Here is a 57,671-nt window from a genome sequence, read left to right as displayed (position 1 = left end):
TCTAAATCTGGGCATGATGGGTATCCAAAGCTATATCTTTTCCCTTGATACTTCATGTTTAAAATTTGCTCAATGGACAAATCTTCTTTTTCTATATTTAATTCCTTTCTAATTATATGGTGCCAGTATTCTGCCAATGCTTCGGTTAACTCTGTGAAGAATCCGTGATAAAGGAAGTATTCTTTGTATTTGTCAGATTTAAATAGTTGCTCTGTATATTTTACAGGGTTATCTCCTATTGTTACAAGTTGAATTGGTAGTACATCAAAAGTATCACTTTCTATATCTTTAAAATAATCTGCGATGCATAGATATGGCTCAGTTTTTTGTCTGGGAAATTTTATTGTTGATATATGATCTTCATTTTCATCAAATATTAAAAGATAATTACCATTACTCTTAACTTTGAAATACCCATAACTTACTTTTAAATCACATAAATTGTTTTCCAAAACATTTGATTTTATCTTCTCTAGCTCTGGATAAGCGACTTTTTGCAATAAATTGGTATATTCTTCTTCTAACATATCTTTCTTTTTGTAGCTCCATCTTGTATTAAAAAGAGTATTTAAGTTCATAAACTTTATTACTTCATCAAAACTAATATCAGTTACAACCTTTGTCCCATAAAAAGGTGGAACAGGTGGGTTATCCACTGGTTTTATATCACTTCTCATCTCTTCATCCCCCTCGATATCTTTTACAGCAGTTTCTTTAACCCCTTTTTTTATATTTGTTGAAAAGCTTTCATGATTTTTATCTTGGGATAAATATTTAATAGCATCAAAGGCATCTCTACAGTAAAAAACTTTCCCTTTTAGTATTGGTTCACATTCATTTTTGACATACCCTTCCGTTAGAGCAGCACCACCTAAAAGTATTTTGATATCTAATCCAGCGCGTCTAATCTCTTCTATATTCTCTTTCATTACAATGGTGGATTTTACAAGAAGCCCGCTCATACCTATAGCATCTGCGTTTGTCTCTTTTGCTTTTTTAATCATTTCTTCAACAGGAACTTTTATTCCAAGATTATAAACCTTGTATCCATTGTTAGAAAGTATAATATCAACAAGATTTTTCCCTATATCATGCACATCCCCTTTTACAGTTGCTAAAACAATAACACCTTTATTTTCTTCACCCTTTTTATCCATAAATTTTTCAAGATACATAACACATTTTTTCATAACTTCTGCAGATTGTAGCACAAAAGGTAAAAGCATCTTTCCAGCACCAAAAAGATCTCCAACCTCTTTCATGGCTGGAATAAGTAAATTGTTAATTATATCAATAGGTTTGTATGATTGTAAAAGTTGATCTAAAATTGATTCTAATTTTGATTTATCACCAGAGATTAGTTTATTTTTAAGCTGTTCTTCTACCGGTATATTTTCTAAAATTTCATTATCTATCTTTTTAGTGTGTTTTGAAAAATATTCTAAAAAATCGTTAAGGGCGTTCTCTTTATTGTAAATTAGATTTAGGCAGAGGTTAAGTTCTGTTTCATTTATTTTGTGTATCGGGATAATTTTTGCAGGGTTTACAATAGCAAGGTCAAGTCCACATTTAACAGCTTCTTGTAAAAAAACAGAGTTTAATACTTCTCTTGACTGTACAGATAATCCAAAGGAAACATTGCTAATCCCTAAAACAGTTTTAGCTCCTAATAGATTTTCTTTTATTAATTTGATTGCGATAAGGGTTTCTTTGGCTGCATTTTTCAGTATCTCATCGCCACTTCCTATGGAAAAAGTTAATGGATCAAAAATGAGATCTTCAGGATTAAGGTTATACTCATTTGTCCAGATAGAATAAATTCTTTTTGCAATCTCAAACTTTTTATCAGCTGTCATTGCCATCCCTTCTTCATCAATTGTAAGGGCTATGACAGCTGCAGGATATTTTTTTACTATATTTAAAATTTGATGAAGTTTTACACCACCATCTTCAAGATTTATTGAGTTTATGACTGGTTTACCTGCGTATCTTTTTAGTGCTTCCTCAATTACTTTTGGCTCTGTGGAGTCAATTACAAGCGGAATATTTAAACTGTTATTCAACATACTAACAAATTTTGACATATCACTTACTTCGTTCCTACCAGCATAGGCTACGCATACATCTAGTAAATGAGCACCTTTTGCCTCTTGTTCTTTAGCAACGGCAAGCATTCCGTCAAAATCATCAGCTATTAACAATTCTCTAAAGGCTTTGCTTCCATTTGCATTGGCTCTTTCACCTATCAAAGATGGGGGAGGATCTTGTCTGAGCTTTGTAGAAGTGTATAAACTAGCAACCTCACCAGTATAACTGTATTTTGGTTTTTGTTTTGGTTTAAAACTGTTTGCAACCAGTCTAAGAGCAGCGATATGTTCATAAGTTGTCCCACAACAGCCACCAATAAAGTCTATATTAAACTTTTCACATAAATCAGCCATAATTTCAGCCATTTTTTCAGGTGATAAATCATACACAAATTTTCCATTTATATTTTGAGGTAGACCTGCATTAGGAATACAAGAGATTTTTCTATCCCAAAGTTTTGCAAGCTGATTTAAAGGTTCATACATCATATCAGGGCCTATTGCACAATTTATCCCTAAAGAATAGATGGGATAATCTCTCAAAACAGTAGTTACGGCAGACAGATCGGTGCCAAGTAACATTGTCCCGTTTTGCTCTATTGTTACAGATACGGAAACTGGTAGTTCAATTTGTTTCTCCGATAATATATCAAATGCTGCAATGATAGCAGCTTTTATCTGTAGTAGATCTTGGCAAGTTTCAATTAATAATAAATCAACGCCACCATCAATAAGTCCAGATATTTGCTCTTTGTACATCTTATACAAATCGTCAAAGCTTATTTGTGATAAACTTGGCAATTTAGTCCCTGGGCCAATGGAACCAGCTACAAATTTGTTTTCAAACTTTTTGGCAGCACTCTTTGCAATTTGAGCAGCTTTTAAATTTATTTCATATACTTTATCTTCTAAACCATATTCAGATAAAACTAATCTTGATGCACCAAAACTATTTGTTTCTACGATATCTGCACCTGCATCAAAAAACTTTGTATGTATCTCTTCTATTAATTCAGGAAATGTTAGGTTTAAAATCTCATTACACCCTTGTTTGCCAGCCCATTTGTCGGCTGGGATATCATATTGTTGTATAGTAGTTCCCATCCCACCATCAAATAATAAAATCTTATCTGCTGCATAATCTTTTAACATGATTACCTCAGTGCGTTTTTGGTATTTAACAGTGTTGTTTAATGATTTCAATTAGTTTTGAATATTTTTATAAAATTCTTTTAATAATTCTATATAGGTATTTGGGATATCTAAATCATTTTTACCTTTCCAGCTTAATGAAATGCTATTATCTGGGAATAGTTCCTTTGATAAGTATTCTATGTAATTCAAAGTTTCTATCAATTTATTATTTTTAAAAAAATCTTCTTTGTTTTTCATTTTAATAGGGCAATTTTGAACAAACATTTTATAAAAAAGGTGATATTTTTCATTTAAAACCAATATTAATGTTTCTTTATCATATTTTAGTCTGCCGCAATATTCTGCGGAAATAAGAATAGTCAATATATACTCTATTAAAAACTTATAATCTTCATCATTACTATCATTTGTGATCAAATACAAATAAAGTGCCAAAAGTAAGCCTGAAACTTTTTGAATAATTTCATCAAAATATGAAGTTTCAAACCAACTCAATAACGGTTTTATAGATTTAATATAGGCAACAGCGGAAAGCAATCTCATTTCAAGGTCTGTTTCGATATCAGTTATGTTAACGGTGTTGTTAATATTTTTAAGAGCTAAATTTATCTTTTCTATGGTTTCAGAGTCTAAAGAGGTATAATCTCCGTCATAAAGAATGTCAAAAATGGTTCTAAACCAAGTGTCTCTTAAAGTGATAAAATCGCTTACTCTAGAAAATTGTTTAAGCCTGTTTAATTCGGAAGGTTCTTTTATAAATTTTTCTATTTTTGAAGTTAATTGGTTGACATTGTCTTTTATGATATAACCATCTATTCCAAGTTTTAAAAGTTCGATTACTATCTCTTTTTCTGCTACACTTGTTAGCATTATAACAGGTAAATCAGAATAGTAGCTTATACTTTTTAACTCTTTTAAAAAAATATTTCCTGATTTTATTGGCATTTTAACATCTAATAATAAAAGGTCGATTATATTTTTTTCTAATATTTTTTCCGCCTCTATTGGGTTATCAGCTGTATAGATAATAATATCGCTGAATTTCTTTTGAATTTCTTCTTTTATATTTTCTTGAATGAACTTTGAATCATCTACTAATAAAATTGTTGTCATTATGTATCCTTAATGTATAATTTAAATATGAGTGTTAATTTATTTTATATAAAAAATATTGGTTTTGCAATAAGTTTGAAGACAGTACTTTTTACTAAAAGTATAACCAAGATTTCAAAACTTCCAGGTCTTACACCCCCTCTAATATCTTTTTATTTATACAGTGATAATGTTGTTCCTGTCTATAACTTGGGACATTTTTTTAATGAAAATAATACACAATTTGTAAATCTTATTTTTTTAACAAATAGTAATAAACTTATATCATTTGCTGCAGATGATTTGGATATGGCTGATAACTACTCCTTAGAAAGTTGTAAAGAAGCTAGTAGTTTATCTTTTGTAGAAAAGGACAATTTACTGATTTACAAAGGTAAAAAGCATTTTATAATAGATTCAAAAAAGGTTTTTTATGCAAAGGAATTACTTTTAAGTGAAAGTTAATAGGAGGATGTCATGAATAGAGTTTTATATAACAAATATGTTCAAAGGGTTACGATAATTTATATAATTTTTTCTTTATTTTTTATTTATTCATCCACAGTATATTTTTATAAATATTTTAAAGAAAAGTATGAAAAGAATGTAGAGTTTGAAAAAATAAAGTTTGTTAATTTATTGTCATCAAAGGAGCAGGAAAATATAGCTATTTTAAAAGAGATTATTGATAAAGATTTAAAAAAGGTATCTTTATCAGAAAGCTTTTCTGTTGTAAAATTTCGAAAAAATAATGATGATAATTTTTTACCTATAGAAGTAATTAATGCTAGCAAAACATACCCAATTACAAAAAAAGCTCTTATTTATAGTAACTTAGTTTTACATAAACCTATTACAATTATAACTGGAGAAAAAAATAAGCTTTTTGTGAATACTTTTTATAGATTGGATGTAGATAATTTATATTTGATTAGTCAGTTATTGGTTATTAAAAATAGTAAATACGACATAAATCCTTATTATTCATCAATAAATGACCCTGCCAGAGTTGATGTGGATAATCCTTTGTTATAGGCAAATCAGATTTCCGTTTCAAATGGAGGGAGTATAACGCTCAATATAGTATTATTTATTGCTTTGATGGGGATTTTGTTTTTGATTGGTTTGTGGGGTATTATTAGGTATTTAAGTTGTTTTTATGAAGAATCCCAGACCATTAAAAAGGTTATGGCTGATCTATCAAACAAAAGAATTTTAGATGTTAATGAAAGTGAATTACCTGCTGAGTTAAAAGAGCTCTATGATGCCTTTAAACAGGAGATAAACTTTTTAGACGAGAAGAGTAAACTTTTTGAAGGTATTGTAAGATCTACTACCAATTTAGTAATTTTAAAAAATAACGAGGATAAGGTGCAGTTTGTATCAGATTCTGTATATAAGTTTTTTGGGGTAGATGCGAATGATCTTAACAATATTCTTAACCTTAAAGAATTTAATGAATTTTTAAATATTATAAATGAGTTAAATGATAATGAAGAATTAACCTTTTCTGGTCACACTTTTATAGTTCGCAAAAGAGTAGATTTTCGAAATAATACAATTTATATATTAACTAATGTTACCAAATACTACCGCGAAATTGATGAGCTGAGAAAAAGGTATCAAAATCTTAAAAAGTATTTAGAAAATATAGAGTCAACAATTTATGAATTAACCTCAATTTCAAACGAGTTGAAATCTACAGTAGTCACTACATCTTCCTCATTATCAGAGCAGAGTTCAGCATTATCGGAAATTAGTTCAGCTTTAGATGAAATAAGGAATGTGGTTAAAAATTTGGATAACGCTTTGGAAAAAATCAATAATCTGATTGACAATATAGAAGATAACAGTAGTGAAAATATTGAAAAGTTGCTAGAATTTGAGAAGGTTATTGATAAAATAAGTGATTCTGCTAATACGATTTCAAATGAGATAGCAGCACTTTCTGAAAGAGCTTACAATGTAACATCTTTTGTCGAAAATATTTTTGATATTGCAAATCAAACAAAGATATTAGCTATAAATATAGCTATTGAAGCAGCAAAATCTGAAGAGGGATCAGGAAAATTTACCGTTATAGCTTCAGAAGTAAAAGAGTTAGCTCAAAAGGTTGAATCCTTATCCAATGATATAAAGAAGATAGTAACAGATATGACTACAAGTGTGAACAAAACTACTATGACTACAGAGGAATCGATAAAGAATATTATTCGTTCAAAAGAGTATTTTAATCCATTGAAAAAATTGATGTTTGACAATAAAGATGCTGTGGAAAAGATAGCTAAAAATATTTCAGATATAAATGAATCATTTAAAGATCATGCGATAGGTATAAATGATATTGCAACGACAATAAAAGATATTTCTCAATCAATTTTGGATATTACAAAATCTAGCGAAGAAACCAAAGCTTCATCTTCTATAATTTCAGAAAATATTGTTAGGTTGAGAGAAATTTTAAAGCACATAGATAATGAATAATAGATTAAAAGAGATATTCTTATCAGAATCATTAGAGCACTGTAATAATATATTGGAAGCTTCAAGTAATCTTTTGGATATAAATCTGCGCTCTCAAAACCTTGAACTTATTGCAAGATATCTCCACACGATAAAAGGTTCATCTCGAATGATGGGGTATAAGACATTTTCAAATTTGATACATACGATTGAAGATAAAGTTAAAGAAGCAAAAAGTAGAGATGAGATAATAAATGAATCCTTTGTAAACTTTTTAAAATCAATTACTAAAAAGCTAATTGAAATACTAAAATCAATAGATAGTTATAGCGATTCAGATTTGAATGATTTGATATTACAAATTAATAGTGCTAAAGATTTTTCAAGCTTTTACATACAAGATAAAGTAGAAGATAATAAACATGCTACAGAGATTATCGAAAAAGAAAATATAAGATCAAACATTTATAAAATACATGAAAATGATATTAACGCACTTATTCAAAATTTATACAGTTTATTAGTTAACTCTGAGCATATAAAAAATATATCAAATGATTTTGTCACTTTTTTTGAAGATTTTTTAAATAAAATAAAAAACAATATTAATTTTATAGAAAATAGCAAAGTTAAAGAAATTTTAACAAATATCGTTAGTGACACTTATGTAAATTTTACTAAGAAGAAACTAAATTTATTGGAAAACTCACGGTATTTGCACAATCAGGCTGATTATTGTCATAAAAGTGCTTTATCTTTCAAAATGTTTGAATTTAAAGATATCTTTGATGTAATAAAAAATAGCACATTGGAGATTGCAAAAGAGCTTGGTAAGGAAATAAAATTTATCATAAAAGGGGAAGATGTAAAGCTTGATAAAGATGTATTATTAAAGCTTCAAGAACCTCTTATACATATTTTAAGAAATGCAGTGGATCATGGTATAGAAAAGGTTTCTGAGAGGATAAAAAACAATAAATCACCTGAAGGGATTCTCGAAATTGAGTGTATTAGTGAAGGGGGAAATGTTAAAATAGTTGTTAAAGATGATGGAAGAGGTATTGATATAGAAAATATCAAGAAAAAAGCTGATGAAATTGGGATAAAAACAGATAAGATGGCAGATATAGAAATAGCTCATTTAATTTTTCAACCATCATTTTCTACAAAGAGAAATGTCTCTGATTTGTCAGGAAGAGGTGAAGGGTTAAGCATCGTAAAAGAAGTTATGAATGAATTGGGTGGTAGGGTAGATATCGATTTTGAAAAAGGGAAATTTACAAAAATAATCCTGACAGTGCCAGTAAGCTTTATGGAGATTGGTGTATTACTTTTTAGTTATGCTGGTTATCAGTTTGCAGTATTTGAGAATCTTATAGAAAGAATTGAGTATTTAGATGAAAAGAGAATTTTCCATAGTGATAATGGGATGTTTTACGGGTTTAATGGTAATAATATAAAATTTCAATATACATCTGATCTGTTAAAATGTGATAATGACGCTAATAATTTTATAATATTTTTGAATTATAGAGGAAATATTTTTGGAATTACAGCAAGTAATATATTTGGTATCGTAAAAAGAAGGTTGTATAAATATGATGATTACATAGAGAAACAGGCTTTTTTTTCACATTTGATTTTTGAGACAGAAGATTATTTTATCCCAGTTCTTGATGTGGATTATATCTTTGAGCAAATAAATAAAATTGTAAGCATTAAAAAGGTTGCTAAAGTAGAAATCACTAAAAGATCTAAAATACTTTTGGTTGAAGATTCCTTTGCTACCAGAGAGCTGGAAAAGCATATTTTACTTGCAAACGGTTTTGATGTTATTGAGGCTTATAACGGTAAAGAGGCATTAAATATTTTTAATGACAGAGATGATATAGATTTGATTATTTCAGATATAGAGATGCCTGAAATGGATGGTTTTACATTAACAAAAAGTATAAGAACAGGTATTCAAAGTCCAAATATTCCTATTATATTAGTTTCAACATTATCTGATAAAGAAAGTATTGATATGGGGCTGAGAGCTGGAGCAAACTATTTTATAACAAAATCAGAATTTTCTGGTGAAGATTTTATAAATAAAATAAAGGGGTTATTGGGTGTCAAAGATTAATGTACTGATTGCTGATGACTCAATTTTTATTAGAGAAGCTTTAAAAAGTATGCTGGAGGAATCTGGGGAAATAGGGGAGATTTTTCTTGCTGAAAATGGGAAACAGGCAATAGAAATCTGTGGTGAAAAGAGAATTGATGTAGTTCTTATGGATCTTGATATGCCTGAGTTAAATGGAGAGGTAGCTTCAAGGGTTATTTTCGAAAATTATAAACTGCCAATTATAGTAATTACTGCTCTTGATAGTGCTATGATTAAACATGCTTTTGGTTTGATTCAAAATTTTTGTATTGATGTAGTAAATAAGCCAGAAGCGTTTAGTAAAGAGTTTCAGGATATACTTTTAAGAAAGATAAAAAATGCAAGCACTATTAATTATAAATCAAAAAGGGTCTTGGAAGAGTTAAAAAGTAAAACCTACGAAATCATTTTACCTGATAAAAATGTATCAAATAATTTGTTTGTTTTTGCTATGTCCACAGGTGGTCCAAAAATCAAACCGTTAATCTTAAAGCAGATAGAAGCGATAAATGCACCCTTTGTTTTAATTCAGCATATTGAGCCAGAGATGTTTGAAGGTTATATAGAATGGATAGAGAGCAAAACCTCAAAAGAGGTTATTAGTGTCGATTATGAAATATCATTTGAGCAAAAGGATTGTATCTATATATTAAATCCCAAGTATCATACAGAGTTGTATAAAAGAGACTCTATATATTTTAAATTGCAAAGAATTTCTAAAATTGATTTATATACTCCCCCAGCAGATCCTTTTGTAGTTAGTGCTGCAAAAATTTTTAAAAGTAATATTAGATTTTTTGTATTTACTGGGATGTGTTCTGATGGATTAGAAGGAGCAAAAGCAGTTAAAGAGAATGGTGGTAAAGTGTTTTGTCAAAAGCCAGAAGAAGCGTTGGTTAGCACTATGCCTCAATCTGTAATTAATGCAGGCTATTGTTATAAGGTCTTTAGTGTGGCAGATTTAAGTAAGGTCATTGTCTATGAATCCTGAAAATTTTAATAAGTTATGTGAAAAAATTGAAAAGACTTCAGGTTTTAGGGTTTATGGCCTTTATGAAAATAATTTAAAAAATATAATTTCAAATTACGCTTCGTTTATGATGGCAAATGAAGATGAGCTTATTGATTTGGCACTTAATAGCAGTAAAACTATAGAACAACTTATAGATGCTCTATTAGTAAATGAAACATACTTTTTTAGACATTCTTATCAATTTGACATATTAAGAGATCATATTTTACCAGAATTAAGAAAAGAAAAATCATTTATAAAAATCTGGTCAGCAGGCTGTTCAACAGGGTGTGAGCCATACACAATCGCTATGATTATTGATAGATATTTCCCATCTATGAAAGACAATGTTTATATTATTGGCACTGACTTATCTATGCAAGCTATAGATATTGCAAGAGAGGGTGTTTTTTCAAAGTGGCATATTAGGAATATGGATAAGAGCTATCTGAAGTTGTACTTTGATAATACAGAAAACAAATATTTTCTAAAAAAAGAAATAAAGAACATGGTTACATTTAAAAGACATAATTTATTACAGGATAGCTTTATTACGGATTGCAGTATTATATTTTGTAGGAATGTTTTGATATATTTTAATGAAAAGAATATAAAAAAGATTTTAAGAGATTTTATAGATAATTCTCTAATACAAAATGGCTACTTATTTTTAGCACCTGGGGAATTTCACTTATTACATCAAAGTGGCTATGAAACAATTTTACTAAATGATAATTTAGTTTTTAAAAAGTCGAAAAATAAAGTAGAATCAAAACCTTTTGAAAAAACGAGTTCGAATACTTTAAAAAAGAAATACGAAAAAGAACTTGTGTTAAAAAATGTAAAATCGATGGAGCTTTTAGGAAACAAAGATGAGACTATAAATTATATAGAAAATATACAATCAGAAACAGGAGAGATTGATAAGGAGCTTTTAAAAGAGGAGATACTTGTTTATTTGAATAATAAAGATTTTTACTGTTTTGAGAAAAGGTTGAGAGAATATAAAGATTTTTTAAGTGAGGATGAATACTACTTTTTAAAAGGGATTTCTAAATATCAAGAAAAAAAACTTGATGAGGCTATAGATTTTTTGCGTAAAGCTGTTTTACTAAAAGATGATTATATTTACAATCTTTTTTTAGCTTTTGCACTTATAGCAAAAAACGATTTCAAAACTGCAAAATATTTTTTAAACATGGCTTTAAGCTTACTTGATAAAGAAAGTAGCTTTGAGTCTTTAATTGAAAGAGAGATAGCAAAAAAAATTATTATAAAATATTTGCACATATTATAAAAGTGAGGTGAAGTATGATTAATGAAAAATTTACAGTGGTTGCTATCGATGATGAAGAATCGATACTGATAAATGTGGAGAAAAAACTTAAAAAGTTCTTTGAATGTGAAGTGAATAGTTTTACAGACCCAGATGAAGCAGTTGAATTTATCAAAAACAACAAAGTTGATTTGATTTTACTTGATGTTTTAATGCCCAAAAAAAGCGGTTTTGAAGTATTAGAAGAGTTGAAAAATGATAAAATTACAAAAGATATTCCAGTTATAATGCTTACTGTTAGAGCGGATGCAGAGGCAATTGATGAAGCATTTGAAAGAGGTGCTGATGATTATATCATAAAATCATCTTATGAAAACGAATTTTTAGCAAGAGTAAAAAGGATTTTAAAAGCAAAAAAAATGGAAAGAGAGCTTTTAAATTATGAACGAGATAAAGTGGCACTTCAGCTTGGTGGTGGTATTGCTCATCATTTTAATCAACCGTTGACAGTTTTAACTATGGGTTTTGAAATAATACGAACCATATTATCCAATAAACACCCTGAAGCTTTGCAAGAAATAGAGAGATATTTAAAGATGTGCGAGGATTCAACTGAGAGGATTTCAAAACTTGTGGATAAACTTTCATCTTTGAAAAAGTACGATACTATGCGATATGTGGGTGATTTAGAAATTATCAATTTATCAGTTGATAATATTAACAATAAAAAGGAGGATTAATAGCAATCAGTTAGTGCGCCATCTACCAGTATGGATTGACCTGTGATATAGCTGTTAGCTTTTGAGCACAAAAAAACCACTAATTTTGCAAATTCTTCAGCGTTTCCGTATCTGCCAAGAGGTGTATTTTTTGCATTTTTTGATTGATATTCTTCTAAAGATAATCCTTCCTTTTTTGCCTTTATTGAATCCAAATAATTGACCCTTTCTGTTGAGATTTTACCAGCTCCAACAGTGTTTACCAAAATATTATATTTTCCAAATTCCCTGCTGAGCGATTTAGAAAGCCCCATAATGGCAGTTCTAAATGTATTTGAAAGTATAAGGTTATCTATCACTTTTTTTATAGATGATGAAGCATTGTTTACTATTCTACCAGAGCCGTTTTTTTTCATGTGAGGCAATACTGCTCTGATAGTTCTTATGTAGCTAAGAAGTGTCAAGTTGAATGCATTTAACCAATCTTCATCATTAAAATCTTCAAACTTGCCTGCTGGGGGACCACCAGTATTGTTAAAAAGTGCAAAAATTTGCCCATATTTTTCTACAATATAGTTTACTGCAAGTTGAATATCATCAGGGTTTGTGATGTCACCTTTAAAATAATCAGGTTTATTTTTTGTAATGTCGTAAATATTGTTAGATGCTTTTTTAAGTTTTTCTTCATTTCTGCCAAAAATTACAACATTTGCACCTTCTTTTGCAAACTCTAAAGCCACTGCATAACCCAGTCCAGATGTGCCAGCCATAACCAAAACTGTTTTATTTTCTAAGCCTAAATGCATAAAAACCTCCTTTAAGAGAATATATGAAGAAATCTTTTTGTTTCAATAACATTTATAAAAGTTAGATATATCTAACATAGTTATTGATACCTAATTATTTGTTTGCTATATGACGCTAAAAATAAATAAGGGAGGTTAAGATGATATCATTTGTAATTACTTTTAGAGAAACACTTGAGGCGGCTTTGATCGTAGGGATAATTTTTGCTTATTTAATTAGGACAAATAATGAAGATTATAAGCGATATGTCAATTTTGGTATTGTAGCAGGAGTTGTTGCTTCTCTTGTTGGAGCATTTATTTTTAATGTTATTGCAGGTGGTTTTGAAGGGAAAGCAGAAGAGATCTTTGAAGGGGTTACTATGGTTGTAGGCTCTCTGTTAATCATTACCGTAGTTGCATGGATGGCAAATAAAAAGAATATTGCAGATGAAATTAGAGAAAAAGTTGATGTTGCTTTATCTTCGGGCTCTGCATTAAGTTTGCTTTTGCTGGTTACCTTTTCAATTTTAAGAGAGGGGATTGAGACTGTAATATTTTTAAATGCATCAATGAAAGATGCAGGTTTGATACAAGCATTTTTTGCTTTAGCTGGTATTTTGGTTGGTGTTATAACTGGTTATGTAGTTTATAAAGGGCTATCAAAGGTAAATTTGAAAACTTTATTCAATGCTTCTTCTGTTTTATTAATATTGTTTTCTGCTGGTTTATTTGCTCATGGAATTCATGAGCTTCAAGAGGCTGGAGTAATACCTGTTATAATAGAGCATGTATGGGATATTAATCCAGCATCTGAAACACATCTTTTACATGAAAAGGGGCTGATAGGTAGCTTTTTAAAGAGCTTGTTTGGCTATAATGGTAATCCATCTTTAATCGAAGTTTTAAGCTATGTGTTAACACTGATTACAGGAGTGTTTATCTGGAGGAGAAAATCATTTAGTTAAACATTAAGCTCCTGGTCTTTATTTTAGGCCAGGAGTTTTTTATTATCTATTTTTTATTGTAAAATTTTAATTTTAACTCATTTTATCCTTTATAGATTTATGGAGGATAAGATGAAACTTATAAAAATTTTGTTAGTATTTTTTATATTTATAAGTGTTTCTTTTGCTGGAAGTAATATTGAGTATCAGTATGATGGGAAAACTTATCAGGGTTACTATTCAGAAGTTAATAAGAGTTCTCCTTTAATTTTTATGGTTCATGACTGGGATGGAATCACAGATTATGAAATAAAAAGAACAGAGATGTTAAATAAATTGGGGTATTCTGTATTTGTTATTGATATGTTTGGTAAAGGGGTTAAGCCTGTTACAATTGATGAAAAGAGAGCTCTTACCGGTGCTCTTTATAAAAACAGAATGAAAATGAGAGGGATTTTGAATTCAGCCATTGATAAAGCAAAATCAATAGGTGCAAATGTTAAAAATGCTGTTGTAATGGGGTATTGTTTTGGCGGTGCAGTTGTGTTGGAGCTTGCAAGAAGTGGTGCTGATTTTAAATCGTTTATAACATTTCATGGTGGTTTAGCAACTCCACCTGGACAGGATTATTCAAAAACAAAAGGGGAAATACTTGTTTTCCATGGAAGTGCAGATAAAGCGGTAAAAATAGAAGATTTTGCCAATCTTGTAAAAGAGTTAGAAAAATACCATATAAAACACGAAATGATTACATATAGCGGCGCACCTCATGCTTTTACAGTGTTTGGTAGTAAGCGCTATAGAGAGGATGCAGATAAGAAATCTTGGAAAAGATTTACAGAATATCTAAAAGAGATTTTTAGTATGTAAATATATACGGAGAGGGAGGGATTTGAACCCTCGGAGCCATAAAAGTGGCTCACCTGATTTCGAGTCAGGTCCGTTAAGCCAGGCTCCGGCACCTCTCCAAATTCTCATTGTTATTTTATAGATGTGGATAGAAACATCAACAAAAATTATTTTTTGGGTGAAAAAGTATTGAAAAAAAATTATTATTGTATTATATAGTGCTTCGCCCTAAATGGAGGGGTGGCCGAGTCCGGTTTAAGGCGGCGGTCTTGAAAATCGCTGTGGGTGATGAGCCCACCGGGGGTTCGAATCCCTCCCCCTCCGTTTTTTTTGTTAGGAGAGGTGGCCGAGTAGGTCGAAGGCGCTCGCCTGCTAAGCGAGTGAACCCCCAAAAGGGGTTCCGCGGGTTCGAATCCCGCCCTCTCCGTTATTTATCTTTCTAACTATCTGATAATAAAAGAATCTAAAAATGATGATGTTTAAAAGGGACGAAATAGGGACGTAAAATGTCCATTATAGTCTTCCATATTCGACTATTTTAAAAGCATAATAGTAACAAAATAGTCAAATTCTCACAAAAATTATTTTAAAAATTTAAGCATAGTGCAATTAATTTTGTGTAAGAATTTTATCCTTCTGTAATCTATCATAAAGAATATAAAATTTAATATAAATGTAAAAAAGATATAAAGAAAATTATTGACTTAAAATCAATTTAGCATTATAAGAGCTATTCAAGATAAAGAAAAGGAGTAGGAAGATGGCTAAGTATGCTTTATTATTTATCAGTTTAGTGTTTTTTATAGCTTGTTCTCAAAACACAATGAAAGAGGATACAGCTACAACAAATTCTGAGCCTGTTAAAAAGCAGGAAACAGTTATAAATAACGCCCAAAATGAAAATACACAGAAAAAGGTTGAGAAAAGAATTGTTGTTCCTGATGAAGTGGCTAAGATGTTTAAAAGTGTTTTAATTACGGTTAAAGATAATATAGAAAAGAAGGATTTAGATACAGAAATCATTATTGGACAGACTTCTGAAGTTTCTGGTACACCATTAGCTATTGAAGTAGAAGCATTTTTACCAGATTTTGTAATGGATGAAACTGGAGTTATGACTTCTAAAAGTGTTGATGAGAATAACCCTGCTGTAAAAGTTAAAATATACAAAAATAAAGAGTTAGTTTTTGATGGTTGGGTATTTGGTAAATTCCCTGAGATGCATGCTTTTACTGATGATAGATACTCTATAGTTTATAAAGGTGCTGTAAAAAAATAATTAAAAAAAGTAGTGGAATAGCCAGTCTAATCGCCCTCTTTTTAAAAAATACATTCCACTATATTTCATTATCTCTTTAATTTTTTGCCTGTATTCAGGCTTATAGCAGTGTATATGGCAGTGTTTACATTGAGGTTTGGGATCGAGAGGGCACTTTTCGTTCCTTTTTAAAGCGTATTGTAGAAGTTCAAAACAATCTTTACAATAACCATCTTTATATACTGCAACCCCTTTTTTTAGATGATTTTTTTTACAATAAACTTTTATAAATTTTTTTAAAATCTTAGCATCTTTTTTTACCCTTTTCTCTTTACTCATTTCTCTTTTGAACATAATCAAAACCTCTAAATGTTTTTGTGTTAGTTTAGTGCTTCCCCCTTTAAATGAGGAGAAAGCACATAAAATTTTAGTAATTTATCCCTGCAGCTTTAATATTTTCTGGATCATAAGCATGACAAGGTGTTACTCCATAAGTCATATTGCAATTTGGGCATCTTGCTTCAAAAGTTTCCATTACAAATTCGGTATTGCAATTTTCACAAACCTTTTTCATTGGGATAGGCATGTATTGATTACTAAACCCCATAGCTCTAAGTTTGTCTACAATTTGTTTTCCATTTTCAAATATTCCGCTGCATCCTTCATGCATGATAACCTCCTTTCGTTTAAATATTATTTATTATTTCACCATCTCTTAATTTATTTCTAACGGCTAAAAGTTTGTTATCTATCTCTTCTAAATAGGGTAAAATAGCTTTTTCCTCTTTTGTTGTTTCTATGATTTTATTAACTTTACCATTTTTGATTACCAATCTTTTATCAGCAAGTAATGCAAGAATAGGATCGTGTGTTGACATAATTACAATTTTGTCCTGTTTGACTAAAAGTTCTAAAGCTTTTTTTCTATTAATCCCTGCATTTTCTATTTCGTCAATTAATACTATTGGTGATTTTGATAAAAGTGCCGTGTCTGCAATCATCAAAGCTCTTGATTGTCCACCACTCAAGGAAGTTATTGGTGCATCAAGATCGAATTGTTCGCCGGCAAGTTCATTTGCAGTATTGAATATTTCCATCACTATTTTATCTGTATTTAACACCATCCTACTTTCAGCATGAAGATAAAGGAACTCTTTAACTGTCAGATCTACTACAAAATTCATATTTTGTGATAATTGGGCTACTAATTTTTTATCAGTTGCATATCTAAGTTCTAATGGTGGTTTTTTGCCATTTATTAACACAGTTCTTTTAGTAATGGTGTCTTTTTGCGCTAACCACTCTATATCAGCAAGGAGTCTACTTTTTCCAGAACCAGTGGGCCCAACAACTGATATTATCTCGCCTTTGTGGATTGTTATCTCTAAATTCTCTTTGTTGCCATGCTTATCATATCCACCTATAATTGTTAAAGTATCAACTGCGTATATATCCTCTTCATCTTTGATCTCTTCAATTTCTTGAATTAAAGAAAAAATAGTTTGTTTTATCTCATCTATTGTAACTCCATGCTCTTGTAGGGAATCTTCATTTAAAGAGCTTAAAAATTCATCAAGCTCAAGATCAAGATTTTCTATTTTAATGTTATAGCTTTCTAATATATCATTTATATAAGGGTGCTTTTCCAACAAAACTCCTATTTTCATAAGTTACTCCATTTCTATTTTTTTGATGTTTCCCATTTGATATTGTTTCCCAATCCTTTTTTCACCAAGACAGTAAGAACATACAGCTGCTGGCATGGTAAATCTGAGCTGCTTTTCTGATATAGAGTCAATATTGGCTGATTTTAAAAGGAGATTAGCTAATTCATTTGCTCCTTGCCCAGTTATACCGTTTACATGCATAATAAGAGCTTTTGGATTTACAAGTTTAACTTTCATAGCGTAAACTTCTCTTTCAGCTTGAGAGACGATATCCCCTTTTGTAATTACAACAATATCAGCGCCCTTAAGCATTGGGCCAATCTTCTTGGGAGTATTAATTCCTGCAAGATTATCAATAACACAAATAGCCAAAATATCTTTAATATGTGGAGAACATCTATTACAAAGCCCAGCACTTTCACTTATTAACATGTCAAGACCCAAACTTTTTCCCCATTCAAAACATTCTTCAATATTGCTTATAAAATAATGGTCTGGACAGATAGCACCTGATAAACCTTTTTTGACAGGTACCCCTTTTTTGGCATAAATTTTATCATCATCTGTTGTGAGGCAATCAAATTTAACCACACCAATTTTTACCCCTTTTTGGAGTAATTCATCAATACATTTTAAAATAACGCTTGTTTTTCCTGATGATGGAGGTCCGCTAATAGTTATCAGTTTCATTATGCTACCCCTATAAATTCGTTAAAATTTTTATTTAATTCATTTATAAGATTTTCAGTGTCATTATTCAAAATATAATCCCATCCAACCCATTTAAAATTTGCTGGCTCTATTAGGCTATTTTTTACATCCTTATGTAAAGATGGGAAAAGACCATGTTGAGATAATATATTGCCAACTTCTTTTGAAAAAATAGTATCAATTAAAGGTTTTATTTTTTCTGCTGAATCCTTTCTAATAAGTGCAAATATTGGGCTTATAATAGCACCATCTTTTGGCCATACAATTTTGACGCTATTTAAGGATCTTACCATCTTTGAGAAGAAGTATGGCATAACAGTGATTGCGGGTTTGGCTGTATTTTTCATCTGTTGGGTTTTTACAGCTACAGTTGGATGTAAGCTTTTAAACATAATCTTTTTTAATCTTTCTATGCCGCTTTCACCAAACTCTTTATAAATATGTAAAAGTATACTGTTAAAAAGATCAAAATCTCCAACAGGTATTGATACTTTGTTTTCATAGTTGCCATAAAGGAGTTCTTCCCAAGACCCTGGAATTTTTTCATTATCTAATTCTTGTTCATTTATCATAAAAATAGCTGGAACTACGGCAAATACAGATAGTGCATTAAAAGGGTCTTTAAGGTTTATATCTTTAAAATCATCATTTAATTTATTTGGAAAGCAGTCAATGAAAAAGCCTTTTTTAATTCTTTCTTGAGCATTTTGTGAGAATAAAAATTCAAAACCAGCAGAAATAATTATATCGGGGATTGTTTTATCATCTGCAAAATCAACAGAGTCTTTTAGCCATCCAAGGCCTTTGGATGCTGATTCTAAATTTACCTCAACTGTGGTACTGTTTTTTTCTTCAAAATCAGTAATAGCTTCGTTTAATTTTTCTAAAAGTGGTACTCTTACTGGACATGGAAGTACACCGTAAACTTTTATTTCACCTTTTTTGTTGTTTTCTACTAATGTAATATCAGTTTTATTTGTTTCTATTTTTAGATATTCATTGAGTTGTTTTATTAATGTTTCTAAATTTATTTTTTTTATTTCAGAAACAGATTTTAGTGACAAAAGTTTTATTGGACTTTTCGCGTCTTCTAAATTTGCCAATCCTAAGTTTTTAAAGAAATATATACTGTTTGGATGATTATCTATAACCTCTTTAATTTTTGTTTTTTCTGTAATTATCATATTTCACCTCGTTTAGTTTTGTTATTTCATAAGATAGTAAAGTAGGCATTTTTATCTTTGATTACAATCAAATTTATTGCAAAAAAATACAATGATGTTAAATTATGAATATGATAAAAGGGTTATACAGTTCTCTATCAGCATTAAACGCTGCAATAAAAAGGGTTGATAACAATGCTTACAATATTGCTAATATAAATACGCCTGGTTTTAAGAGAGTATTGAGCTATAATAACACTTTATCTAAAGGTGGAGTTAATGTTTTTACAATAAAGGATAATGATAAACAGGGGTATCTTATTTATACAGGTAGAAATTTAGATTTAGCCATTAATGGAGAAGGTTTTTTTAAACTTTTAAATGGAAACGGTGAAGAGGTATTTACACGGTTTGGTCATTTCTCTGTTGATAAAAATGGAAATATTGTAAATCCCAATGGTGACATTTTGTTCTCGGCTGCTAAAGGTAAAGATGTGCGAATTACTTTAGATGGTTCGATCTATATTGATAATGAGCCATTAGGTAAAATAGAGCTTTTTGATACAAATGGAAATAAAGTATCAAATAATCAATATGAGATTATGCCTGGCTATTTAGAAGCGTCAAATGTAGATGTTGCAAGAGAGATTGTAGATATGATTGTATCTAAAAATTATTTTGAGGCAAACTTGAAATCTACTAAAATAATTGATGAAATGCTTGGTAAAATTATAGATAATTTTGCTTAGGAGGGAAGATGTTAACCGATGATTTTATAAAAGATTTTTTAGAGAAAGCTAAAAATATTGTGATAGTGGGAGCATCAAATAACCCGGCAAGAGCGAGTAATCATATTATGAAATTTTTAATGAGCAAAGGTTATAATTGTTATCCAGTTAACCCTAATGAAGAGGAAGTTTTAGGTGTAAAAGCTTATAAAAGTATAGCAGAAGTCCCTGTTGTCCCTGATATAGTCGATGTTTTTAGAAAGAGCGAATTTGCTCCAGAAATTGTAAAAGAGGCAATTAAAAAAGGGGCAAGGTTTATTTGGTTGCAGGAAGATGTTTACTCAGATGAAGCAAAGCAGATTGCAGAGGAAGCTGGCATACCAATTGTTATGAATAAATGTATTTATAAAGAATATAAAAGATTAGGCTTGCAATAGCAAATTAACATTTAGTTATAGTGTCCCTTGAAACATTAGAGGCTTTCTTTTTATCGGCTAAAAATTGCTCATCATCTTTTAATGCTTGTTTTATATCATTAATTAGTTTTTGTATGAAAGGATCATTACTGAGTTTGTAGATTACCCATCTTCCATCTTTTTCATCAGTTATTATACCAGCATATTTTAAATGTTTTAAATGGGCAGATATTGTTGAAAGAGCAATGTGTAAAACTTCATTGATTTCGCATACACACATAGGTCTTTCTGAGAGAAGTAGGGCAATCCGTAATCTGTTTTTTTCTCCTAAAGATTTAAACACTTCAGCTGTTTTGTTCATTTCCATAAAAATATAATATTTTAAAAAAAATAAGTTGACAAGTATTATTTTCATGATATTTTTATATTCAACGAAATATAATAAATGAGGTTGTTATGGAAAAAAAAGAAAGAAACATTTTTTTTACTTTAATAACACTTTTTTTAATTTTTTATTTCATACCATTTCACTCGAAAAAATATCAAAATGCAGTGATAGAAGCTGTATTGATGTTGCAAGAATATGTTAGGGAGCATACCTTAACCTGTTTGATACCAGCTCTTTTTATTGCAGGAGGGATATCTTCATTTGTATCTCAAGCATCAGTGATAAAATACTTTGGTAGAGGTGCAAAAAAGATCGTTTCCTATTCTGTGGCATCTGTTTCAGGGACTATTTTAGCGGTTTGTTCTTGTACTATTTTACCTCTTTTTGCAGGTATTTACGCAAGAGGAGCAGGAATTGGTCCTGCAACAGCTTTTGTATATTCTGGTCCTGCAATTAATGTTTTGGCTATTGTATTAACTGCAAGGATACTTGGGTGGCAACTTGGTTTGGCAAGGGCAATTGGTGCAATATCTTTTGCTATTATTATAGGTTTAATAATGGAGTTACTTTTTGGTAAAGAGGATGCAAAAAGAGTAAACAATATCCCTTCTGTATCGATAAATGAAAAGGAGAGACCTCTATATAAAGATATTCTGTTTTTTGCTATGTTAGTGGGTATATTGATTTTTGCTACATGGGCAAAGCCAAATAGATTTGGGACAATATTTAGTTTTATTTACAGTATAAAATGGTGGTTGGTGCTGTTATCATTTATTGGACTTATAGTCATAGTGTTTAAATGGTATGAAAAGGGTGAGCGAATTGCATGGCTTAGTGAGACTTGGGAATATTCTAAGCAGATAATTCCGTTATTGTTTATAGGTGTTTTAGTTGCTGGTTTTTTACTGGGTAGACCAAATAGTGGTAATGGGATTATACCAAAAGAAATTGTTGAGAATTTAGTGGGTGGAAATAGTTTTGGTGCAAACTTTTTTGCATCGGTTGTAGGTGCTTTTATGTATTTTGCTACATTGACAGAAGTACCAATATTACAGGGGCTTTTAGGTGCAGGTATGGGTAAGGGGCCTGCTTTGGCACTATTATTGAGTGGCCCTGCATTAAGTTTACCAAATATGTTGGTAATTAGAAGTGTCATTGGTACTAAAAAAACTGTTGCTTATGTTGTGCTTGTAGTGATAATGTCAACATTTGCAGGAATAATTTTTGGTAATTTATAAAAAGTAGGAGGAGATTATGAATGTAAAAGTTTTAGGTACAGGTTGTAGAAACTGTGAGCTGTTATATCAGACTACATTAAAGGCTTTAGAAGAACTTCAAATTGATGCGACTGTGGAATATGTAAAAGATATAAATGAGATTTCGAAATATGTAATGTTTACACCTGGTTTAGTTGTAGATGAAAAGGTAGTGCATGAAGGTAAGCCTTTACCAACAGTGGATCAATTAAAAAAGATTTTTTCTGAACTAAATTAATTTTTAGTAAATTTATTGTAAATTATTATTCAAGAAAATTTTCTTTTAATAAACGGAATTAAATATAATTTTTTATTTTTCATAAGAGGGAGTTTCCCTCTTTTTTATTATTAATTTCTGATTATTAAATAAGTGACAAAATAATCCATTTTGCTATAATAATAATATGAGCAGGATAACAGCTATATGGTTTTTTTTATTTATGTTAGGTTTTATTTTTATAAATTATCCTTTTATTACTATTTTTGATAAAAGAGTGTTTGTCTATGGAATACCACTTATCTATTTATACTTTATAATTGGTTGGTTTTTTTCTATTTTTGTAGTTTTTGTTTTTGTATATTTTTTAAGAAAACGGAAACAATAGTATGAAATTAGTATATCTCCTTACGGGAGCATATTTTTTATCTCTTTTTATAATAGCTTATTATGGTGAAAAACTTTTTAAGAATAATAAAAAAATTATATCTAATCCTTACATTTATTCATTAACACTTGGAGTTTATTGCACTACATGGACTTATTATGGTTCTATTGGTAAGGCAGCAACATCAGGTATTGATTTTATCACGATCTATATTGGCCCAACTTTAGTGGTGTTTACTTGGTGGATATTCTTAAAGCATATTATTAGAGTTTCTGATGAATATAATATTACATCAATAGCTGATTTCATAAGTTTTAGATATGGGAAATCAAAATATCTTGGAATTATTGTATCACTGTTTTGTATTTTTGGGATTATTCCATATATAGCTTTGCAACTTAAAGCAATTACAGAAACATTTTTGCTTGTATCTGATGGAGACCTAAAAAATCAGGTTACTGTTTTTAAAGATATTTCTTTTTATTTTTCGTTAATTATCGGTTTAATTGGTGCTTTCTTTGGGACGAGGCATGTTTCAGAAGCCAGAAAACATCCTGGATTAATATCAATTATTGCTTTTGAATCGATTTTCAAGCTTGTTATATTTGTAATTGGTGGTGTTTTTATTACATTTTTTATGTTTAATGGGTTTTCAGATATTATTGAAAAAATGGCTAATCATAAAAATATCTTAATAGCTAATAAATTAGACGCTCTAATCACTATAAAAGGTTCGGTTAATAGTTATTTTCAATGGTTTACGATGATTATGCTTAGTATGTTTGCAGTGATGTTTTTACCAAGACAATTTCATATGTCTGTTGTGGAAAATCTGGATGTTGATCATATTGATAAAGCGATGTATCTATTTCCATTATATCTGTTTATTATAAATTTGTTTGTTATACCGATAGCCTTTGCAGGTATTATAGTTTTTAATAACACAGGAGATCCTGATTACTATTTTTTAAATATATTAAAAAATAATGGAAATAATATATTGTTAATATTGGTTTATTTAGGTGGGTTAGCTGCAGGTTCAGGGATGGTTATAGTTTCTTCGGTAAGTATTGCAAATATGGTGGTAAACAATATTATAATCCCGATTTTTGTTAAAAAGATAGTTAAATTTGATTTATCTTTTGGATTAATATTTTTTAAGCGTTTTCTTGTAGTGTTGATTGTTATTGTTAGTTTTTTTTATTTTAAATACATTGGGAAACATTTCTCTTTAGTAAGTATAGGTCTTACCTCTTTTGCTGCTGTTAGCCAATTTGCACCACCAATTATAATTGGTTTATTTTGGGAAAGGGTTAACGAAAAAGGTGCAATTGCTGGACTTATTGCAGGTTTTATTATTTGGTTTTTTACACTTATTATACCTGATATGGTTAACGCAGGATTAATTTCTGAAAGCATAATGTTTGAAGGTATTTTTGGTATTTCTATTTTAAAACCGTACGCACTTTTTGGTTTAGATTCACTTGATATATGGTCGCATTCACTCTTTTGGAGCATGCTTTTTAATGTATCTATGTTGGTAATAGTATCATTAATTACCAAGCAGTCAGAAACAGAAATGGAAACAGCAATAATTTTTAAAAGGGAATTTTATCTAAAAGAAATAATAAAAGTGAAGAAGAAAACTATAGTTGGATTGAGTTATGATGATATCTTTACGCTACTTTCGAAGTTTTTAGGAGAAAAGTTAGCTGAAGAAAAATTAAAGCAATATTTAGCACAAAAAGGGAAGGATGTTCCTGAGTTAAACATGGCAGATTTAGCAGAGTTGAGAGACTACTCTGAAAAAGTAATATCGGAAATAATTGGTCCAGGTGCATCAAAATTAATTATGGATTCCTATTTTGAGATGCTTGGTAAAGGTGAAGATAAGGTACTCGATATTTTTAAGGATTTACTTTCTTATAGTGTTGGGGAATCTAAAGATACCTTGGTTAAAAGGGTTTCTGAGTTAAATGTTTTGCTTGAAATTTCAAAGATATTTTCTAATATTGGAAGTTTGGATCAAAAGCTTTTAAAATCCCTTAATTTATTAAAGAAAACTTTTAAATTTGATTTAGTTGTTTTGAGGGTATTAGAAGAAAATACTTTAAGACTTAGGGCTTATGCAGGGCAGTTGTCTCATAATTTGGATCTTGATAGAGAAATTACTGAGCTTTATTCTTCATTTGTAGGTAAGTGTATTCTTGAAAAGAAACCTGTTGCTGTAAATGATATAAATCTAGTCCCAGTAAATGAGAATGTATTAGCCCTTAAAGATGCTGGCTATATATCTTTTTGTCATCTTCCTTTAATTATAGAAGGTGAAGTTAAGGGCGTAATTTCATTTTTTTCCAAAATTTATAAAGGGATGTACACTACTGAGTTTGTTTCAATTTTAGAAAGTGTTGCTCATCAAATTGCTTTTTCCATAAAGAGCTATGAACAAACAAAAGAATTGATTAAAATGAGGGAAATCGAAAAAGAGCTTGAAATTGCAAGAAGTATTCAGCGATCCCTTTTACCTCAAAAAGCTCCTCAAATAGAAGGGATTGAGTTTTCTGGTGTCTGTTTTGCTTATGAGTTTGTAGGAGGAGATTATTACGATTACTTTGAGTTGGGCAACAATATACTGGATGTAGTGATTGCTGATGTTTCAGGGCATAATGTGGCCTCTGCGTTATTGATGTCTGAGGTAAGATCTTTACTAAAAAGTATAATTGCGACCAATCCAAATTTACAGCCAAAAGATATAATAAATAAACTTAATTTGGAAATTTATGATGATTTAGAAAAATTAGAATTTATAATAACACTTGTATATTTAAGAGTTGATTTACAAAATAAGAAAATAACCTATGTGAATGCAGGTCATCCAAAACCTATTATTTGTAGAAATAATGATACAGTTGTTTTAGAAGGTGGAGATCCTTTGCTTGGTGTTTTAAAAGATTATTCTTTTACTCAGTATGATTATAAATTCTATAACGGGGACTTTTTATTTTTATATACTGATGGAGTTACTGAAGCGGAAAATAGTAAAAACGAGTTTTTCGGAGTTGATAACTTATTATTAACTATCAAAAATAATTGTGGGTTTTCTTCTGATGAGATAATTGCTCATGTTTATGATGAATTATTAAGATTTATTGGCGAGAACAAACAAAAAGATGATGTAACGATGGTTGGTATAAAATTTATATAAGTTAATAAAAACTGATTGAAAATAGATAATTCCTGTGATAGTTATTAAACAAATTTAAGCTAAATTTAACAGGAGATTTGCAATGAGAAGTGAGAATATTAAAAAAGGGTTAGAAAGAGCGCCACATAGGGCTTTATTACATGGTAGCGGTGTTCCAAAAAGCTCTTTGGATAGACCCTTTATAGGTATTTGCTCAAGTTTTACTGATCTGATTCCTGGCCATTCAGGTATGAGAGATTTAGAAAGATTTATCGAAAAAGGTGTACATTCTGGTGGAGGTTATTCTTTTATATTTTCAGTTCCAGGTATCTGTGATGGTATTGCTATGGGGCATAAAGGGATGCATTATTCACTGCCAAGCAGGGAAGCGATAGCAGATATAATAGAGTGTGTAGTAGAAGCACATCAGCTTGATGGTGTGGTTTTCCTAACAAATTGCGATAAGATTACTCCAGGTATGCTCATGGCAGCAGCCAGATTAAATGTGCCATCTATTTTTGTTACTGCTGGTCCAATGTTAAGTGGAAATTGGAGGGGGGAAAGAAGGTCTTTTGTTAGAGATACTTTTGAGGCTATGGCAAAATATAAAAAAGGTGAAATTGATGATTTTGAAATGAGTAATCTGGAGCAATGTGCTTGCCCTTCTGCTGGTTCTTGTCAGGGGCTTTACACTGCTAACACTATGGCATGTCTAACTGAAACAATGGGGATGAGCCTTCCAGGTTGTGGGACTGCTTTAGCTGTAATGTCAAAGAAAAAACATATAGCATTTGATAGTGGAGTAAGGATTTGTGATTTGGTTAGAGAAAATATAAAACCGAGGGATATTTTAAATGAAAAAGCTTTTAAAAATGCAGTTATAGTAGATTTGGCACTTGGTGGTTCTACAAATACAACACTTCATTTACCAGCTATTGCTCATGAGGCAGGTGTAAAATTAGATTTGGAATTATTTGATACATTAAGTAAAAAAGTTCCCCATATTAGTAATCTTAGACCTGGTGGGGAATATTTTATGGAAGATTTAGATTTCGCAGGTGGAATTCCTGCAGTATTTAAAAGACTTGAGACTATATTGGAAGATAATATTACAGTATCTGGTTTGACTGTTAAGGAGATAGCTCAAAAAGCGCTTGTTTTTAATGAAGATGTTATTAGACCTATTGATAACCCTTATCATAAAGAAGGTGGGATTGCTGTATTGAAAGGGAATTTGGCACCTATGGGTTGTGTAGTAAAGCAATCAGCTGTTTCCCAAGATATGATGGTTTTTAAAGGTAAGGCAAAAGTTTTTGATTCAGAAGAAGACGCAATGGATGCTATAATGAGCGGAAAAATCGAAAATGGTGATGTCGTAGTAATTAGGTATGAAGGGCCAAAAGGTGGCCCAGGTATGAGGGAAATGCTTGCTCCTACAGCTGCAATTGCTGGTATGGGGCTTAACAAAGTGGCGCTAATTACTGATGGGAGGTTTTCTGGCGGCACAAGGGGACCATGTATAGGGCATATTTCCCCAGAGGCTGCTGAATGCGGAGTCATTGCATTGATAAAAGATGGGGACGAAATTTATATCAATATTCCTGAAAGAAAGATCGAATTGTTGGTTTCTGAAGATGAGTTGAATAATAGAAGGAAAAATTGGGTTAAACCAGAACCAAAAATTAAAAAAGGTTATTTATATAAATATGCTTTAAATGTTAGTAGCGCTGCAGAAGGTGCTATATTTAAAAAAATGCAGTAGGAGAAATGTCTATGATGACAGGTGCAGAAATATTAGTTGAATGCTTAAAAAAAGAAAATGTTGAGGTTATTTTTGGTTATCCAGGTGGTGTGTTATTAAGTATTTATGATACATTATTTGATGCTGAGATTAAGCATATTTTGCCAAGACATGAACAAGGTGGTATTCATGCTGCTGATGGATATGCGAGAGCTACAGGAAAAGTTGGTGTATGTATGGCCACTAGTGGTCCTGGTGCTACCAACTTAGTAACTGGTATAGCTAATGCTTATATGGATTCTGTTCCACTTGTTGTTTTTACTGGACAGGTCCCTACGTCTTTAATTGGTGGAGATGCTTTTCAAGAGGCTGATATCATTGGTATAACAAGACCAATTGTAAAGCATAGTTACTTAATAAAAGATATTAAAGAGTTAGCACCATCAATAAAAGAAGCGTTTTATATTGCAAGGACAGGTAGACCTGGCCCTGTTGTAATTGATTTGCCAAAGGATGTGGTTGCTTCAAAAGCTAAGTTTAAATATCCTGAAAAGGTTGAGTTACTTGGGTATAATCCAAATTATGAAGGTCACCCAATGCAGATTAAAAAGTTACTAAAGGCTTTAGAAAATGCTAAAAAGCCTGTTGTTTATATGGGTGGTGGAGTTAGAATAAGCAATGCTCAAAAAGAGTTAGTAGAGTTTGTAGAAAAAATTAACTTACCAGTAATATCATCGTTTATGGGGTTGGGCGGTTTTCCAGGCGATCATCCTAATTTTATCGGTTGGTTAGGGATGCATGGAAACTATGCCTCAAACATGGCTATGACAGAAACAGATTTTATAATAGCGATTGGGACAAGATTTTCGGATAGATCAACAGGCAGATTAGATGGATTTGCACCACATGCTAAAATTGCTCATATTGATATTGATCCAGCTTCAATAAGTAAAAATGTTGTGATTGATATACCAATTGTTGGAGATTGTAAAATAGTATTAAATCAAATTTTAAAATATATCGGTAGTTATGAATGGGATAAGCGTAAAAAAGATAGAGAAGCTTGGATTAAACAGATAAAGGCTTGGGATAGCAAACATCCTTTTTCATATAAGCCAAGTAAGAAGTTAATAAAACCACAATTTGTTGTAGAAAAGATATATGAAGTTACAAAAGGGGATGCTATTATTTGCACTGAGGTTGGACAGAATCAGATGTGGGCTGGTCAGTTTTATAAATTCAAAGACCCTAGACAATTTATCTCATCTGGCGGTTTAGGCACAATGGGGTTTGGTTTTCCAGCTGCGATAGGAGCTAAGATCGGGAGACCTGAAAAAGAGGTTTTTGATATTGCAGGGGATGGAAGTTTTCTTATGAATATGCAAGAGATATGCACCGCTGTACAGTATAGAGTGGGTGTTAAAGTAGCAATATTAAATAATAAATTTTTAGGTATGATAAGGCAGTGGCAAAACTTATTCTTTAATAATAGATATTCTTATTCTTGTCTTGAATGTCAGCCTGACTTTTTAAAGCTGGCTGAAAGTTATGGATGTCCCGCTTTTAGAGCAGAAAAACCTGAAGATGTGGAGCCGATATTGAGAGAGGCGATGAAAATTAAAGATTTACCCGTCTTAATGGATTTTGTTGTGGATAGAGAAGAGAATGTGTTCCCTATGGTTCCAGCAGGAGCTGCTTTAAATGAAATGATTTTGGGGGATTAATATGGGAAATATGAGACATATAATTTCTGTTTTAGTTGAAAACAAATTTGGTGTATTATCAAGGGTTGCTGGTCTTTTTAGTGGTAGAGGTTATAATATTGAAAGTCTTTCTGTAAATACAACTCATGATCCTAAGTTTTCAGTAATGACAATTGTAACCACTGGAGATGAGAGGATTATAGAGCAGATAATTAAACAGCTTAGAAAATTAATAAATGTAATTAAGGTCAGAGATGTTACTACTATGGATCATATTGAGCGTGAAATGATGCTAGTGAAGGTTCATGCTACTTCAAAAACTAGACCAGATATTTTTAATATTATTAATACATTCAGAGGTAAAGTTATAGATATAACGGGTGATTCTTTAATAGTTGAAATTACAGGAACTGATGATAAAAATAAAGCATTTTTGAAAGTGCTTGAACCTTATGGTATTATTGAGGTAATAAAAACAGGGTTTGTTGCTATTGCAAGAGGGAGCAAAGCAACACCTGATTATAGTAAAACATCATAAAAATAGAAAAAAGAGGTGGATTTATGAAAGTTTTTTATGAAAAAGATGTTAATCTTGATTTAATTAAATCTAAAAAGGTTGCTGTAATTGGTTATGGCAGTCAAGGCTATGGCCATTCTAATAATCTTAAAGATAGTGGTGTGGATGTAGTTGTAGGTTTGAGAAAAGGTAGTAAGTCATGGGATAAAGCTGAATCAGCTGGTTTAAAAGTGATGGAGGTTGAAAAAGCAGCTGAATGGGCTGATGTAATTATGATTTTAACTCCTGATGAAACGCAAGGTGATTTGTATAGAAAGTCTATTGAGCCTTATTTGAAAGAAGGTAATTATATTGCTTTTGCTCATGGATTCAATGTGCATTTTGGGCAGATTGTAGCACCTGAGAATGTAAATGTTATTATGATTGCTCCTAAAGGTCCAGGGCATTTAGTTAGGGCTGAATATGTTAAGGGGGGAGGAGTTCCTTGTTTAGTAGCTGTTGCGCAAGATTATAGCGGGGATTCTTTGGATGTTGCCCTTTCTTATGCTGCAGCAATAGGCGGTGCAAGAGCTGGTGTGCTTCAGACAACATTTAAAGAGGAAACCGAAACAGATCTTTTTGGTGAGCAAGCTGTGCTATGTGGTGGTTTAGTACAGTTAATTAAATATGGCTTTGAAACTTTGGTTGAAGCTGGATATGCTCCTGAAATGGCTTATTTTGAATGTTTGCATGAGGTAAAACTTATTGTAGACCTTCTTTATGAGGGTGGTATTTCTAACATGAGACATTCTATTAGTAATACTGCTCAATACGGAGATTTGACAAGAGGTCCTCGTGTAATATCTCCTGAAGTTAAGGAGAATATGAAGAAGGTTTTATACGAGATTCAAAGTGGTCAGTTTGCTAAAGAGTGGCTTTTGGAAAATAAAGCTGGTAGGCCAGTATTTAATGCCTTAACAAAGGCAGATGAGAACCATCCAATAGAAATTGTAGGTAAAAAATTAAGAGGTATGATGAGCTGGCTTGGAAAATCAAAAATAGTTGATACAGATAAAAATTAGTAAGATAATTGCTGCCATTTTCAGCTGTGGCAGCAATTATTTTTTCTATTGCTATTATTGTTAAAAACAATATATAATACATTAAAAACGGAGAGTTGAGTTGATAGCAAAAGAAGGGTTCCCTTTTATTTTAATTACATTAATTGCATTTTTGATATTATTGATTTTGCCTAAAGGTATATTGTTAACTATTTTAATTATATTATTATTGCTATTTATTTGGTTTTTTAGGGATCCTGAAAGGGATATACCCCCTTATGAAGATATTGTAGTTTCACCAGCTGATGGGAAGGTTGTAGAGATTACTGAAGAAGAGTTTGATAATAAACTTTTTAAAAAAATTTCTATTTTTATGAATATTTTTGATGTTCATGTTAATAGAGCCCCTTTAGATGGTGAGGTAGTTTCAGTAGAGCATAAACCTGGTAAATTTTTAGCTGCTGATAATCCTAAAAGTTCATTTGAAAATGAGCAGAATATAATCAGAATAGCTACTAATTATGGTGAAGTAGTTTTAAAACAGGTGGCTGGCCTTGTGGCAAGGAGAACAGTAGCTTATGTGAAAAAAGGTGATAAAGTATTAATTGGTGATAGAATAGGGATAATAAAGTTTTCATCGAGAGTAGATCTGTATTTGCCAACTAATTTTCATATAAATGTTGAATTAAATGATAGAGTTAAGGCAGGTGAAACTATAATAGCAAGGTATGAAAAGCATGATTAAAAAAGAGTATGTTTTACCTAATTTTATAACTTTGATGAGTATGTTTTCAGGTTTTTATTCAATTATTTCATCTGTAAACGGAGAGTTTGTGCCTGCTGCTTATGCTATACTCTTTGCATTTATATTTGATGGATTAGATGGAAAAGTAGCTAGAATGTTGCATGCAACCAGCGACTTCGGGATTCAGATGGATTCACTAAGTGATATTATTGCCTTTGGGATTGCACCAGCATTACTGGTTTATAATTGGGTTCTTATCCCTTATGGTAGAGTGGGTTGGATGGCTGCCTTTTTATTTGTGGCTTGTGGTGCTCTGAGATTGGCTAGGTTTAATGTTATGACCAAAAAACTAGATAATAGATATTTTATTGGTTTGCCTATTCCAGCTGCTGCTGGCGTAATTGCATCAAGTGTACTTTTTGTTAAAGAACTTATAGGGACTCCTGATGGGTTGACTATACCACTTAGTTTTGTTTTGTTTATTTATTTGCTCGCGTTTTTGATGGTAAGCAATGTTAAGTATTATAGTTTTAAAAAGATTGAATTGCATGGGGTAAAACCTTTTAGGCTTTTGGTAGGTTTTACTTTAATGATTATTATAATCGGTTCTTATCCTGAAATATTTTTGTTTGTATTTTTTATAGTTTATGCATTATCTGGTCTCCTCCTCGAGCTCTTAAAAGTTTTTAGACATCGAACCCTGGAGGCCAAAGAGGGGCATATTAAGTAATTAAAAGGCCTCAACCTTCCAGGGTTGAGGCCTTTTTTTTTAGATTATTTTTAAAAAGGAGGAAATAAAATGAGCGAAAAATTGATAATTTTTGACACAACTTTAAGAGATGGCGAACAAGCCCCAGGTTTTAGTATGAATGTAGAAGAGAAGCTTAAAATGGCAGTTCAGCTTGAAAAACTTGGTGTAGATGTCATTGAGGCTGGTTTTCCAATTTCATCACCTGGGGATTTTGAAGCTGTGAAAAGGGTTGCCGAAACAGTTAAAAATCCAATTGTTGCAGGTTTGTGTAGAGCAAACAGAAAAGATATTGAGGTTGGCTGGGATGCATTAAAGTCTGCTAAAAGACCAAGAATTCATACATTTATAGCTACATCAGATATTCATATGAAGTACAAGTTAAAAAAAGATCCTGAAGAGGTTATTGAAATAGCTAGAGATGCTGTAAAGTTTGCAAGAAATCTTTGTGATGATGTTGAATTTAGTGCTGAAGATGCAACAAGAACGAATTTGGACTTTTTATGTAAAATTGTTGAAGTTGTAATAGATGCAGGTGCAAGTACGATAAATATTCCAGATACTGTTGGATATACTGTTCCTATGGAATTTGAAAAGATCATTAGTACATTGTTAAATAAAGTGCCAAATATTGATAAAGCTATTATTAGTGTACATTGTCATAACGATCTTGGGTTGGCAGTTGCAAATTCTATTGCAGCGGTTAATGCAGGTGCAAGACAGGTTGAATGTACCATAAACGGTATAGGAGAAAGAGCAGGTAATGCATCCTTAGAAGAAATAGTTATGGCATTAAATGTTCGTAAAGATATTTTTGATTTTGTATATACGGATGTAAATACAAGAGAAATATATAGAACTAGTAAGTTGCTTACTTCTATAACAGGGGTTGAGGTACAACCGAATAAAGCTATTGTTGGTAAAAATGCTTTTGCACATGAAGCTGGTATCCATCAGGATGGTGTGTTAAAAGAGAGAACTACTTATGAAATTATGACACCTGAAAGTGTTGGTATACCATCAAACAAGCTTGTTTTAGGTAAGCATTCTGGAAGGCATGCTCTTATGCAAAGATTAAAAGATTTAGGTTATGAACTATCAAAAGAAGAGATTGAGATAGTGTATTCTAGATTTAAAGAGCTTGCAGATAAGAAAAAAGAGGTTTATGACGAAGATTTAGAAGCAATTGTTGAAAATCAAATGAGTAGAGTTAGAGAATATTACTCTTTAGAAAATATAACTGTTGTAAGTGGAAATAATGCTATCCCAACTGCTACAATTGAGCTTGTTAAAGATGATGGAAATACAATAATTGATGCATCAATAGGTGATGGACCAGTTGATGCGGCTTTTAAAGCTATTGAAAGAATAGCTGGTATTCAGGGAAGACTAAAAAAATACAATATTAAGTCTGTGACAGCTGGTAAAGATGCTCAAGGTGAAGTTACTGTTAGTGTAGAATTTGAAAAGTCTGGATTTGATATAACAGGCAAAGGTTATTCTACAGATATAGTGGAGGCAAGTGCAAGAGCGTATTTACATGCACTTAACAGATATCTCAGCAGGAAAAATAATAAAAAAGAGATAAAGGAAACAATTTAAAAAAAGGGGGGAGGTTCCCCCTTATTTGATTTCAAAGAGCTATTGTTTCAGGATAATTAGAAATAATTATTTATTTATCAAAAAGCATCTTATAAAATTTTAAAGTAAAATAAGCCTTATTAACTTTAATATTGCAAACTTATTTTATTTAAACTATATAGTGGCGACAACTCAGTATGGAGGTATTACATGGCTGGCCATAGTAAATGGGCTAATATAAAGCATAGAAAAGCTGCTCAAGACGCAAAAAAAGGTAAAATTTTTACAAAAATAGCAAGAGAGTTAATGGTTGCTGCTAAAATGGGTGGAAGTGACCCTGAAATGAATCCTCGTCTGAGAGTTGCTTTAGAAAAGGCAAGACAAGCCAATATGCCAAAGGAAAATGTGGAAAGAGCTATTAAAAAAGGTACTGGTGAAGGGAATGAGGCTAACTTTGAGGATGTTATATATGAAGGGTATGGTCCAGGTGGTGTTGCTATTTTAGTTCAGGCTTTGACTGACAATAAAAATAGAACTGTTGCTGAAGTTAGAAGTACTTTAACAAAAAGAGGTGGAAGCTTGGGTGAAGCTGGTTGTGTCTCATGGCTATTTGAAAAGAAAGGAGTTATCGGAATTAAAAAGGAGACAATTGATGAGGATGAGTTAATGAATATTGTATTAGAAGTGGGCGCTGAAGACTTAAAAGTAGAAGATGATATGTATGAAGTTGTTACAGAGCCAACTGAATATTATAAAGTAAAAACAGCTTTGGAAGAAAAAGGGATCAAATTAGAATATGCAGAACTTACTATGAGACCAAAAAATACGGTTAAAGTTGAAGGGGAAAATGCAAAAAAACTATTAAACTTGATTGAAGCTTTAGAAGATCTTGATGATGTTCAAGAGGTTTATGCTAATTTCGATATAGATGACTCAGTTATGGAGGAAATGGGAGCTTAAATATTGATAATTTTTGGGGTTGATCCCGGTTTGAATAAAACCGGGATAGGTGTTTTGGAATTATCTGAAAATAATGACTTTAAATTTGTAGATTACAGATTAATTAAAAATAAAAGTAGTTTTGATGTTGTAGAGAAAATTGCTTCTTTATCGAAGGGTGTATCTGAAATTATTGAAAAATATAACCCTTCCTTTGCAGCAATTGAGGAAAGCTTTTATTCTGTAAATGTTAAAACTGCTATAAGTTTGGGATTAGCTCGTGGGGCTATTATGTCAGCCCTTTTAATGCAAAATGTAAAAGTTTATCAGTTTACAGCTTTGCAGATTAAAAAATCTGTTGTTGGATATGGCAAAGCTGATAAAAACCAGGTTAGGAGAATGGTTGAGATGCAGCTTAACATTTCTTTAAAAGATGTTTTAAATGATATATCTGATGCTCTTGCATGTGCTATATGTTTAGCTATATTTTTAAAAGGTAATAGATATGATAAATTATATTAAAGGTAAACTCAGTGTTAAGAAACCTGATTTTATTGTTGTTGAAGCTTATGGTGTTGGATACCATATTTATATTTCTTTAAATACTTTTTCAAATTTGCCTAATGAAGGGGATGAAGTAAAGATTTTTGTTCAACAAATATTAAAAGATGATGGTATCAGCTTATACGGTTTTATAAGTGAAAATGAAAGAGATTTTTTTAATTTACTAATTAAGGTTTCAAAAGTTGGTCCAAAATTAGCGCTATCAATTCTGTCAGGATTTAATGTAGAAGAATTAAAGGAGTGTATTGCTACAAAAAATCATATTAAATTGGCTTCTATCCCAGGTATAGGGAAGAAAACAGCTGAAAGGATTGTAGTGGAATTAAAAGATAAATTAGATAGTGTTGAAGTTGAGATTGAAAGTGGGGATGTTCAAATTTTAGAAGATGTGGTGAGTGCCCTTGTTAATCTCGGATATAAAAAGCAGGATTGTTTAAAGGTTGTAAAAAAATTAGATATAAATAATTTTAGTTTTGAGGAATTATTGAAAGAAGCTTTAAAGCAACTAACTTCATAAAGGGGACAAAAGAAAATCAGGATATGAGTGTAGAAAAGTTTGATAAATCAGCTTTTACTTATGATCAAAATCCTATGCATGTTGAAAGAGGTATAGCTGTAGCTAATGCTATAAAAAAACTTGTTCCTATTAAAAAAGATTGGGTAATAGCTGATTTTGGATGTGGAACAGGTTTGTTGGGTATAAATTTTGTAAACGATGTTAAGAAAATCGTAATGATTGATGCCTCGCAAAATATGTTGAAGGTATTGAAGGAAAAATTAGATAAATTAAAAATAGAAAATGTAGAAATTTTAAAATTTGATATTACAAAAGATCAAAATTTACCAAATTTAAGATTTGATTTGATTGTTACACTGATGACTTTTCATCACATAAATGACATAAAGTCAGCATTAAACAAGCTATTTAGTATGATTAAGAAAGATGGTTATTTGGCATTAGCTGATTTGGATGAGGAAGATGGATCTTTTCATAAAGATAAAGAAACTGTGCATAATGGTATAAATCAAACAAAACTAAGAGATTATGCTAAAGAAATTGGTTTTGAATTTGTAAAATCTGACATCCCTTATGTTATTAAAAGGGATATAGACGGTCAATTAAAAGAGTATCCAGTTTTTCTACATATCTATTGTAAGTAATTAAACTTTTTTAGATTAAAAAATTCTTTCAATTTATTACTTAAAGGTATATCCTAAAAATAAAGGTGTATTATGGAGTTAAATGAGTTCATAAGAATACATGATAAAAATCAGTTTGAAATAAAGCTTGGATATCTAATTGATCACTCAAAAAGGAAAACTGAGTATGAAATAAATATATATTTTTTCATTCCTAAGAGCATAGGTTTAAATAAGTACACTTATAGTAATACTCAGTTTTTTGAAGATTTTTACAGCTATGTCAGATTGATAACACCAAAGAGCGATTTAAAGGATATAATTAAAAGATTACAAAGATTGATTAACTTTATATATCGAAATAGATCATCTTTAGAAAAACATTTCGACCATATTAATTATGAATTAAAAATTATCATTTGTTCTTATAGGGTTTATCTGAGAAAATTTGCAAATGAGATTAAAAGTGGGATGTGTGTAAATGAAGAAATTGTTAATTTTATTAATGAATTAAAAGAATTTAGAAAGCATATTAAAGAATTCACTGGTTTTGTTAATGGTTCTATATCGAATAGTTTGAAAGATTTGTTTATTTTTGCTGACGAGTATAGTAGTTTTTTGATTGATGTGTATGTTTTTAGAATTATAAAGTTTTTAGGTAAAAATTGTGACAGCAATATTAAAAGTTTTTTGTTAAAAGTTGTTAAAGAAGAGGATGAGTATAGAAAATTAAAAAATTATTCATTTGTTACAAGTAATGAAGAAAATAATGAATCTTTAATATATAAATATTCTGTTTATAAAAAATTTTTTTATAGCATTTTGTTTTTATATCAGAAGAGAAAAGAGGATTTTACCGAGGCTAGGCATTTTGCCTATGCCATTGCTGCTGGTATCGCAATGATTTTTGCAACCGCTGTGGCTTTTTTTTATCAACAAAAGTATGGTAGTTATACTTTACCTTTCTTTGTTGCACTTGTTGTTAGCTATATGTTTAAAGATCGAATAAAAGATTTTTTTAGACAACTGTTTGATAATAAATTTGTTTTTAAAAAAGTATATGACTTTAGAAATAAGATATATGATTTAGAGAAAAATAGATTATTTGGCTTTTATAAAGAAAGAGTAAGATTTATAGATGAAAAAAATTTACCTAAGGAAGTACTCGAAAAAAGATTGTTTAAAACTGATGGAAGATTATCTACATGGTTTTTGGGGGAAAACATCTTAAAATATGAACGAAAAATTAAATTGTATAATAAAAGGATTTCAGATTTTTTTACAGATAATATTGAAGGGCTAAATGACATCATTAGGTTTAATGTAAGTAATTTTACAAAAAAAATGGATGATCCTTATGAAGTTTTATACAGAACTGACGGCGAAAAAGTAGAAAAATTAGTTGCATCAAAGGTATATCATGTAAATATGGTTGTTGAATTTGTTTCAGACAAAGAGCATCGACTTTATAAAGTTAGGTTAATTCTTTCTAAAGATGGGATAAAAAGAGTAGAGTTGCCTGAGTTTAATAAAGTGATTTATAAGGAAGATTTATTATAGTGTCTATTATATAATGATAATGAGTATTTAAATAAAATTGGTCCAATAATCTGGTTTAATCCTATTATTGCAAAAAGTAAAGTGCTCATGTCTTTTCCCCAAGCGAAGTTTTCTGCTAAAATTTTAGCAAAACCTAAGCTTACTCCAGCTTGACTAATAAAACCAAATGATGATAGCTTTACAGCTTGCTTTTCAATACCAATAAATTTATTTGCTGCTAAAGACGATAAATATAATAAAAAAAACCTTAATAGAACAAATACAACAGCTACAAACAACATATTTTGAAGTGCTTTAATATTTATTGAGGCTCCAGCAGAAAAGAAAAATATAAGGAGAATTAATTCAAAGTTTTGTTCCATTAATTCATTTAACATTTTACCAAAATTTGAAAAATTATTAATTACTATCCCTGCTATCAAAAAGATTAGAAGATTATTTAAATGTAGTTTATCAGCTAAAAAGCTTGTCATTGTTAAAATTAAAAAAATAAAAGTACCTGTATTGTATTTGATGTATTTAAAATATTGATTAATAAAAAAGCCTATAATAATTCCTGTTAAAATAGATAGAGCTTCATGAAAGATAAGAGCATATATAGAATGCTGGCTACTTTTGGCAAAAATTGATAAACAGAAAGTAAAAGCTAATATTAATGTGATATCTTTAATTATTGCTGAAGTTAATACTAAGTTTGAAAGTTCGTTGTTTGACTTTGTCTCTTTTATTATAGCCACAGTAGTAGAAGGGGATGTTGCATTAAAAATGATTGTTGTAAACAAAACAATTGATAGTTTGGCATAAGTTGGAGTTTCTATATAAAAAAGTAAATATATTGTTGGGATAGTTAAAATTGACATAATAATTACTTGATTTATTGTAAATTTTCCATACCTTAAGAAGCATTTGAAATCTCTATTAAAATTGATTTCACAACCAGCAACAAGAGCTATCATCCCCAATGCCACATTATCTAAGAATTTCAATTTGTTTAAAATAAAGTTATCGAATACATTTAAAACAAATGGGCCCAATAAAATCCCTATTAATAAAAAAGATGATAATCTTGGAAATCCCAATTCATAAAAGGTTTCAGCTACAATTAAAGATATCAAAAAAGAAACACCAATATTGAGAGTATAATGTACATTATAATTTTTTGTTAAATAGATAGTGATGATTATCAAAGCAATAGTTAGAGATATATTTTTAATTATTTTCATTTTTTGAAACCCTGTAATTGTAAATTTCTGTCATTAAGAAAAGTAAAAAAAAGTATGGAATAAAATTTAAAAGATTGCGAAATTGATAAGAATTTAATTCTATTAAAAATATCATTGGTAAAATACCTAAATTTACTAAATTGATACTTTCTTTTGAGCTAATAATCAGTTTTTGATATAGATAAAGTGCAACATATTTTCTAATAAAAATAATAAGTAGAAAAGTTAGTATTGTGAATATGAGCAATTTTAAATCAAGATTAATATGATTGAAAAGATAAAATCCTATGATGATAAACAAGATAATGTATAAAAATTTATCTAAAAAATCTATTGTGTTAATAAATACATCACCAAATTTGGTATTGGATATTAAAAGCCCAATAATAAATCCAGAAGAGATTGGAGAAAGTTTAAAAGTAACTGTTAGACCAGTGAAAAGAACTAATAATGTGATATTTAAAGTATATACTGCCCTTTTGTCATTAAATTGAATGCTTTTAGATATTATGATGATTACACAAATTGATACCAATAAGTAAGATACAAAATTTATAATATCGTAGTATCTATAGCAAATTAGCAAAGAATAAAAGATAAACGAATAAAAAGGGTATAGCGATATTAAAATGAGATTAGTATAATTATTGGAAAAATTATTTTTAGTAATTTTATTTAGTAAGATCGCACTAAAGGGGAATGTTGTATTTAATATTATGGGGATAAATAGATGTTCAATTCTAAAAATTGTGCTCAAAATATAAATACATATTGAAAGTAAGGTGTATATCAGAAGTAAAAAGATGTGAAACTTGTAGTTTATACTTTTTAAAAGGCTAAATTTATATTGGCCACCAAAAAGTACTCCAGTGAGGAAAAAAACAAATGATAAATATGGTTTAAAATCGTAATTCATTTTAATATCAGTTTTTAATGTTATGTATGATAGCAGTATTCCTAAAATGATGTATTCAAGGTTTAGGTTTAGTAGATAAGATAAAAAGGTGGCTTTTTTTTCTTTAGCCAAATATAGTAAAGAGCTTATAAATGCTATTAATAATAAAAATGTTATATAAAAAAACTCGTTCATAATTTTGTATAACATGTTTTAAATTTTTAGAAAACTATAATTTATTAACTAATTTTATAATTTTTAAGCAAAAATTCTTATGATTGATTTAATGATACTTTTAATGTAAATTGTGGGCATGAAATCATTGAATAAAACAGTTATATTTTCGCACGGTAAAGAAGGGACACCTGATGGAAAAAAGATAAAAGTATTATCAGGTGTGGCAAAAAGTATGGGCTGGGAATGTGTAAGTTTGGATTATCGAGGGGTTTATGATCCAGAGGAAAGGGTAAAAAAATTAGAAAGCTTTATCAATTCAGTTGATTATGAACGCTTAGTTTTAGTGGGTTCAAGTATGGGGGGGTATGTTTCTTTAGCTGTAGCGAAAAATTTTAATACAAATGGGCTATTTCTTTTAGCTCCTGCCATTGGTATGAAAAACTTGGAGTATAAAAATAAATATATTTATCCTGAAAATACTTATGTAGAAATTGTTCATGGTTTAAAAGATAGTGTTGTTCCTGTTGATAATATTATTTTTTATTCAAAAAAATTTGGAGTTACTTTGCATTTGTTAAATGATGGGCATAGGCTATTATCGAGTATAAATTATATTTCAAAATTATTTAAAATATTTTTAGAAAAAATAGATGAGAGGTAAATAGATGGAAAAAAGAAAAATAAGCTGTGCAGTATGTGCATGGAGAGAACATTGCAATAAAAAATACTACATTAAAGACCCTTCAAAATGTCTTGATTTTAGTAGAGATGTGACAATTGATGTCGAAAGTGAAAATAATGATAATGAAGAGGAAAATAAAGAAAATGATAAGGGTTAAAACAGGTATTGGTTTTGATGTCCATGCTTTTGAAAAAGGGGCTGATTTATTCTTGGGTGGAGTTAAAATACCCTATAAGTATGGTTTAAAAGGGCATTCAGATGCAGATGTTTTGATTCATGCTATTATTGATGCAATAGTTTCACCTGCTTTGGCTACAGATATTGGAAAGTTATTTCCAGATAGTGATGATAGCTACAAAGGTATTGATTCAAAGATTTTACTTAAAAAATCTGTTGAAATGGTAAGAGATAAAGGCTTTGAAATCTGTAATATTGATACTGTAATTATTGCTCAAGAACCTAAAATCTCCCCTTATATATTTGATATGAGGGAAATATTGTCAGAAGTGCTAAATATTTCAATTGAAGATATCACGATAAAAGGGACTACTACAGAATATTTGGGTTTTACTGGAAGAAAAGAGGGGATAGCAGCTGTTGCAATAGCGACATTGATTTATTAATAGCAAGTTCTTGAGATTTATATAAAATTTTTTAAATTAGTTATTAGAAAAGTGTTTAAAACCTCTTTTCAAGGAGGGGATTATGTCTAAGAAAAGATTACCTTATTTGAGATTTGCGGAAGATTTTGATGATCCATATAGAAGTGAATTTGCAAATTATTCATATTGCACAGAATGTGGAATTGGCTATGTTGATAAAAACTGGAAACTAAATATTGATGAATCCTTGAAAAGAAATCCAATTATTTGTCCAGCATGTAGAAAAATTAAAGAAAACTATTTTGAGGGTATATTGTATATAAGAGGGAATTTTTATAAGAACCATAAAGAAGAGATACTTAATTTACTAAAAAATGAAGAGAAAAGGCAAAGAGCTAAAACTGCTCTTCCAAGAATTGGTAGGATTGAAGAGAATGATGAAGGGTTGATAGTTTATACAACAAATGATAAGTTAGCGTATAGATTAGGTAAAGCGTTATTTAAAGCATATAAAGGGGATTTGGGCATTAAATGGTCTGATGGCAATATTTTTACAAGGGTTTACTGGGAGAGGGATGAGTAGTATAAAATATTTGGTTTTTGATTTAGACAACACACTTTATCCACCCAATAAAAGTATATTAAAAGAGGTGGATAAAAAAATAAACGAGTTTATGGTTTTAAAAGTGGGTATACCTGCTGATGATGTTGATAGTCTAAGGCGAGAATATTGGGATAAATATGGTACAACATTAAATGGTTTAATAAAACATTATAATATAAATCCCCATGAGTATTTAGAATTTGTTCATGATGTTTGCTATGACAAATATTTTTATAAAGACGATCTTTTAATTAAAGTTTTGAGTGAGTTTGACGAAAAAAAGTATATTTTTACAAATGGTTCCAAAAAGCATGCTATAAATGTGTTAGAGCGACTTGGTATAAAAGAGCATTTTGAGAAGATATTTTCCATAGAAGACACATGTTTTAATCCAAAACCTTATAAAAAAAGTTTTGATTTTTTTGTAGAACAAGCTGGGATAAATCCATTAGAAACTATTTTTTTTGAGGATATGCCAAAAAATTTAAGAGGTGCTAAGGAGTTAGGTTTTAAAACTGCGCTTGTTTGGGATAAATCTGATGAGTTTGATTATTCCTTTGATAGTATATATGATATAATAAACATTAAGAAAATAAAGAATATCTAATCGAGACTTATTTTTTGCTTAAAAATTTTCTTTTTTATGATATAATACCGATATGATAAATTATTATTTAGGGTTATTATGGATAAAAAATCTTTTTATTTAAAAATATTAGGTTTGGATTCCACAGCTACAAAAAATGATATAAAAAGAAGATATTTGGAGCTAGCCAAAAAGTATCATCCTGATGTTAATGATGGGAAAAGTGACCAATTTATTGCGATTACAAAAGCTTATAATTATCTGATAAAAAATAAAGATAGTGATAAAGCCCCTGATATAGAAGAAATTTTTAACGAAAAGAAGGAAAATTATAAACAGATCGCCAGAAAGCTTTATGCCGTTGGTGTAAAATACTTTCGTGAAGGTGATATAAATAATGCCTTAAATGCTTTTGAGGAAGCTTATAGAAAAGATGACAATCCTAGATATAAAAAATGGATTGTAAAGTGTTTGCTTTTAAAACCCAGAAGACTTTTTGATGCAAAAGAACTATGTTTAGAACTTATCAGAGAAGAACCATGGGATCCAGAAAATTATGTTTTGTTAGGTGATACATACTATAATCGTGGAATATACAAAGTGGCAAACGAATATTATAAAAAAGCCATAGAGCATGGGTATCCAAAAAAAGAGTTAGAAGGGAAAATTAAAAAAGAGCAAAAAGGTATTTTTAAAAAATTATTTAAAAAAGATGAATGATATTTATTTGATTAAAAAGATTAATAATTTTTTTCTGCAAAATATAAGGACTCAGTTAGCTATTATTGTTAGTGGCTTAGAGCTACTTGATTTTGAACAAGAGTTTATTGAGGTAAAAGATTCTATAAACTTTTCCAGTTTTTTAATAGATAGTTATGATATATTGCTCAGTATTTTGTTAGATACAACGGAAAGGGGTTCGAAAGAGGTTAATGAAGATTTAATAGTTGTAGAGGATAAACTTTCAAAAATAATTGATATATTTAATGGTTTTAAATCGAATAATGTAAAAATATTACTAAAAATAAAAGATAAGTGTGAGGTTAGATGTAACACTTTGATTTTCAAAAATTTTATTACAGTTGTATTGGCTGAATCTATAAAGTTAGTTTCAGAGAAGCTTGTTGTAGAAGTAAATGATAAGAGTATTTTTATTTATTTAAATGCTGAAGACTTCCCTCAAATTTTACTTGAAATTAACAAACTTATGGAAAAATATGGGATTTTATTATATAAAGCAAAAAGTTACATTGAGGTGCGATTTAAATGAAAATTTTAATAGCAGATGATGAGTTGAGGCTAAGGAAGATTGTTTCAATGCACCTTAAAAAAAACGGTTTTGAAGTTTATGAAGCAGGAAATGGTAAAGAGGCTGTTGATCTTGCTGAAAAAATAAAACCAGACCTAATTATTTTAGATATAAATATGCCATTAATGAATGGTTTCGAAGCAGCGGAAAAAATAAGAGAAAATGAAAATTTAAAAGAGCTACCAATAATTTTTCTAACAGCTAAAGCAGATATGGATTCGATAGATAAAGGTAAGTCATTAAAAGCGATACATTATTTAACAAAACCTTTTAGTCCAAAAGATTTGATAAATAAAATAAGGGGGTTATGATGAAAAAAATAGCTATTGTTTTAGTAGTATTGTTAGTTTTTGGTACTTTTTCATTTGCTAAAGCTGAAACAAGAGGTGGGGTAATACTTCAAGACACTTTTTATGGTGCATTAACTGGTGCGATTATAGGTACTGCACTTTTAGCTTTTCAAGATGATCCAGGTGACCATCTCGAGTATATTTCCTATGGTGCTGCAACAGGTGCAATTATAGGTGCTTTATACGGTGTTTATGAAGCAACAGCATTAGTGGAGATTGAAAATAATAAAATTAAAATAGCAATGCCAAATGTTATTACTAAAAAAGAAGGTGATTTTTTATCAGCTACAACAAACATTCTAAAAGTAAGGTATTAATAATTGAAGAAGATTGATAAAGAATTAGAAGCATTATTAGTTGAACTAAAATTAAAAGATAGTGGGTATCGTTTTTATGTGGTTGATAATCATCAAGACATTGCGAGTATAGAAGTTTTTGATGATAAAACTTTTGTTTATTTGAGAGTTAAAGATAAAAATCTATTACTTAAGCTTCAAGCTTTAAAGGTGGGTGGGATTGTTTTCCCACCACTTACAAAGGAGAAGCTTTTATCTCTTTTTCAAAACCAAAATAAAGCTCTCGATATCGATTATGATATTATAAAATCTAAAATTATTGCTAAAGCAGAAAGTTTGCCAGCTCTTCCTACAGTAATTCAAAAATTGATATCTCTTACTAGTAATGATAAATCTACTTTTAAAGAGATTATTGATGAACTAAAGAAAGACCAGGGGCTTGTTGGCAAAGTTTTGAAAATTGTAAATTCGCCATTCTATGGTATTCGTAAAGAGATTACAAGTGTTGAAAGATCTGCTGTTTTACTCGGGATGAGCACAATAAAAAATATAGCTCTTGCTGCTTTTAGCTTTGACCTTTTTAATAAAAATTTTGCCGTTTATGAAACAGATTCTAAAAATATGTGGTTGCATTCATTTTTAGTAGCTAGAATTTCTGAAGAGCTTGAAAATCTTTGCGGTTTTGAAGATAAAGGTGGGCTCTTTTTAGCTGGTCTTATGCATGACTTAGGTAAGGTTGTTTTAGTAGATTTTTTAACTAATAAAGTTTCTTCCATAGATGAAGAGAAGAGATTATTGGGTATAGATCACGCAGAAGTTTCTGCAGTTATACTACAAAAATGGAATGTGAATGATAAAATTATAGAAGCTGTTGAAAAACATCATTTAGAGTCTGATGATATTTTTTACAGATGTTTGTATTTTGCTAATATACTTGCTAATTCAGAAGATTTGGAAAAAGATGTAAAAGATGTCTCAATGAAATTGGGGCTTAATTTTGCCGATTTATATCCAAGAGTAGAGATGATTATAAAGTCAGATTATGAAGAATTTATCTAAAAGTTATAAAATATTAGCTGATTTACTAAAGTGTAATAATTTGAAGGATTTTGAAAATTTACTAATATCTTTTTTTAAAAGTTTTTCAGCTGAGGCTTTGATTATTTTCAAAGAAGATAACAATTTATATTTACCTTTATTTAGTAGTGGATATCAATTTGATTCTTTTCTCAGTAGAGATGATTTCGATAAATTTGATGATTTATTTATTGGTAAAGTAAAGTTTGCTTCTTTTGATGAAATTATAGAAGGGGATTTACTTATCAAGATTAGATATAATGTTCGGACTTTTTTTACTGTAATTTTAAAAATGAAAGATTATGAAACAATTAATTTTTTTAAAGATTTTATTAGTGTATTTGGATATAAGTATTATGAGTTATTAGCTAAAGAAAGTAGGCTAAAAGCTTTTGTATTATTTCAACAAAAAATAGAATTTATTAAAAATGCTGATTTTATATTAAGTATTTTGGATGAAAATGAAGTATTGGTTAAATCTTTGTCTTTTTTTGTTGATACTTTTTCTGCAGAAGCTGCTTTTGCAAAGTATGGAGAAGATTTTATTGCAATAGGTCTTGAAGAAAAAGATTTAGATATGATTTTAATCGATAATGTAAGTCTAAAAGAGATAATTCAAAATAATAGGGGTACAATCTTTTTTGATAGAGGAATTGTTTGTGAAAAATTCAATATTAGTAACCTATTTTTAATTTTTATTGATGAGTTTGAAATTGTGGTGGCATTATTCAATATTAAATATGAATTTATACCTGATAAAGAATTTGCTGAAATAATTAGTTCCATTTTGAAAATTGCATTGAAAAATGCTGTTAGACATAGAGAAATTATTAATTATAAATTACAAGAACAAGAAATTAAATATACAGGTGAAATATTAAATAAATTTAGCAACCAAAAAATTGATTATGAAGATAATATTGTTAAAGCAAGTGGGATAAATAAGCAGGCAAGGATGGCAGGAGGTGACTTTTTAGATTTTAAAGTAAACGATTGTTGCTATTTCAGCACATTGGCTGATGTTTGTGGTAAAGGGTATTCTGCAGCGATTTTAACTGTTGCTTTAAGTACTTTCATTGATGTTGGTGCTGATATGGTAACCTTTATAGAAAAGCTAAAAAAGTTAAATACGGTGCTTTGTAAGAAAAATTTAGATGGTAAGTTTATAACTGCTTTTTTTTCTTATTATAACCCACATGAAAGATTACTTAAATATATATCTCTTGGCCATGAACCAGCATTTTTAATAAGTGATAACGAGTGTATTGAATTAAAGTCAAAATATATTCCTTTAGGGATTTTTGAAGAGGATTATACTTTTTCTGAATGTAAAATTAAGCCAGGCGATAGGTTGTTTATTTATTCTGATGGTATAACTGAATACATTGATTATAATGAAATAAAAAACAGGTTGTTGAATCAAAACAAATATGATAGTGATTTCCCTAAAAAATTATATAATGAATTTGTTTTTGATAGAAATAAACAAAAAGATGATTTTACCTGTTTGTACCTACTGTTTAAATAACCTAATTTTTCTAAAAATTTGACTTAATAGGGGCTAAAATGAATGAACAATCAAAAAAGATTCAGAGTATGTTTGATAGCATTGCTGAGAGATATGATTTATTAAACAGATTGTTATCTTTTAGGAGAGATATTTATTGGCGTAAAAAAGCAATTGAGTTATTAAAGATAAAAGAGGGGGCTAAAATTTTGGATTTAGCATGTGGTACGGGTGATATGCTCTTACAGTTAAATAAGATAAAGAAGAGATGCGATGTTGTTGGTGGTGATTTTAGTTATAATATGCTAAAAATTGCAAAGCAAAAATTGATAAACATACCTTTAACATGTGCAGATGCGCATTTTTTGCCTTTTAAAGATGAGTCTTTTGATTATATTACAATAGCTTTTGGATTTAGAAATGTGACTGATAAAGAAAAAGGGTTAAAAGAGATGTATAGAGTATTAAAAAAAGGTGGCAAAGCTTGCATATTGGAGTTTTCACAACCTGATAATAAGTTTTTTTCTAAGGTTTATCGATTTTATTTTACAAAAATGCTTCCATTTATAGGTGGGTTAATTTCTGGAAATAGAAGTGCCTATGAGTATTTACCAGATTCTGTTTATAAGTTTCCAAAAAAGGATAAATATGAAAAAATGATTTTGGATGCTGGGTTTAAAAAGGTTGAATTCAACCCCCTAACTTTTAATATATGTGATGCAACAATTTGCTATAAATAAGAAAATGGAGGATAGAAGTGGCTTATAAGGATTTAAGAGAATTTATAAATGTATTGGAAAAACAGGGTGAGTTAGTCAGAATCAAAACAGAGGTGGATCCCATTTTAGAGATTACGGAGATTACTGATAGAGTATCAAAGAAATATGGCCCAGCTCTTCTCTTTGAAAATGTAAAGGGGAGTGAGCACCCAGTTTTGATAAACGCTTTTGGCTCATTCAAAAGGATGAATCTTGCTTTAGAGGTGGATAACCTTGATGAATTGGGAGAGAGGATAATAAATCTCATTGATAGAAATGTCCCTCAAAACTTTTTTGATAAGATGAAATCTTTGCCGATGCTAATGGAATTAAACCAGATTTTCCCAAAAGTAGTTAAAAAAGGGGTTTGTAAAGAGGTTATTTTAAAAGGGGATGAGGTAGATGTTTTGAAGTTTCCAGTATTAAAATGCTGGCCAAAGGATGGTGGGAGATTTATTACTTTACCTTGTGTTTTTACAAAAGACCCTGAAACAGGTGCAAGAAACTGTGGCATGTATAGGATGCAAGTTTACGATAAAAAGACAACAGGTATGCACTGGCATATTCATCATCATGGTGCTGACCACTTTAGAAAAGCCAAAAGGATGGGGCTAAAAAGACTAGAAGTGGCCGTAGCATTAGGAGCTGACCCCGCTGTGACTTATGCTGCTACAGCTCCAGCTCCTGATGGTATTGATGAGATGTTACTGGCAGGATTTATCAGAAAAAAGCCTGTTGAACTTGTAAAATGTGAGACAGTGGATTTAGAAGTGCCAGCAAATAGTGAAATTGTTTTAGAAGGGTATGTTGATATAGATGAGCTTAGGTTAGAAGGGCCATTTGGGGATCATACAGGATATTACTCTTTAGCAGATATGTATCCTGTTTTTCATATAACATGTATTACTCATAGGAAAGATGCTATTTATCCCACTACAATAGTTGGCAAACCACCAATGGAAGATTGCTATATGGGGGTTGCTACTGGAAGGATATTTTTGCCACTATTGAAAAAACAGGTTCCTGAAATTGTGGATATGGCTTTGCCTTTAGAAGGGGTATTTCATAATATAATGTTTATCTCAATTGATAAAAAGTACCCTATGCATGCAAAAAAGATTATGAATTATGTTTGGGGTACAGGACAGATGATGTTTACCAAAATGATTGTGGTTGTTGATAAGGATGTGGATGTGCAAAATACATCAGAAGTGCTTTGGAGGATGGGTAATAATGTTGACTGGAAACGAGATATTGTAATTATGGAAGGGCCATTGGATGCGCTTGATCACTCTTCACCTTACCCATTTTGGGGTGCAAAGATAGGTATTGATGCTACTAAGAAGTGGCCAGAAGAAGGGCACACAAGAGAGTGGCCAGATGATATAGTGATGAGCGAGGAAATTAAAAAACTTGTAGATGAGAAATGGGAAGAGTACGGGATAAACCTTGATGATAAATAGAAAAGAAATTGCAGAAAAATTTGTTAAATACTTAGATGAAAATTTTGCTAATTCAAAGTGTAGTTTAAATTATGAAAACCCATTTCAGCTTTTAATAGCAACAATTTTAAGTGCCCAGTGTACCGATGAAAGGGTAAATAAGGTAACAGCTGCACTTTTTAAGAAGTATAAAAATTTTGAAGATTTTAAAAACGCTGATTTAGAAGAGATAATGGAGGATATTAGGCCAACTGGTTTTTTTAGAAATAAAGCCAAAAATATAAAAAAGCTTAGTGAAGTTATTTTAGAAAGATATAAGGGCGTAATTCCAGTAGATATTAATGAGCTTGTTAAGTTGCCAGGTATTGGTAGAAAAACTGCAAATGTGTTGCTTGGCAACTGCTTTAATACCCCAGGTATTGTGGTAGATACACATGTAAAAAGAATAAGTCAGCGGCTTGGGTTAACAGATAACGATAATCCAGATAAAATAGAGCAGGATTTGATGGAAGTTATCCCAAAAGAAAAGTGGACTAAATGGTCTCATCAGGTTATTGATTTTGGCAGAAAGATATGTTCAGCAAAGAAACCAAAGTGTGATATTTGTGAAATGAGAGATGTTTGTAAATTTGCAAATGGTGAGTCTTAAATGCTTTATTTGGATATGATTTCTGGTATTGCAGGTGATATCTTTTTATCGTTGATGGGGCAGTTATATGGTGATTTTGAAGAGATTAGTGCTGAATTATCTAAATTTTTAGATACCGAAATAACTTTAAGCTTAGAAGAAAAATTTGTAAATGGAATTAGAGCTTATAAATTGAATCTGAAAATTTCTAAAAAACCACATATCCATAGGACTTTTAAAGATATAAGAAAGATGCTTGAGAGCTCTCATTTCGATGAAAATATTAAATCTGATGCGGTAGAAATTTTTCGTATTATAGCTGAGGCAGAAGCTAAAATTCATGGAAAAGATATTGATGAAGTTCATTTCCATGAAGTGGGAGCTATTGATTCAATTATAGATATTGTAGGTGCAGCTTGGTTTTATAATAAGCTAAATAGACCAATGATTAATTCAAGTTATTTTAGACTTGGAAATGGTTTCGTTAATTCTCAACATGGAGTTATACCTGTTCCAGCACCAGCAACATTAGAAATAGTAAGAGATTGCAATTTTGAAAGATTAGATATCGATGAAGAGCTTACCACTCCAACTGGAGCAGCAATAGTAAAATTTTATTCAAAAGGTTTTACAAGAAAAGTTTGTGGTAAAGTCAAAGATATTTTTTATGCGACAGGTTCAAAAACTTTTGAAAGATATCCCAATTTGATTAGGTTGTTAAAGCTGGAAGGTGTAGAAGATGAGGGTATTATTGAAATAGAAACCAATATAGATGATATGGATGCTGAAAAGTTTGGATTTTTGATGGAAAAACTTTTTGAAGTGGGTGCGTTAGATGTTTTTTACACCCCTATTTATATGAAAAAAAATAGACCAGCGTATAAGTTGTCTGTTTTATGTAAAGAGGAGCTTTTTAATAGTATTGTTAATGTAATTTTTAAATTTAGTAGCAGTAGTGGTATTAGATTTAGTAAAATTGATAGAATTGTTATGCAAAGAGAGATTAAAAATTTTAATTATAAGGGTGTGGATGTAAGGCTAAAAGTTTATCGATATAATGATATAGAAAAGGTTAAGGTTGAATGGGAAGATTTAAAAAAAATATCTAATGAAATGGGTGTGTCTCCAAATATCTTACATAACGATATATTAAATTCTTTTTTTAAAGACCATCTAAAACATTAACAATATTTGGTTTACTTTTACTTTATTATTTTCAAAAAATATTGTATAAAAAAATGATTTTTATGTTGGGAGGTTGGTAATGTCTTTTGTGATGAATACTTACAACCGTTTTGAGTTAGAGTTTGTTAAGGGGGATGGCAGTTATCTTATTGATAAAGATGGTAATAGATATTTAGACTTTGCTTCAGGTATAGCTGTTACAAATTTGGGGCATGCAAACAAAGAGATTGCAGAAGTTATATGCAATCAGGCAAAAACATTATTGCATACCTCTAATCTTTACAAAATTCCATTACAGGAAGAGTTAGCTGAAAGGCTTTCAAAAAGAGGGTTTGGCGGAAAAGTATTTTTTTGCAATTCTGGTGCTGAGGCAAATGAAGCTGCAATTAAACTTGCTAAAATATATGGAAATAAAAAATATGATGGAGTTAGATACAAAATAATTACGATGGAAGGCTCTTTCCATGGAAGAACTTATGCTACCCTTTCTGCCACAGGTCAGGAAAAAGTGAAAAAAGGGTTTGAGCCACCAATAGATTTTTTTGTGCATGTGCCTTACAACGATTATGAGAGTTTATACAATGTGGTAAAAGATGGTGATGTTATTGCAATAATGTTAGAGGTAATTCAGGGGGAAGGTGGTTTAAAGAAAGCTGATATAGCGTATTTAAAAAATGTCAGAGAGTTGTGTGATAGACTTAATATCCTTTTGATTTTTGATGAGGTGCAGACAGGTATAGGTAGGACAGGTAAACTTTTTGCTTATCAACATTATGATGTAATTCCTGATGTGATTACTTTGGCAAAAGGGCTGGGCAATGGTGTCCCAATAGGTGCAATGATGGCAAAAGAACAATTTGCAGAATACCTTTCACCAGGTACACATGCATCCACATTCGGTGGAAATTATCTTGCCTGTGCAGTAGCGAATAAGGTTTTAGACTTAATTGATGATAAGCTTTTACAATCGGTTCAAGAAAAAGGTTTATATCTAAAATCTAAACTAAAAGAGATTTTTAGTGGAAAAGGGGAAGTTCGTGGTGAAGGGCTTTTGCTTGGTGTTGCACTAAATGATGTAAATAATATGGATTTTATAAATGAGTTGCATAAAGAGCTTATGTTAGCTGTGCCTGCTGTGGATAATGTGGTGAGACTGTATCCACCACTAACTGTTACAAAAGAGGAAATAGACGAAGGTGTTACAAAGTTAGAAAAAGTGATTAATAAGCTATGGGGGTAAAAGTGAAAAGAGATTTTTTGACTTTGGCAGATTTTTCTTCAGAAGAGCTTAAAGAAATAATAAAAAGCGCCATTAAATTAAAGGATGAAAGAAAAAATGGTATTTTTAGAAAATATTTAGAAAATAAAAAAGTAGCTTTAATATTTGAAAAATCATCTACAAGAACAAGGGTTTCTTTTGAAGTTGGTGTTGCTGAAATGGGAGGATATCCACTTTTTTTGAGTAGAAATGATATTCAGCTTGCAAGAGGTGAAAGTATAAGGGATACGGCAAGGACACTTTCTAGATATGTGGATATGGTTATGATAAGAACATTTGAGCATGAAAGGATTGAAGAGTTTGCAAAATTTGCAAGTGTGCCTGTGATAAATGGCCTTACTAATGAATTCCATCCATGTCAGGTGATGGCAGATATTATGACAATTTATGAGAAAATGGTTAAATATGAAGGTGTTAAGCTTGCTTATGTAGGTGATGGAAATAATATGGCTCACTCTTTATTAATTGGTTGTGCAAAGTTTGGGATAGATATTTCTATTGCTACACCAGAAAAATATCAGTGCTTACCAGAAGTTATTGAAAAAGCAAAAGCAATTGGTGCTGAAACTGGTGCAAAAATAGAGATAACAAATGACCCATTTAATGCTGTAAAGGGTGCTGATTTTATTTATACAGATGTTTGGGCAAGTATGGGTTTTGAAGATGAGGCAGAGGAAAGAAAGAAAATTTTTATGGATTATCAAGTTAATAAAAAGCTCTTAGAAGCCACAGGGAAAAGGACATATTTTATGCACTGTTTGCCAGCTCATCTTGGTGAGGAAGTTACAGAAGATGTTTTTGAGTCAGAAGTTTCAATAGTTTTTGATGAAGCAGAAAATAGACTTCATGCTCAAAAAGCTATTATGAAATGGCTTTTTGAACAGATAGATAATTAGAGGATGTTGCACAAAAAATGCACAACTTTATGAGATTGCTTCGTTTACACTCGCAAAGACAATAATACAGTCATTGCGAGGAGTGTAGCGACGAAGCAATCTCAAGTAAAATGTTTGGATAGGAGATTGCTTCACTTCGTTCGCAATGACGGCAATGTTGGGTCATTGCGAAGCAACAAAAGATACCAAAGCAATCTCACGATTAAATAAGTTTTAAAGTTGTGCAACACCCTCAATTAATATAAGGAGGAACATAGAAAATGAGTAGAGAAAAAGTAGTTTTAGCTTATTCTGGGGGTCTTGATACCTCTGTAATTTTAAAATGGCTTGATTTGCAAGGTTATGATGTGGTTGCCTATGTGGCAGATTTAGGTCAAAGGGACGATTTAGAAGCTCTTGAAGAAAAGGCTTACAAATCAGGAGCAAAGGAATTTTATATAGTAGATTTAAAGGATGAATTTGTTAAAAACTATGTTTATACTTCGATAAAGTTCAATGCAGTTTATGAGGGTAGATACCTTTTAGGTACTTCTCTTGCAAGGCCAGTGATTGCAAAAGGGATGGTGGATATTGCAAGGAAAACAGGAGCAAAATATGTAGCTCATGGTGCAACAGGTAAAGGTAACGACCAGGTGAGATTTGAGCTTTCTGTCGCTGCCCTTGCACCAGATTTAAAAGTTATTGCACCATGGAGAATCCCAGAATTTTTCAATGTGATAAAAGGGCGTCAAGAGGCGATGGATTTTGCAGCAAAATATGGGATCCCTGTTAAAGCAACAAAAGATAAACCTTGGAGTAGTGATGAAAACCTGATGCATATCAGTTTTGAAGCTGGTATTTTAGAGGATCCAGCAAAAAGACCGCCTGAGGATATGTTTGAACTTACCGTTGATCCTAAAAAAGCTCCAGATACACCAGAAGAAGTGGAGATTGAATTTGAAAAAGGTGAACCTATAGCAGTAAATGGAGAAAAACTATCTCCAGCAAAATTGCTAAAGACTTTAAATGAGATTGGAGGCAGACATGGGATTGGAAGGATAGATATAGTTGAAAGTAGATATGTGGGTATGAAGTCAAGAGGTGTTTATGAAACCCCTGGTGGAACAATTTTGATGGCTGCACATAGAGACCTTGAAGGTTTGACACTTGAAGGGAGTCTTATTAATTTAAAAGATATGCTAATGCCAAGATTTGCTTATCTTGTTTATGCTGGGTATTGGTTTAGCAGTGAGATGGATTGTTTGAGAGCCTTTGTGGAGGAGTCTCAAAAGTATGTTACAGGTAAAGTAAAAGTAGAGCTTTACAAAGGTAATATAACAATTGTGAGTAGAGAATCTAAATATTCACTTTATGATCAGATGCTTGTGTCTATGGATGATGATAAGGGTGCTTATAATCAGGCTGATGCAACAGGTTTTATAAAATTGAACTCTTTACCATTAACTGCAAATGCAAGAAGAAGAGGTAGGTAGGATAAATTCATAAAAGAGATTGCTTTCTTCATCAATAAAAGAACAAGAAAGCAATCTCTTTTGATATAATGATATGAGTAAAAAGTATCTTTTTATAATTGCATTTTCTACAATAATGGCCTTTTCGGCACTTTATGCTCCGCAGCCTTTGCTTCCTGTTATTGCAAATGATTTCACTATTACAAAAGATTTGGCATCATTGCTGATAACTGTTACATTAATTCCACTTGCCTTAGCTCCACTTTTTTATGGTTATATATTAGAAAAATTTTCTGCAAAATTAGTGGTTTCAGTTTCATTTCTTATATTGGGATTAAGTGAGGTTGTTGTATATTTTACAAATAGTTTCTTTTTATTTTTGTTTATTAGATTTATAAATGGGTTAGTGCTACCAGCGATACTGACAGGCTTGATGACATATATCTCTATAAGTACAAGCAAAGAAAATGTTCAAAAAGTTATGGCATTTTATATAGCAAGCACAATTGTTGGTGGGTTTTCTGGTAGACTTGTTTCTGGGTTTATATCTACTTTTTTTGGGTGGAGATATGTGTTTTTATTCCTTTTTGTTAGCCTTTTAATATCGTTGTTTTTAATTTTACAGCTTAAAAAAGATGATAGATTGAATGTAAATAAGTTAGACCTGAATTTAGCTAAAAAAGTTTTACAAAAAAAAGAATTTCTATACGGTTATTTAACAATATTTTTTACTTTTTTTGTTTTTGCGGGTTTTTTAAATATTTTGCCATTTAGAATGTTTGAATTATCTTCTAATGTTACTGAATTTAAAACAGGAGTTATGTATTCAGGTTATATGTTAGGGCTTATTATATCTATTAATAATGCTAAAATAATTGACTTATTAGCTGGTTCTGCAAAAAGATTGGTGGTATATGGTTTAGCAATGTATCTGTTCTCTTTAGTTATTTTATCTATAAAATCTGTAATACTGTTGTTTTTAGGAATGTTTCTTTTTTGTGGTGGGATGTTTACTGTGCATTCTACTCTTTCTGGACATTTGAATAGGCTTGCGATGGAGAATAAAGGGGTTGTTAATGGGTTGTATGTGTCATTTTATTATACTGGAGGAAGCCTTGGCTCTTATATAGCTGTGATGGTTTATAGAAATTTTGGTTGGTATATAGTTTTATTTTTATTGGCAACTATGATAATTCTGGCTAACTATTTCATAAAACGATGTTCTTAAAAAAATGCATATTGTATACAAAAAAACTCTTTACAAATAAAAATTCGGATATTAATATATTCTAAAGAACTAATAGAGAGGGCAAGGTTGATTGATTTTGATTTGATTAAAGAAAGCTTGTTAAAAAAGGATTTTTCTAAAATATCAGGGACTATTTATTTTGATGAGGTAGGTTTTGAGAGCTTATCTGCTGTATTTTTTATTTTATCACTTTGCTTTAGGTATCCTGACGATGCTATATATGCAAAGCTTCAAGAGCTTTTACCTTCTTTTGATATATTTTTTGAAGATTATTTAAATAAAAATCTTTCCTTAGAAAATAAAGTAGATATGGAATCAGAGTATGTTAGATTATTTGTTTCAAATTATGGTGGTGTTTTAGCTGTACCTTATGCTTCTTACTATCTTGAAGAAGAAAAATTGTTGATGGGTGAAAGTACAGTTAAGTTAAGAGAGATGATGGAAGATGATGGGTTTAGTATAAAAGATGAGATAAAAGATGTTCCTGACCATGTTTATATTTTGCTCGAATTTACATCAAGCTTGTTGAATAAAATATTGGATTTAAAAAGAAGTGGAGAAGATTATAAAAAAACGCTCAACACCCTTTTTACTGTGCTTTACCTGTATCTGAATAATTTTGTTTATGAGTTTACTGATAAAATTATATCAGAATCAAATTTAGATTTTTACAGAGATGCCGCAAAGGCATTAAGAGGTATTTTTGAAGATTTAGATGAGATATTTATTGATTTAATAGATGTTAAGTAGGTGAATAAAAAAATAAAGGCTTATAGCCTAATAAGAGGAGGTAACTATGAGAAAAACATTAGTTTCACTTTTAGTGGTTGCTTTAATTGCTATGTTTGCAACTACTGCAGTTTTTGCAAAAGGTAATGCAAGAAAAGGAAAAAGGGTTTGGAAGAAAAACTGCCGTCTTGCATGCCATGATGGTAGCAAAGCTAATGCGCCAGCACTTAGCCCAGTGAGCAAAACTCAGGCTCAGTGGAAAGCATTGTTGCCAAAAATCAAAGAATGTGCTGCTCATCAATCAGCTAAGAAGCTTAGTGACAAAGATATTGAGAACATTTTCCAGTATCTTTATGATCATGCGCTTGATTCTGACCAGCCAGAAACTTGTGGTTAAGATTTAATTTGGAAAATAAGAGGGTGTCAGGCACCCTCTTTTTAATTAAGAAATAACCCTATTAAATGGGTGGTTTATTTTATAGGAGTCAACTATAAATAATGGAGAGCAGGATTAAATTTTTCACGATTTTTAAGCATAGCAAAAAGGATTCTAATCAG

Annotated in this window: 59 protein-coding genes and 3 tRNA genes (1 of these 62 running past the window's edge); 51 read left to right on the top strand and 11 right to left on the bottom strand. The window is 30.5% G+C overall.

Annotated elements, in window-relative coordinates; translation table 11 throughout:
- On the bottom strand, positions 1–3,239 hold the 5' portion of the coding sequence (gene metH / locus OWM07_RS09905) for a methionine synthase (protein WP_423303560.1). It extends 142 nt beyond the left edge of the window; only the first 3,239 of its 3,381 coding nucleotides appear in the window; its start codon is at positions 3,237–3,239; the stop codon falls past the left edge of the window.
- Between the two features lie 51 nt (positions 3,240–3,290).
- Positions 3,291–4,355 (bottom strand): response regulator, encoded by a 1,065-nt coding sequence (locus tag OWM07_RS09900; RefSeq protein WP_423303559.1) that lies wholly within the window; start codon positions 4,353–4,355, stop codon positions 3,291–3,293.
- 27 nt (positions 4,356–4,382) lie between these two features.
- Here OWM07_RS09900 and OWM07_RS09895 point away from each other — a divergent pair, with 27 nt between their 5' ends.
- From OWM07_RS09895 to OWM07_RS09865, 7 genes are all read left to right on the top strand, one after another.
- Positions 4,383–4,799: a CheW domain-containing protein gene (locus OWM07_RS09895; protein WP_423303558.1), complete on the top strand. Its 417-nt coding sequence runs from the start codon at positions 4,383–4,385 to the stop codon at positions 4,797–4,799.
- A 12-nt stretch (positions 4,800–4,811) separates the two neighbouring features.
- Positions 4,812–5,369, top strand: a complete 558-nt coding sequence (locus tag OWM07_RS09890; protein ID WP_423303557.1) for a hypothetical protein — start codon at positions 4,812–4,814, stop codon at positions 5,367–5,369.
- An 81-nt stretch (positions 5,370–5,450) separates the two neighbouring features.
- Complete coding sequence (locus tag OWM07_RS09885; RefSeq protein WP_423303556.1) at positions 5,451–6,818, top strand: methyl-accepting chemotaxis protein; 1,368 nt, start codon at positions 5,451–5,453, stop codon at positions 6,816–6,818.
- Positions 6,811–8,925, top strand: a complete 2,115-nt coding sequence (locus tag OWM07_RS09880) for a hybrid sensor histidine kinase/response regulator (RefSeq protein WP_423303555.1) — start codon at positions 6,811–6,813, stop codon at positions 8,923–8,925. The genes OWM07_RS09885 and OWM07_RS09880 overlap by 8 nt, the downstream gene beginning before the upstream one ends.
- Positions 8,912–9,937: a chemotaxis protein CheB gene (locus OWM07_RS09875; protein WP_423303554.1), complete on the top strand. Its 1,026-nt coding sequence runs from the start codon at positions 8,912–8,914 to the stop codon at positions 9,935–9,937. The genes OWM07_RS09880 and OWM07_RS09875 overlap by 14 nt, the downstream gene beginning before the upstream one ends.
- Complete coding sequence (locus OWM07_RS09870; protein ID WP_423303553.1) at positions 9,927–11,255, top strand: CheR family methyltransferase; 1,329 nt, start codon at positions 9,927–9,929, stop codon at positions 11,253–11,255. The genes OWM07_RS09875 and OWM07_RS09870 overlap by 11 nt, the downstream gene beginning before the upstream one ends.
- A 14-nt stretch (positions 11,256–11,269) precedes the next feature.
- Positions 11,270–11,974, top strand: a complete 705-nt coding sequence (locus OWM07_RS09865; RefSeq protein ID WP_423303552.1) for a response regulator — start codon at positions 11,270–11,272, stop codon at positions 11,972–11,974.
- Here the strand turns inward: OWM07_RS09865 and OWM07_RS09860 are convergent.
- Positions 11,971–12,759: an SDR family oxidoreductase gene (locus tag OWM07_RS09860; RefSeq protein WP_423303551.1), complete on the bottom strand. Its 789-nt coding sequence runs from the start codon at positions 12,757–12,759 to the stop codon at positions 11,971–11,973. The two genes, OWM07_RS09865 and OWM07_RS09860, sit on opposite strands and share 4 nt — an antisense overlap.
- Positions 12,760–12,899: 140 nt before the next feature.
- On the opposite strand from OWM07_RS09860, the gene OWM07_RS09855 reads away from it, so the two are divergent.
- Positions 12,900–13,706: an FTR1 family iron permease gene (locus OWM07_RS09855; protein WP_423303550.1), complete on the top strand. Its 807-nt coding sequence runs from the start codon at positions 12,900–12,902 to the stop codon at positions 13,704–13,706.
- Positions 13,707–13,817: 111 nt separating this feature from the next.
- On the top strand, positions 13,818–14,555 hold the full coding sequence (locus OWM07_RS09850) for a dienelactone hydrolase family protein (RefSeq protein WP_423303549.1): 738 nt from the start codon (positions 13,818–13,820) through the stop codon (positions 14,553–14,555).
- A gap of 7 nt (positions 14,556–14,562) precedes the next feature.
- On the opposite strand, the gene OWM07_RS09845 is transcribed toward OWM07_RS09850, so the two are convergent.
- Positions 14,563–14,653, bottom strand: a tRNA-Ser gene (locus OWM07_RS09845).
- A gap of 115 nt (positions 14,654–14,768) precedes the next feature.
- Here OWM07_RS09845 and OWM07_RS09840 point away from each other — a divergent pair.
- The 3 genes from OWM07_RS09840 (at position 14,769) to OWM07_RS09830 (ending at position 15,813) form a co-directional block, all read left to right on the top strand.
- Positions 14,769–14,858 (top strand) — tRNA-Ser (locus tag OWM07_RS09840).
- A 12-nt stretch (positions 14,859–14,870) separates the two neighbouring features.
- Positions 14,871–14,961 (top strand) — tRNA-Ser (locus OWM07_RS09835).
- Positions 14,962–15,294: 333 nt separating this feature from the next.
- The gene (locus OWM07_RS09830) at positions 15,295–15,813 is read left to right on the top strand and encodes a hypothetical protein (protein WP_423303548.1); all 519 of its coding nucleotides are present in this window, start codon (positions 15,295–15,297) and stop codon (positions 15,811–15,813) included.
- On the opposite strand, the gene OWM07_RS09825 is transcribed toward OWM07_RS09830, so the two are convergent.
- The 5 genes from OWM07_RS09825 to OWM07_RS09805 form a co-directional block, all read right to left on the bottom strand.
- Positions 15,814–16,131, bottom strand: coding sequence for a nitrous oxide-stimulated promoter family protein (locus tag OWM07_RS09825; protein WP_423303570.1), 318 nt, complete (start codon positions 16,129–16,131; stop codon positions 15,814–15,816).
- Positions 16,132–16,219: 88 nt separating this feature from the next.
- Positions 16,220–16,462, bottom strand: coding sequence for a hypothetical protein (locus OWM07_RS09820; RefSeq protein WP_423303547.1), 243 nt, complete (start codon positions 16,460–16,462; stop codon positions 16,220–16,222).
- Positions 16,463–16,478: 16 nt separating this feature from the next.
- The gene (locus OWM07_RS09815; RefSeq protein WP_423303546.1) at positions 16,479–17,459 is read right to left on the bottom strand and encodes an ATP-binding cassette domain-containing protein; all 981 of its coding nucleotides are present in this window, start codon (positions 17,457–17,459) and stop codon (positions 16,479–16,481) included.
- Between the two features lie 3 nt (positions 17,460–17,462).
- Entirely contained in the window at positions 17,463–18,149 is a 687-nt protein-coding gene (locus tag OWM07_RS09810) for a GTP-binding protein (RefSeq protein ID WP_423303545.1), read from the bottom strand.
- A complete protein-coding gene (locus OWM07_RS09805) occupies positions 18,149–19,354 on the bottom strand; it encodes an ABC transporter substrate-binding protein (protein ID WP_423303544.1) in 1,206 nt (401 codons plus the stop codon). Before OWM07_RS09805 ends, OWM07_RS09810 begins: the two co-directional genes overlap by 1 nt.
- A gap of 110 nt (positions 19,355–19,464) precedes the next feature.
- On the opposite strand from OWM07_RS09805, the gene OWM07_RS09800 reads away from it, so the two are divergent.
- Complete coding sequence (locus tag OWM07_RS09800; RefSeq protein WP_423303543.1) at positions 19,465–20,082, top strand: flagellar hook-basal body complex protein; 618 nt, start codon at positions 19,465–19,467, stop codon at positions 20,080–20,082.
- A gap of 8 nt (positions 20,083–20,090) precedes the next feature.
- Entirely contained in the window at positions 20,091–20,498 is a 408-nt protein-coding gene (locus OWM07_RS09795; RefSeq protein ID WP_423303542.1) for a CoA-binding protein, read from the top strand.
- Between the two features lie 4 nt (positions 20,499–20,502).
- Here OWM07_RS09795 and OWM07_RS09790 read toward each other — a convergent pair whose 3' ends face one another.
- Positions 20,503–20,838: an ArsR/SmtB family transcription factor gene (locus OWM07_RS09790; protein ID WP_423303541.1), complete on the bottom strand. Its 336-nt coding sequence runs from the start codon at positions 20,836–20,838 to the stop codon at positions 20,503–20,505.
- 95 nt (positions 20,839–20,933) lie between these two features.
- Between OWM07_RS09790 and OWM07_RS09785 the strand changes: the two genes are divergently transcribed.
- From OWM07_RS09785 to OWM07_RS09715, 15 genes are all read left to right on the top strand, one after another.
- The gene (locus OWM07_RS09785) at positions 20,934–22,103 is read left to right on the top strand and encodes a permease (protein ID WP_423303540.1); all 1,170 of its coding nucleotides are present in this window, start codon (positions 20,934–20,936) and stop codon (positions 22,101–22,103) included.
- Between the two features lie 16 nt (positions 22,104–22,119).
- Entirely contained in the window at positions 22,120–22,359 is a 240-nt protein-coding gene (locus tag OWM07_RS09780) for a thioredoxin family protein (protein ID WP_423303539.1), read from the top strand.
- A 368-nt stretch (positions 22,360–22,727) separates the two neighbouring features.
- On the top strand, positions 22,728–25,931 hold the full coding sequence (locus OWM07_RS09775; protein WP_423303538.1) for a sodium:solute symporter family transporter: 3,204 nt from the start codon (positions 22,728–22,730) through the stop codon (positions 25,929–25,931).
- Positions 25,932–26,013: 82 nt separating this feature from the next.
- Positions 26,014–27,672 carry a dihydroxy-acid dehydratase gene (gene ilvD, locus OWM07_RS09770; protein ID WP_423303537.1) on the top strand — a complete coding sequence of 553 codons (1,659 nt, stop codon included), beginning with the start codon at positions 26,014–26,016 and terminating at the stop codon, positions 27,670–27,672.
- A gap of 11 nt (positions 27,673–27,683) precedes the next feature.
- Positions 27,684–29,375: a biosynthetic-type acetolactate synthase large subunit gene (gene ilvB / locus OWM07_RS09765; RefSeq protein WP_423303536.1), complete on the top strand. Its 1,692-nt coding sequence runs from the start codon at positions 27,684–27,686 to the stop codon at positions 29,373–29,375.
- Positions 29,376–29,385: 10 nt separating this feature from the next.
- Entirely contained in the window at positions 29,386–29,892 is a 507-nt protein-coding gene (gene ilvN / locus OWM07_RS09760; protein ID WP_423303569.1) for an acetolactate synthase small subunit, read from the top strand.
- A 23-nt stretch (positions 29,893–29,915) separates the two neighbouring features.
- Positions 29,916–30,932 (top strand): ketol-acid reductoisomerase, encoded by a 1,017-nt coding sequence (gene ilvC, locus OWM07_RS09755; protein WP_423303535.1) that lies wholly within the window; start codon positions 29,916–29,918, stop codon positions 30,930–30,932.
- A 100-nt stretch (positions 30,933–31,032) separates the two neighbouring features.
- Entirely contained in the window at positions 31,033–31,656 is a 624-nt protein-coding gene (locus tag OWM07_RS09750; RefSeq protein ID WP_423303534.1) for a phosphatidylserine decarboxylase family protein, read from the top strand.
- Complete coding sequence (gene pssA / locus OWM07_RS09745; RefSeq protein ID WP_423303568.1) at positions 31,649–32,386, top strand: CDP-diacylglycerol--serine O-phosphatidyltransferase; 738 nt, start codon at positions 31,649–31,651, stop codon at positions 32,384–32,386. The genes OWM07_RS09750 and pssA overlap by 8 nt, the downstream gene beginning before the upstream one ends.
- A 69-nt stretch (positions 32,387–32,455) precedes the next feature.
- Positions 32,456–34,006 carry a 2-isopropylmalate synthase gene (locus OWM07_RS09740; RefSeq protein ID WP_423303533.1) on the top strand — a complete coding sequence of 517 codons (1,551 nt, stop codon included), beginning with the start codon at positions 32,456–32,458 and terminating at the stop codon, positions 34,004–34,006.
- A 189-nt stretch (positions 34,007–34,195) separates the two neighbouring features.
- Positions 34,196–34,945, top strand: a complete 750-nt coding sequence (locus OWM07_RS09735) for a YebC/PmpR family DNA-binding transcriptional regulator (protein WP_423303532.1) — start codon at positions 34,196–34,198, stop codon at positions 34,943–34,945.
- A gap of 3 nt (positions 34,946–34,948) precedes the next feature.
- Entirely contained in the window at positions 34,949–35,446 is a 498-nt protein-coding gene (ruvC, locus tag OWM07_RS09730; protein WP_423303531.1) for a crossover junction endodeoxyribonuclease RuvC, read from the top strand.
- Positions 35,430–36,005, top strand: coding sequence for a Holliday junction branch migration protein RuvA (gene ruvA, locus OWM07_RS09725; protein ID WP_423303529.1), 576 nt, complete (start codon positions 35,430–35,432; stop codon positions 36,003–36,005). The genes ruvC and ruvA overlap by 17 nt, the downstream gene beginning before the upstream one ends.
- Positions 36,006–36,028: 23 nt before the next feature.
- Positions 36,029–36,649, top strand: coding sequence for a class I SAM-dependent DNA methyltransferase (locus OWM07_RS09720; protein ID WP_423303528.1), 621 nt, complete (start codon positions 36,029–36,031; stop codon positions 36,647–36,649).
- Between the two features lie 72 nt (positions 36,650–36,721).
- Entirely contained in the window at positions 36,722–38,188 is a 1,467-nt protein-coding gene (locus OWM07_RS09715; RefSeq protein ID WP_423303527.1) for a hypothetical protein, read from the top strand.
- On the opposite strand, the gene OWM07_RS09710 is transcribed toward OWM07_RS09715, so the two are convergent.
- The gene (locus OWM07_RS09710; protein WP_423303526.1) at positions 38,167–39,411 is read right to left on the bottom strand and encodes a cation:proton antiporter; all 1,245 of its coding nucleotides are present in this window, start codon (positions 39,409–39,411) and stop codon (positions 38,167–38,169) included. The genes OWM07_RS09715 and OWM07_RS09710 overlap by 22 nt on opposite strands.
- A 287-nt stretch (positions 39,412–39,698) precedes the next feature.
- Here OWM07_RS09710 and OWM07_RS09705 point away from each other — a divergent pair, with 287 nt between their 5' ends.
- The 22 genes from OWM07_RS09705 to OWM07_RS09600 all read left to right on the top strand — a co-directional run bounded on the left by OWM07_RS09705 (position 39,699) and on the right by OWM07_RS09600 (position 57,510).
- Positions 39,699–39,905, top strand: a complete 207-nt coding sequence (locus OWM07_RS09705) for a hypothetical protein (RefSeq protein ID WP_423303525.1) — start codon at positions 39,699–39,701, stop codon at positions 39,903–39,905.
- A 714-nt stretch (positions 39,906–40,619) separates the two neighbouring features.
- Positions 40,620–41,144 (top strand): YqiA/YcfP family alpha/beta fold hydrolase, encoded by a 525-nt coding sequence (locus OWM07_RS09700; protein ID WP_423303524.1) that lies wholly within the window; start codon positions 40,620–40,622, stop codon positions 41,142–41,144.
- Between the two features lie 4 nt (positions 41,145–41,148).
- Positions 41,149–41,322: a hypothetical protein gene (locus tag OWM07_RS09695; RefSeq protein WP_423303522.1), complete on the top strand. Its 174-nt coding sequence runs from the start codon at positions 41,149–41,151 to the stop codon at positions 41,320–41,322.
- On the top strand, positions 41,300–41,788 hold the full coding sequence (ispF, locus tag OWM07_RS09690) for a 2-C-methyl-D-erythritol 2,4-cyclodiphosphate synthase (protein ID WP_423303566.1): 489 nt from the start codon (positions 41,300–41,302) through the stop codon (positions 41,786–41,788). Before OWM07_RS09695 ends, ispF begins: the two co-directional genes overlap by 23 nt.
- A gap of 82 nt (positions 41,789–41,870) precedes the next feature.
- Positions 41,871–42,350 carry a BCAM0308 family protein gene (locus tag OWM07_RS09685; RefSeq protein WP_423303521.1) on the top strand — a complete coding sequence of 160 codons (480 nt, stop codon included), beginning with the start codon at positions 41,871–41,873 and terminating at the stop codon, positions 42,348–42,350.
- On the top strand, positions 42,343–42,978 hold the full coding sequence (locus OWM07_RS09680) for a pyrimidine 5'-nucleotidase (protein ID WP_423303520.1): 636 nt from the start codon (positions 42,343–42,345) through the stop codon (positions 42,976–42,978). The genes OWM07_RS09685 and OWM07_RS09680 overlap by 8 nt, the downstream gene beginning before the upstream one ends.
- Before the next feature lie 78 nt (positions 42,979–43,056).
- Complete coding sequence (locus OWM07_RS09675; RefSeq protein WP_423303519.1) at positions 43,057–43,677, top strand: DnaJ domain-containing protein; 621 nt, start codon at positions 43,057–43,059, stop codon at positions 43,675–43,677.
- The gene (locus tag OWM07_RS09670; RefSeq protein WP_423303518.1) at positions 43,670–44,227 is read left to right on the top strand and encodes a hypothetical protein; all 558 of its coding nucleotides are present in this window, start codon (positions 43,670–43,672) and stop codon (positions 44,225–44,227) included. Before OWM07_RS09675 ends, OWM07_RS09670 begins: the two co-directional genes overlap by 8 nt.
- Positions 44,224–44,577: a response regulator gene (locus OWM07_RS09665; RefSeq protein ID WP_423303517.1), complete on the top strand. Its 354-nt coding sequence runs from the start codon at positions 44,224–44,226 to the stop codon at positions 44,575–44,577. The genes OWM07_RS09670 and OWM07_RS09665 overlap by 4 nt, the downstream gene beginning before the upstream one ends.
- Positions 44,577–44,933, top strand: coding sequence for a hypothetical protein (locus OWM07_RS09660; RefSeq protein WP_423303516.1), 357 nt, complete (start codon positions 44,577–44,579; stop codon positions 44,931–44,933). The genes OWM07_RS09665 and OWM07_RS09660 overlap by 1 nt, the downstream gene beginning before the upstream one ends.
- A gap of 3 nt (positions 44,934–44,936) precedes the next feature.
- Positions 44,937–45,971: an HDOD domain-containing protein gene (locus OWM07_RS09655; RefSeq protein WP_423303515.1), complete on the top strand. Its 1,035-nt coding sequence runs from the start codon at positions 44,937–44,939 to the stop codon at positions 45,969–45,971.
- Positions 45,955–47,517, top strand: a complete 1,563-nt coding sequence (locus OWM07_RS09650) for a PP2C family protein-serine/threonine phosphatase (protein ID WP_423303514.1) — start codon at positions 45,955–45,957, stop codon at positions 47,515–47,517. Before OWM07_RS09655 ends, OWM07_RS09650 begins: the two co-directional genes overlap by 17 nt.
- 38 nt (positions 47,518–47,555) lie before the next feature.
- Positions 47,556–48,236 (top strand): bifunctional demethylmenaquinone methyltransferase/2-methoxy-6-polyprenyl-1,4-benzoquinol methylase UbiE, encoded by a 681-nt coding sequence (gene ubiE, locus OWM07_RS09645; RefSeq protein WP_423303513.1) that lies wholly within the window; start codon positions 47,556–47,558, stop codon positions 48,234–48,236.
- A 17-nt stretch (positions 48,237–48,253) separates the two neighbouring features.
- Positions 48,254–49,717, top strand: coding sequence for a menaquinone biosynthesis decarboxylase (locus tag OWM07_RS09640; protein WP_423303512.1), 1,464 nt, complete (start codon positions 48,254–48,256; stop codon positions 49,715–49,717).
- Positions 49,707–50,345, top strand: a complete 639-nt coding sequence (gene nth / locus OWM07_RS09635) for an endonuclease III (protein WP_423303511.1) — start codon at positions 49,707–49,709, stop codon at positions 50,343–50,345. The genes OWM07_RS09640 and nth overlap by 11 nt, the downstream gene beginning before the upstream one ends.
- Positions 50,346–51,509, top strand: a complete 1,164-nt coding sequence (larC, locus tag OWM07_RS09630; RefSeq protein ID WP_423303510.1) for a nickel pincer cofactor biosynthesis protein LarC — start codon at positions 50,346–50,348, stop codon at positions 51,507–51,509.
- 79 nt (positions 51,510–51,588) lie between these two features.
- The gene (locus OWM07_RS09625) at positions 51,589–52,749 is read left to right on the top strand and encodes an aspartate aminotransferase family protein (protein ID WP_423303509.1); all 1,161 of its coding nucleotides are present in this window, start codon (positions 51,589–51,591) and stop codon (positions 52,747–52,749) included.
- Positions 52,750–52,751: 2 nt separating this feature from the next.
- Positions 52,752–53,684, top strand: a complete 933-nt coding sequence (argF, locus tag OWM07_RS09620; protein ID WP_423303508.1) for an ornithine carbamoyltransferase — start codon at positions 52,752–52,754, stop codon at positions 53,682–53,684.
- A gap of 260 nt (positions 53,685–53,944) precedes the next feature.
- Complete coding sequence (locus OWM07_RS09615) at positions 53,945–55,156, top strand: argininosuccinate synthase (RefSeq protein WP_423303507.1); 1,212 nt, start codon at positions 53,945–53,947, stop codon at positions 55,154–55,156.
- A 73-nt stretch (positions 55,157–55,229) separates the two neighbouring features.
- Positions 55,230–56,363, top strand: a complete 1,134-nt coding sequence (locus OWM07_RS09610; RefSeq protein WP_423303505.1) for an MFS transporter — start codon at positions 55,230–55,232, stop codon at positions 56,361–56,363.
- Between the two features lie 87 nt (positions 56,364–56,450).
- The gene (locus OWM07_RS09605; RefSeq protein ID WP_423303504.1) at positions 56,451–57,134 is read left to right on the top strand and encodes a TorD/DmsD family molecular chaperone; all 684 of its coding nucleotides are present in this window, start codon (positions 56,451–56,453) and stop codon (positions 57,132–57,134) included.
- Between the two features lie 46 nt (positions 57,135–57,180).
- Positions 57,181–57,510 carry a c-type cytochrome gene (locus OWM07_RS09600; RefSeq protein WP_423303503.1) on the top strand — a complete coding sequence of 110 codons (330 nt, stop codon included), beginning with the start codon at positions 57,181–57,183 and terminating at the stop codon, positions 57,508–57,510.
- Positions 57,511–57,671: the final 161 nt, after the last annotated feature.

The organism is Deferribacter thermophilus (assembly GCF_049472675.1).
GTDB classification, from domain to species: Bacteria; Chrysiogenota; Deferribacteres; order Deferribacterales; family Deferribacteraceae; genus Deferribacter; species Deferribacter thermophilus.
This window is presented reverse-complemented; position numbering and strand designations above follow the sequence as displayed.

What these genes read in the sequence shown, in the direction of transcription:
- OWM07_RS09900 (WP_423303559.1), bottom strand. Translation starts at nt 4,355, where the DNA reads ATGACAACAATTTTATTAGTAGATGATTCAAAGTTCATTCAAGAAAAT.
- OWM07_RS09895 (WP_423303558.1), top strand. Translation starts at nt 4,383, where the DNA reads ATGAGTGTTAATTTATTTTATATAAAAAATATTGGTTTTGCAATAAGT.
- OWM07_RS09890 (WP_423303557.1), top strand. Translation starts at nt 4,812, where the DNA reads ATGAATAGAGTTTTATATAACAAATATGTTCAAAGGGTTACGATAATT.
- OWM07_RS09880 (WP_423303555.1), top strand. Translation starts at nt 6,811, where the DNA reads ATGAATAATAGATTAAAAGAGATATTCTTATCAGAATCATTAGAGCAC.
- OWM07_RS09870 (WP_423303553.1), top strand. Translation starts at nt 9,927, where the DNA reads ATGAATCCTGAAAATTTTAATAAGTTATGTGAAAAAATTGAAAAGACT.
- OWM07_RS09865 (WP_423303552.1), top strand. Translation starts at nt 11,270, where the DNA reads ATGATTAATGAAAAATTTACAGTGGTTGCTATCGATGATGAAGAATCG.
- OWM07_RS09860 (WP_423303551.1), bottom strand. Translation starts at nt 12,759, where the DNA reads ATGCATTTAGGCTTAGAAAATAAAACAGTTTTGGTTATGGCTGGCACA.
- OWM07_RS09855 (WP_423303550.1), top strand. Translation starts at nt 12,900, where the DNA reads ATGATATCATTTGTAATTACTTTTAGAGAAACACTTGAGGCGGCTTTG.
- OWM07_RS09850 (WP_423303549.1), top strand. Translation starts at nt 13,818, where the DNA reads ATGAAACTTATAAAAATTTTGTTAGTATTTTTTATATTTATAAGTGTT.
- OWM07_RS09830 (WP_423303548.1), top strand. Translation starts at nt 15,295, where the DNA reads ATGGCTAAGTATGCTTTATTATTTATCAGTTTAGTGTTTTTTATAGCT.
- OWM07_RS09825 (WP_423303570.1), bottom strand. Translation starts at nt 16,131, where the DNA reads ATGAGTAAAGAGAAAAGGGTAAAAAAAGATGCTAAGATTTTAAAAAAA.
- OWM07_RS09820 (WP_423303547.1), bottom strand. Translation starts at nt 16,462, where the DNA reads ATGCATGAAGGATGCAGCGGAATATTTGAAAATGGAAAACAAATTGTA.
- OWM07_RS09815 (WP_423303546.1), bottom strand. Translation starts at nt 17,459, where the DNA reads ATGAAAATAGGAGTTTTGTTGGAAAAGCACCCTTATATAAATGATATA.
- OWM07_RS09810 (WP_423303545.1), bottom strand. Translation starts at nt 18,149, where the DNA reads ATGAAACTGATAACTATTAGCGGACCTCCATCATCAGGAAAAACAAGC.
- OWM07_RS09805 (WP_423303544.1), bottom strand. Translation starts at nt 19,354, where the DNA reads ATGATAATTACAGAAAAAACAAAAATTAAAGAGGTTATAGATAATCAT.
- OWM07_RS09800 (WP_423303543.1), top strand. Translation starts at nt 19,465, where the DNA reads ATGATAAAAGGGTTATACAGTTCTCTATCAGCATTAAACGCTGCAATA.
- OWM07_RS09795 (WP_423303542.1), top strand. Translation starts at nt 20,091, where the DNA reads ATGTTAACCGATGATTTTATAAAAGATTTTTTAGAGAAAGCTAAAAAT.
- OWM07_RS09790 (WP_423303541.1), bottom strand. Translation starts at nt 20,838, where the DNA reads ATGAACAAAACAGCTGAAGTGTTTAAATCTTTAGGAGAAAAAAACAGA.
- OWM07_RS09785 (WP_423303540.1), top strand. Translation starts at nt 20,934, where the DNA reads ATGGAAAAAAAAGAAAGAAACATTTTTTTTACTTTAATAACACTTTTT.
- OWM07_RS09780 (WP_423303539.1), top strand. Translation starts at nt 22,120, where the DNA reads ATGAATGTAAAAGTTTTAGGTACAGGTTGTAGAAACTGTGAGCTGTTA.
- OWM07_RS09775 (WP_423303538.1), top strand. Translation starts at nt 22,728, where the DNA reads ATGAAATTAGTATATCTCCTTACGGGAGCATATTTTTTATCTCTTTTT.
- ilvD (WP_423303537.1), top strand. Translation starts at nt 26,014, where the DNA reads ATGAGAAGTGAGAATATTAAAAAAGGGTTAGAAAGAGCGCCACATAGG.
- ilvB (WP_423303536.1), top strand. Translation starts at nt 27,684, where the DNA reads ATGATGACAGGTGCAGAAATATTAGTTGAATGCTTAAAAAAAGAAAAT.
- ilvN (WP_423303569.1), top strand. Translation starts at nt 29,386, where the DNA reads ATGAGACATATAATTTCTGTTTTAGTTGAAAACAAATTTGGTGTATTA.
- ilvC (WP_423303535.1), top strand. Translation starts at nt 29,916, where the DNA reads ATGAAAGTTTTTTATGAAAAAGATGTTAATCTTGATTTAATTAAATCT.
- pssA (WP_423303568.1), top strand. Translation starts at nt 31,649, where the DNA reads ATGATTAAAAAAGAGTATGTTTTACCTAATTTTATAACTTTGATGAGT.
- OWM07_RS09740 (WP_423303533.1), top strand. Translation starts at nt 32,456, where the DNA reads ATGAGCGAAAAATTGATAATTTTTGACACAACTTTAAGAGATGGCGAA.
- OWM07_RS09735 (WP_423303532.1), top strand. Translation starts at nt 34,196, where the DNA reads ATGGCTGGCCATAGTAAATGGGCTAATATAAAGCATAGAAAAGCTGCT.
- ruvA (WP_423303529.1), top strand. Translation starts at nt 35,430, where the DNA reads ATGATAAATTATATTAAAGGTAAACTCAGTGTTAAGAAACCTGATTTT.
- OWM07_RS09720 (WP_423303528.1), top strand. Translation starts at nt 36,029, where the DNA reads ATGAGTGTAGAAAAGTTTGATAAATCAGCTTTTACTTATGATCAAAAT.
- OWM07_RS09715 (WP_423303527.1), top strand. Translation starts at nt 36,722, where the DNA reads ATGGAGTTAAATGAGTTCATAAGAATACATGATAAAAATCAGTTTGAA.
- OWM07_RS09710 (WP_423303526.1), bottom strand. Translation starts at nt 39,411, where the DNA reads ATGAAAATAATTAAAAATATATCTCTAACTATTGCTTTGATAATCATC.
- OWM07_RS09705 (WP_423303525.1), top strand. Translation starts at nt 39,699, where the DNA reads ATGATGATAAACAAGATAATGTATAAAAATTTATCTAAAAAATCTATT.
- OWM07_RS09700 (WP_423303524.1), top strand. Translation starts at nt 40,620, where the DNA reads ATGAAATCATTGAATAAAACAGTTATATTTTCGCACGGTAAAGAAGGG.
- OWM07_RS09695 (WP_423303522.1), top strand. Translation starts at nt 41,149, where the DNA reads ATGGAAAAAAGAAAAATAAGCTGTGCAGTATGTGCATGGAGAGAACAT.
- OWM07_RS09685 (WP_423303521.1), top strand. Translation starts at nt 41,871, where the DNA reads ATGTCTAAGAAAAGATTACCTTATTTGAGATTTGCGGAAGATTTTGAT.
- OWM07_RS09680 (WP_423303520.1), top strand. Translation starts at nt 42,343, where the DNA reads ATGAGTAGTATAAAATATTTGGTTTTTGATTTAGACAACACACTTTAT.
- OWM07_RS09675 (WP_423303519.1), top strand. Translation starts at nt 43,057, where the DNA reads ATGGATAAAAAATCTTTTTATTTAAAAATATTAGGTTTGGATTCCACA.
- OWM07_RS09670 (WP_423303518.1), top strand. Translation starts at nt 43,670, where the DNA reads ATGAATGATATTTATTTGATTAAAAAGATTAATAATTTTTTTCTGCAA.
- OWM07_RS09665 (WP_423303517.1), top strand. Translation starts at nt 44,224, where the DNA reads ATGAAAATTTTAATAGCAGATGATGAGTTGAGGCTAAGGAAGATTGTT.
- OWM07_RS09660 (WP_423303516.1), top strand. Translation starts at nt 44,577, where the DNA reads ATGAAAAAAATAGCTATTGTTTTAGTAGTATTGTTAGTTTTTGGTACT.
- OWM07_RS09650 (WP_423303514.1), top strand. Translation starts at nt 45,955, where the DNA reads ATGAAGAATTTATCTAAAAGTTATAAAATATTAGCTGATTTACTAAAG.
- ubiE (WP_423303513.1), top strand. Translation starts at nt 47,556, where the DNA reads ATGAATGAACAATCAAAAAAGATTCAGAGTATGTTTGATAGCATTGCT.
- nth (WP_423303511.1), top strand. Translation starts at nt 49,707, where the DNA reads ATGATAAATAGAAAAGAAATTGCAGAAAAATTTGTTAAATACTTAGAT.
- larC (WP_423303510.1), top strand. Translation starts at nt 50,346, where the DNA reads ATGCTTTATTTGGATATGATTTCTGGTATTGCAGGTGATATCTTTTTA.
- OWM07_RS09625 (WP_423303509.1), top strand. Translation starts at nt 51,589, where the DNA reads ATGTCTTTTGTGATGAATACTTACAACCGTTTTGAGTTAGAGTTTGTT.
- OWM07_RS09615 (WP_423303507.1), top strand. Translation starts at nt 53,945, where the DNA reads ATGAGTAGAGAAAAAGTAGTTTTAGCTTATTCTGGGGGTCTTGATACC.
- OWM07_RS09610 (WP_423303505.1), top strand. Translation starts at nt 55,230, where the DNA reads ATGAGTAAAAAGTATCTTTTTATAATTGCATTTTCTACAATAATGGCC.
- OWM07_RS09600 (WP_423303503.1), top strand. Translation starts at nt 57,181, where the DNA reads ATGAGAAAAACATTAGTTTCACTTTTAGTGGTTGCTTTAATTGCTATG.